Here is a 43,471-nt window from a genome sequence, read left to right as displayed (position 1 = left end):
GTCCGCCGGTTCGCTCGGCGAGCTGGACCGCGGTGGCGCCCGAGGCGGTCTTGACCTTCCGCACGAACACCATGAGCCTGACCCTACCCAGGCAATTAGTGTGTCAGCACACCCACTCGCAACCCGCTGACCAGCACAAACGCGAGCCGATCAACGAAAATCACCAAAAGTGGCACGAGTCAGGAGAGATTCAAAGCCGTCCGCGGCGACGCATGTCCTGGCTGCGATGAAGTCGACCGAACCGGCGATGCCGGAAGGACGGAGGACGACGAGGAGCGCTGGTCACCGCCCCCACCGTTCGAGTTCAACGGCTGACGTCGTTGAACTCGAACGGCACATCCGCCCCACGTGGCAGGCGGCAACGCGGCCCTACTTGGGAACGGACCGGTACATCTATTGGGGCCAGGCGTCGAAGCGCTGATGTTGAGTGCGCGGTTCAACGGTCGGCAACGGGCTTTCGAGAGACGGCTGTCTTCCTCGCCGCGGTGAGCCGAACCAACGCGCGGACTGCCTCGTGGCGGAGGTCATAGAACTCATACCAGACCTGCGCGAGTCGTTCGAAGTCTTGGAGCCGGACGTCGACCGTCACCTCCGGCGGCTGGCCCTTCTTTGGCCTGCTGACCTTGAATACCTGGTCGGTGGGGTGGCCGTTCTCATCAGTGGCACGGATGCCATGGACGGCGAAGTTCCGCTCGTCGTAGGCGGCAAGATATCTTTGAGCCAGTCGTCCAAGCTCCGCTTTCGCGGTGTCGATCTTGCAGCCAGCAGGCAGCTCGGCTAGTTCGTGCAGCGCGTTTCCGAGCTCTTTACCGGAGGCGGCGTGGATCGTTCCCGGTGGCTTGTCGACCAACTCTCGGCTCAACGCGACGAGTTGAGCAAGGACGATGTCACATTGGGCCGATTCTGTGATGACTCTGCCGACGGAGTAGGCGTAGTCCTCCTCTCGCCATGGCAGTGGGTTCAGCTGCAACCCGGAATGCGTCACGGGAGTCCAGCCCAACCACCGGTCTTCCAGCTCAGCAGCCGCGTGGTCTGGAGTTCTATGAACCCAGCGGCTGCGATGAAAGGACACGGGTGCTCTTCCGCTCAGGCAGACCTCGACGCCGACGTCGGGAAGTAGGCGGATAGTTCGGACGTCGCGGTGGCCCACATCGAGTAGCACGTCACCATCGGGGGTGACGATCTCGACGTTTCCTTGCACGCCCAGCACGAGTACCTGCGGCTCGCCCTGGTCGCTGTAACCGAGGGTGGCAGCGACTATCTCCTCGCGCGACCGGCCCAGTTGGAGAAGAGCCGTGAGACCGCGTATGACTGGCTCTTCCTCGACCGGGCTCGATCCCGTGAAGTTCGACACGACACCACCATAGGTTTCCGCACTGATTACATCGAGCAGGCGGGCGAAGGCTGTGCCGTGGAGCGCCCGCCCGCCTGCTTCGTGTGTCGATCCGTCAGTTGGCCCCGCCTGCGAGGTGCCCGGGAGTAGGGCCTCGGCGAGCACTACGTGTATGGATGTCTCGTAGACATCACCTTGGCGAGACAGCCTGCTTGTCGGGTCTATGCGCGCGGTTTCGGGGCGGGTCGGTGTCTCATCTTCGGCCACTTCGCTATCCGGGGTTTCTGAGACATCGAGGGGTGGCACCGTCGCCGTGTGACCGCTTTCTCGACGGATCTGTTCAGTGAGTTCTATGCGGTCGTGCTCGACCACGAATACCGCGGCCCGCTGCGCTGGTCGCCAATCCATCATGGGTGGCGGAGACGAGGCTTGGTCGGGTGGGCCAAGGCGCCCATCGATGGTGACGATGCCGACGAGGGTCACGAGACCGACGAGGAGCGGCGTGCGGCCGCGCTGACGTTGAGTGCCGACTTCCTCGCGTCTGATACCTGTCACCGGTGTCGGCGCAGGCCCCGGGCCGCGTCTCATTTCATCGCGCCCGACGTGTTCGGAGAGCCCGTCGTGTACTGCGTTCAGGTGCCCGCCTACGACGTGGTCAGCTCTGGCGGCGGTACCGGTACGAAGAAGCACTGGGGATCACCGTGGGGGTGCCAAGCGGTCAACAGCGCCATTGTCAAGGCTCCAGTTCCGACGGTGAGTAGCTTCGGCGTCGTCGGAGCCCTCGTCTACGGGGAGCCCTTACCGGCCGACGACGTTCTGCAGCCGGACTGGTGCACTCGGTGCGTCAGGTCTGCTTGGAGATGCCGGGACTCGATTGCCGGGTCATCGCATGGTCGCGAGGAACACGACGACAGGGTCAAGTTTCTAGCCCGTGAAATCCTGCGTCGTTTCTGAGCCCACCGCCTTGTGGTGGCGGTAGTAGGTGGCCCTGGACCAGCCGACCATCCTCGCCGCGTCCGCGACGGTCTGCTCCTCGTTGGTGACGAGGTGCTGCACGGTGCGCACCTTGCGGGCCAGCTCGTCGGGGTCGGCGGCCGGCCGTCCGAGCTTCACCCCGCGGGCCTTGGCTGCGTCAACGCCTCCTTGCACTCGCTCGCGGATCAGTCCGCGTTCGTACTCGGCGAAGGTGGCTATGAGGTTGAGCATGAGCTGGCCCTCACGGGTGGAGGGATCGATGCCGTCGGACAGTGACCTGATCACGACGTTGCGTTCGATGAGGTCGTTGACCGTGGTGATTACGTCGATCATCGACCGTCCGATGCGGTCGATCCGCCACACGACCAGCTCGTCGCTGGGGCGCAGGCGCACCTCCAGGTCGGACCATCCGGGCCGGGTGCTGGCCTTCTTGGACCCGGAGACCTGGTCGGAGTAGATGTGGTCCTCGCCGACGCCGACCTCGACCAGCGCCCGGCGCTGCAGATCGTCGACCTGCTTGTCCCTGGTCGAGATCCTCGTGTAGCCGAACTTCATGCGTTTGCTCCTTGTCTTCACGGTGGCGGTGTGGGTGCTTGGCGAGGGCTACCCGCGCCGCCGGCCGGGGCTGGTCGTCTTCCACTGGCCGACGTACCCAGCGACCCATCGCACGGCGAACGCGAGCCCGGCGAGGGCGCACGCGGTCCCGAGGCCGGCCCCGATGCCCTTGACGACTCGCAGCCACGTGGCGGCCTGGGGGGTCATGGCGATCTGCCAGCCGAACACGACACCCGAGACGACGATGATTCCGCCGAGCGCGACGGTCGCTGCGGGTAGCAGCGTGAGGCACAGGGCACCGGCTGCCGTCCAGAGCTGACGGGCCTCGATCTTCGCGGCGAGGGCCATGACCTTCTCGGCCTTCTCGTGGGCGGAGTCGACGCGTTCGGTCACCGCGGTGATCGCGGACTCTGCCGCCGTCTGGGTGACCTGCTCGATCGATGCCGCGGCCTGCGATTGGATCCGCTGAACGGCCCCGTGCACCTGGTTGACGAGCTCGTCGCTCGCGGCGGCCTGCGCGGTGAGCCGGTTACATGCTGAAGTCGTCGTCGAGTGATTCCGTTTCGCCTCGGTCAGCAAAGCCTGGGTTGCGTTGTTCAGGTTCTCGCCGTCGAGCGAGGTCAGGAACGTGGCCAGCGTCGTCTCGATCGCGTCGAGCCTGTTCTCGACGCCTGCGGTCTGCGGCGGCCTGCTGCTGGACGGCGACCAGGTCGACCGCAGGTTCTGAACGTATTGGGCCAGCGTCTTCACCTGTTCGCCCAGCTCCGTGATCCGCTCGTTCCGGCTCTCGTCGGCGGCCAGGATCGAGGTCAAGACGGTCATCATGGCGTCGGAGGCCTCGAGCGGTTGCTGCGGCCCGTTGTGCTCGTTCTGCTGCCGCTGCTGCGCGTCCTGCCGCTTCAGCCTGTCGAGCGATGCGGTCATCGTCTTGCTCCTTCATGTGCTGGTGGTAGTCGAAGAACGCGGCTGCGCCCTGCGGGGTGAAGTCGGCGGACAGCCGCGAGCACAGGGCCCGGCGCTCGGCTCGGCGGGAGTCGTCGCGGCGGTCCTGGATCTTCAAGGTCCAGACCGGGTCGCCGGTCTTCTTGTGCGTGGTGGTGATCAGGCGCATCCGCGGCACCCGATCTCCGTGCTCGTCGGTCTGCTGGTTCTGGTCCTCCAGGACAGCCCGCAGGCCGTCCTCGTTGACCGAGCGGGGATCGTCCAGCGCGGCCTGGAACCGGTCGCCCATCTCGCGGTCGAGACCGTCCTGCGTGAAGTCCTCCCAGCGGATCTCCCAGTCCTGCGGAGCCAGCTGCGGCCGGCGGGCGACCGACAGGCCGTGCTCGCGCATCAGCTCGTCGTTGGCTGACTGCACGCCGCGCTGTCCGCCCTGGTCCGGGCGGTCTCGATGGGTGCGGTAGTTGTCCAGCGCCCGAGCCGTCTCGCGGTGGTGGTTGATGATCAGAAGGTGGTTGTGCGGCTGGCCGCCCTTGCCGTCGAGGTGCGTGACGACCAGGGCATCGGAGTGCGGGTGCATCTTCTTCGCCAACAGGTACCCCAGGTCGTTGACCCGCTGGACGTCCTCGGGGCTGTCCGGGTCGAACTCTCCCGCGCTGAAGGACTGCCTGTAGTGCAGTGCCTCGACCTGGCGGTTGTTCGCCTGGGCGAGCGCCCGGGCGGCCCGCGACCAGGAGCCAGGACCGCCGGGCACGTCGCACGAGATCGCGGCACCGCGTGAGTCGTCCTGGCCGCGGACGTAGGCCTCGGAGTCGGCCGCGGAGCGGCTCGGAGAGTAGTACGTCGTGCTCATGACGCGACCCGGTCCCCGAGCAGCTCACGGACCTCGCGCAACAGGCCGATCAGCTCCGGAACGTCCGGGCTCAGCGTGACTGGTTGACCGGCGCGCGCGCGGGCGTCCAGGTCGTTGACGTTGATCGCCAGCGGACGCACCTGCGCGGCCAGCCTGCGAGCATCCGCCGAGACCTGCACCCGCGCCTCGATCTGCAGCAGCGCGGAACCCACGGCGGCGTCGACCTCGTCCGTTCGGCGCTTATCCAGGGCATCCCGAGCGACCTGCTTGAGCCAGGTACTCGGCCGCAGCCCGAGCCGCGCCGCGCGAGTACGAACGGCCTCGAACGTCGCCTCGTCGAAGCGTGTATCGATCTTCGACCGGCCACGACGGCAAGGCTTCTCGACGCCAGGATCATCCGAAGCGCCCTGCGACGGTGTGTGGATCGCATCTACGACAGGGCAAGCAGTAGCGGTGTCGGACACCTCGCTTCGCTCGGACCGTTGACCGCTGCTTGCCAGGGGGCCGCTCCGCGCCCCCTGGACCCCCGGGGAGTGCTCAGTGATCGTCGTCATCGCAGTCACCGCCCTCGACGTGATCCGGGCTCTGCGCGGATACCTCGACGGGCCTTGTGGTGTCCGAAGATTCGGCGCTGATCCGCTCACGCAGGAGCGCCTGGATCTGTCCGGACTCCAACGTGGCACGAAGCGTCTGCACGGCCTCGGCGTCGTCTGCGCCGACGGACTTCGTCAGCCACACGCCCAGCTCCTGACGTGCAGCAAGCAGAGCCTCCTTGGCCGCCTTCGACTCGGCCCTCTTCGCGGCCCGGATCTGGCGGTCCAGCTCACGGCGCTTGATCTCCATCTGCTCGACGGTCCTAGCGTTGTTCTTGCTCATGATTCGTTCCTTCGTTCATCTGTGGTTGTTGGAGGGCGGGTCAGCGCATGAGACCCGCGGGGCGGGGCCCGTCTGCACCGGTCCGGTGGGACGCTCATACGACCGACAACTTGTTGCACCGGCCGTGGTGCCCGAAGTGGCACCATCCCGGGTTGCACGTCTGACCCGCGTGCCACTCGTGCTCCGTGCAGTGCGATCCGGGGCCACTGTCGTGCGCGTCGTGGTTGGCAGGAACCGTGATCGGGTTGCCGTTCTTGTACGGGCGCACGAGGTCGTAGAGCTTCGCGCCGCTCGGTCCGCTGCTCAGCGAGAGATATCCCGAGTCGACGAGCACGCTCAGTGCTTGGATGAGCGTGGCCTTCTTGCCGCTGACCGCCTGGCAGATCACCGTGGTCGACTGGGTGGACTGCGTCTTCTCCATGAACACGGAGATTTCAGCCATGTACTTCGTCGGAGCCCACGCGGAGTCGTCTGCGGGCGTCATCAGGACATCGCAGCCCGACCCGTCGGCCATCGACTCGTTCGGATTCACGATCAGCTTCGCGGCGACCTGTCCCGTGACGAAGTGGCCGCTGCGATCCTTCGTGCACGTGAGCACGGCTTCGCCCGCGCGACCCTTCGCGAACGCCATGCCTGTCTTCACTTCCTGGATGAACTGGACGCCGGAGAGAGCAGCGCGCTTACGTTGCGATCCGATGGGTGAAGGCGCTGTGGTCTTCGCCTTCGGAAGATGGTCGAGAAGGAGGACAGCCGGTCCGCGCCGCGCGATGCGAGTGGCGATCCGCTGGAACCACCGGGCGACGGCGTCATCGGAGTTCGGGTCGCATCCCTCCAAGGCCATCGACTCGCCTGTCGAGTCGAGCACCACGAGCGTCGGCTTCAACCGGTCAAGGCTGTCCTCGACCACGCTCGCACCGTGCTTGAACGATTCGTCCGGGTGGATGTACGCAAACCGCTTCGGGTCGACGATGTCCCATGGCTTGACGCCCATCGACAGGAGCCGGCCGACGACTCCGATCTCGTTGTCCTCGAGGTCGATGACCATCGCCGCATTCCCGTCCTGCAGTTCGCTGGCCACGGCCTGGAGCGCCGTCCAGGTCTTGCCGCAGCCGGACTCGCCGGCCAGGCCGTTCGTCCGTCCCGCGTAGAGCCAGTTCGACCCGTCGGCCAGACGGCCCACGGTCGGGCGAGGAGTGGACAGGGTGCCCGACTGAAGGCCGGCGACGATGTCGCCCAACTCGACGGGACACCAAGACGTGCCTGCGATAAACTTGCCGGAGTCGCCCGCCACCACGCTGGAGACCATGGACGCCGCCCCGCCCGGGCGGCGTTCTTCGTTTTCTACCGGCATGCGACCACCGCCAGCACCGGGGCCAGCAGGACCAGCTCGACGCGGGCAGCGCGGGCAGGCCCGCGTGCCAGACAAACCCTCCGGGCGGCTCCGGCTCGTGCCTCGCCAGAAACTGTCTTGGTCGTAGGCAAGTGAGCCGATTCGGTCAGGAGACCTCGAGGTGACCGTAGCCTGATTGATAACTGACCATAGGCTGATGTTGTCTTGTTGTTGGCAAGCCCGCGCACGGGACAAACCCTCCGCGCGGCCCTGGCTCGTGCCTCGCCAGACACTGGGACTCGCTTCGCTCGCAAGAGGCTCGTTTGGACGCAGACCAGTGAGTTGATTCGGTCAGGGGCGCTATGCGTTGACCGTGCGCCGACCGTGTGCCGGCCGCATGCTGACGTTGTCCTGTTCCCATGTGCGTCAGGGGACCGTGACAGATCGTCCTGTTCCCCTGTTCCGTCCCGTTCCCGAAGGTGGGAACAGGACGATGCGGAAGGCCGAAACGTCCTGTTCCCTGTTCCCCCTCTATAAGGGAACAGGAAGAACAGGACGGTTCGAGGGTCGGAATAGGCGATCTGGGCGATTGCTGAAACCCTGACCTGTTCCCGACCGGAACAGGTCAGGTCAGCCACATGCGAACTTCCATCCGACCACGACCAAAGCGAGCGCAGCGAGCGTCCCGAATATCCGATTCGCTCGGCGCTCGTGAAGCCACCATCGCCTCTGACGCCAAGCGAGCGCAGCGAGCGTTCAGGGCGTGCGATTCGACCGGTGTTCATGAGGTCGCCACCGCCCCTGACCAACCAGCGGCATGCGCGACGGCGTTCAGGACGAGCCGGGCATGACGATCGTCGAGACCGACCAGCACATCGGCCAGTGCGACCATGCACGTCGGGTCGGCCAACGACGCGGCGATCCGTAGGATGCGTCGTTCGCCGCCGGACAGTTCACCGGCCGCGTCGGCGAGCGTCGCGTCGAAGCAGGTGCATGTGTCATCGGTGGCGATCCGGATCCACGGCCCGTGGAGCAGTCGTCCGTCGACGGCGCTGATCAGCAGCTCGACGCCTGCCTCGGTCGGCAGGATGCCCGACGCCCAGGCGCGCAGGCCGACGACGGTGTCTTTCCCCGGTGTTGAGGGGATGAGATTGGAGCCTTCGAAGGCGGTCATGATGTCACCCGATCGGGCGGGCACTGAGCGTTGGCGTAGTGCTCGTCGACCCACGACTCGACATCGGACCGCCGATAGCGGATCGCCTTCGGTCCCAGACGGAACCACTTCGGGCCGGGAGACTCGTGTCCGTGTGACGCCTGGTGCCGCCACCAGCGCAGCGTGCCGGCCGCCACCCCGGTGAGTGCCTGGACCTGGACGTCTGTCAGTAGGGATCCGGTGTGTAGTGCGGGGGACTCATCCGGCGTTGCCGGGAGGTTTGACTGGCTCATGCTGATAATCCTTAGTGAGGTTGTCGATGGTATGCGTAACTCGCATAACGATAGCTCGACTCAGCGATGGACACAACCGTCTGACGCATACTATGTTTGTGCGCATGGCGAATACTGAGGGTGAGTCAAGCCCTGGACATGAGCAAGCGCTGGAGGAGGCCGCAATCGACTTCGGTCGGCGGGTCAAGAAACTCCGAAGAGCGGCCGGCCTGACACAGCGACAGCTGGCCGACCGGCTCAGTCAGTGGGGGAGGAGCTACCACCAGACGACTATCGCCAAGCTCGAGGCGGGCAGTAGACCGACAACATTGGATGAATTGACCCCGCTCGCAGTGGCCTTGGGGGTCTCACAGCGCGAGTTCTTCGATGACCCGTCCCCGGCCGACCGCGCCGAGCACAAGGTTAGGGAGGCCGAGCAGGAGGTGTTGAAGCTCCGAACTGACTTGGAACTGACGCACTCGCGCTTCGTGCAGTTGCATCGAGAACTGCGCAATGCGGTCAATCTCTACTCGAGCCGGGTATCGGTATTACGCGAATACGATCCGGAGGGTGCCGCCGAAAGGCGTCGCGCCATCGAAGAGCATGAAATGCTCCTGGATGAACTTGATGCCGAAGCCGCGGTTGAACGACGTGAGACAGAGAAAGACTTGGCCGATACCTGGCGGCAGGATCAGCTCTGATGGCCAGCAAGAGCATCAAGAAGGAGACGATCCGCTGGAAGGACAAGGCCGGCGACGCCCGCGAAGCGGAACGGTGGGTGGCCCGCTACCGCGATGAGGCGGGCCGACAGCACAAGAAGAACTTTGGCCGCCGGGTCGATGCCCAGCGTTGGCTGGACGAGACCACGGCTGCCATCGTGACCGGCAGATACGTCGACCCGAGCGCTGGCAAGATCACCTTCGCCGCGTTCTACCGCGAGTGGAGCCGCAACCAGATCTGGCTGTCCAACTCGAGGGAGAATGCCGACCTGGCGGTCAGGTGCTGCACCTTCGAGGACCTTCCGCTGCGGAAGATCCGCAAGAGCCACGTCGAGGCGTGGGTGAAGCACATGTCCAGCACCCTTGCGCCGACCACCATCGAGACGCGCTTCGTGATCGTGAGATCCGTTCTGCGTGCGGCGGTGGCCGACAAGGTGATCGCAGAGGACTCAGCCCACGGAGTCGTGCTGCCCCGGAAGCAGAAGGCCGAGGCGGCAATGGTGATCCCGACACCGCAAGAGGTGGGTCTGCTGATCGCCAACGCCGACCAGACGAAACGGACGTCCACGCGAGTCGGATTCCGTGCGTACGTTGCGCTCTGTGCCTTCGCCGGCCTGCGCAGAGCAGAGGCTTTGGGGGTCCAGGTCAACGACATCGATTTTCTCCGCCGCCAGCTGCGCGTCAGCCGACAGGTCCAGCGCGCCAAGCCGGCTGACATAGCCGCTGGCATGGGCATTGTGGAGGCGACGGGCTCGACGAAGGTCATGGTCCGGCCGCCGAAGTACGGTTCTGAGCGGACGGTCTACCTCCCCGATGAGTTGATCCAGATCCTCGCCGAGCACATCAAGAGGTTCACTCCCGATGGTGAGCCGACCCGCTGGCTGTTCGCCGACAATCAGGGTAAGCCATGGCACGACAACTCGGTGACCTGGCGGTGGCGTGGCGTACGCACCGCGACGGCGCTGGGCACTCGGTTGCACGACCTGCGCCACTTCTACGCCTCCGGGCTGATCGCCGCCGGCTGCGACGTCGTCACCGTCCAGCGCGCCCTGGGACATGGCTCCGCCACCACGACGCTGGATACGTACAGTCACCTCTGGCCGACCGCCGAGGATCGGACGCGTGACGCGGCCTCCGGTATGGCGCGACAGGCATTAGCGGAAGGTGCCACAGGGCGCATGCCGGGCGCAAAAGGAACGAATGGCGTCCACGGTATTCAACAAGACAAACATGCCTGAAGTGCATAACCGCTGGTGGAGCAACAGGCTCGGACGCAACAAACTATGCCAACTGCGCATATGCGGGATGCAGTACTTCCCCTGGTATTTCTAGCGACGAGCGGTTAGGGCAATCATCCTGGCGTGAGGCATCGAAGGGCCACTTCGACGGTTCATGCAGAGTGCTAGAATGGAATTTTAAGATGTCATTGAAAGGGTCTCTTAAAACGTGATTGAGATCACTAACACATGATCTTAATCACAGTGAGATCGGTCACAACGCAATCCTGGACGCTTCTAAAATAAGAATGTGAGCGTCCGTAGAGTTATAAGGCATCGTTTCGGACGAGACTTGATCCCCAATATCAAGCGCCCTGTCACGAGGCAGACAACCCCTGCGCGACTGTGGCTGATGACGGCAATGGGCGTCATCCTCGGCCTGGTGGGCGGCTTTGCCGCTGTGTTGTTGTTCAAGATGATCGGTTTGATCACCCACCTGACGCTGCTGCACGATGTCGGGACGGACCTGCCGAGCCTTCGCGGGTACCACCCGGGGCCGTTGCTGCTCCTGGTGACGATCGGTGGTGCCGTCCTGGTCTCATTGATGGCGGCCTGGTCTCCAGTGATCCGCGGCCACGGCATACCCGAGTCGCTTGAGGCGATCTTGACTCGGGACAGTCGTATTCGCCCGCGAGCGGCTGTCGCGAAGCCGTTGTCCGCGGCGATCTGCATCGGCACCGGAGGACCCTTCGGTGCGGAGGGACCGATCATCGTGACCGGCGGCTCGGTGGGCTCACTACTCGGCCAGGCGCTGTCGGTCTCGCCGACGGAGCGGAAGATCCTGCTTGCGACAGGGGCCGCGGCCGGTATGTCCGCAACGTTCAACGCCCCGCTAGCGGCAATCGTCTTGGCGATCGAGCTGTTGTTGTTCGAGCGCAGCATGCGCACGATTATTCCGGTGGCAACAGCGGCCGCGGTCGCCGCCGCTATTCGCGTCATGCTGATGGGAGCGGTCCCGCTTTTTGCGGTGCAACGGCATCTGTCGGTAAGCCCTTTGCACCTACCTCTTTTCATTGTCGTCGGCGCTCTTGCCGGATTGCTCGCGGTCGTTATGGACAAGGGTCTCTTTGCCGCGGAGGCAGGATTTCGTGCGCTACCGGTCCGCCAGTTTTGGTGGCCGATCATCGGGGCCGCGGCCTACGGCATCATTGGGCTATTTGTGCCTCGAACACTGTCGATGGGCTACTCGGCGATCACGGACACGCTCAATGGCCATTTCGCCATAGGAATGCTCGGAACGCTGTTCATCGCAAAGCTCATCTCCTGGTGGTTCGCTCTTGGCTCCCAGACCTCTGGCGGCACGCTCGCACCGATGTTCCTGGTCGGCGCGACCATGGGCGCCTGCGTCGGTATGGGCCTTACCGCCGTGTTTCCCTCGATGCATCTGGTGCCCGCCGCGTTCGCACTCGTGGCCATGGGTGCGGCATTCGGGGCCGCCGCGAAGGCCCCGTTCACGGCGATCATCTTCTGCACCGAGGTCACCGGCGAGTACTCCATGATCGTTCCGCTCATCATCGGAGTGGTCACCGCTGAACTTGTTGCGGGGCCGTTCTTCGAGGATCGCGCGATGACCGAGAAGCTGTTCCACCGCGGCATGCGTGTCGACTTCGACATGTGGACCGGGATCCTGCACCAGCGGGTCGTGCGGCAGGCGATGCGTCCGGCTACCTGCCTGGATGCGCACGAGACCGTGGCGCGCGCAATGCAGCTGATGGCGGCCGAAGGTACTCCTGGGGTTGCCGTCACCGAGGCAGCGGGCAAGTACCTGGGTGTGGTGTTCGCCGACGACCTGGCACGGCGGGCGTCCGCACAGGACAGCGACAGGATTCCGATCGGCGTGATGATCGATCACGGAGTCAGGCCCCTGCTGCCGCGTGAGTTCCTGGACGCCGCACAGCTGCACCTGATCGAGGCGCGGGCCACCGTGCTGCCGGTCGTCAAGGACGGCCGAGTGCTCGGACAGCTGAGCCGGGCGGACATCGACTCGGAGCACGTCAAGCAGCGTCGACTCGAAACCATTCAGCCCGGCGCACTGCGCCTGGCGGGCAACCGGCGCCGCTCGCGGCAGGTAGGTGCCGTTGCCACCCGCGTCGCTCTCGACGAACCGAGCCCGGTCGGCCACCGTGTGACGCCGAGCACGATGGTCGCCGCGGTGGCACATGAGCCCGAGCCCATCGTCGAGAAGCACCGGACTGCAACGCCACCCGTTGCCCTGGGCCGGGTCGATCGGCTCTGTGAGCGGTATGCCGATGCGGCCGCGCGGTTGCGCGGCGTGTCCCTGACCTCCCGCCTCACCGGCGCGCACGCCATGGCAGCTGTTGCAGACGACTGGCTCGATCTCGGCGACCGCGGCAAGTCCCAGGAGTGCATCGACGCGCTGTGCGCCTACCTGCGCCGGCAACCGGGCATCGACATCGACATCGACATCGACGGAGGCCGTGCCGCAGACACCCGCGTGCGGGAGACCATCACCCGCATCATCACGGCCCACCTGCAACCGACGGAGAGTCCCGGCTGGATGGGCATGGACCTCGACTTCACCGGGGCACGTTTCACCGGCACGCACACCTTCGACGGTGCGGTGTTCGCCGGCGGCCGGGTCAGCTTCGAGGACACGGAGTTTGCCGCAGGTGAGGTCTCGTTCGTAGGCATGATCATCACCGGCGGTGAAGTCTCCTTCCTCGGTGCGGAGTTCTCCGGTTGCCAGGTCAGCTTCAACTTCGCCGAGTTCGCCGGAGGTGAGGTCTCGTTCGACGGAGCGGGATTCACGGGAAGTTCGGTGACCTTCAACTTCGCCGAGTTCTCAGGCGGCACAGTCAGCTTTGTCGGTGGTGCTCGGGTCGCTGCGCGAGAGCTCTCCTTCCTCAGCCCCACCGAGTTCGTCGATGGTGAGGTGTCTTTCGAAGACGCGGTGTTCTCGGGTGGTGAGGTCTGCTTCGACACCGCGGCGTTCTCCGGTGGTCAGGTTTCGTTCCAGAATGCGAAGTTCCCCGGCACCGGCGAGGTCACCTTCCGAAGCGCAGCCTTTGACGTCGCGGTGTCCGGGCCGTGGCCCGACACCACTCCGCCGTGGACTTGGCCGCCGACGTCGGAGCGCGTCCCCAGCCCCGAAAAACGCTGATCGGCTACGGTCATCTGATTGCCAGAGCGGGTGCACAGCGAGGACGCGTCGCCGGAATGGTGGTTTATCCTGCCTTCCGGTCAGCGACGCACCAGCACCAGGTGTCGGTCGACGTGGGTGTGCAGGTCCAGCCGTGGTCTGATGCCGGACTGATGGGCGGCGATCAGGGCACTGACGATCGTGGCGATCAGGCAGATCCCGCCACAGATCATCATTGCTGCGGGTGCGCCGAACCTGTCGGCGAGCCACCCGGACACCGGGCCGCCCACCGGGGTGCCACCCATGAATACCATCATGTACAAGCTCATCACCCTGCCGCGCACCTTCGGGTCGCTGGCGAGCTGCACCGAGGCGTTCGCGGTGGTGCTGAAGGACGTGGACGCAAGACCGCACACCGCGAGGAGGGCCATGAACGCCAGCAGCCACGGGGTCACGCTCAGCACGATCATCAGCCCCGAGAAGGCGGCCGCGACCGCAAACAGGAATCCGAGCCGCGCGCTCGATCGTCGCGCGGCCAGCGCTGCACCCAACAGAGAACCGATCGCCAGGGCGGTGTTGAGCAGTCCGTAAACGCTGGCGCTCGTGTGGAAGGTGTCTTTGGCGTAGGCGGACAAGAACACCGAGAAGTTGTATCCGAACGTGCCGATGAAGAAGACCATCACGATGATCCACAGGATCTGTGGCCTGGCTGCGACGTACCGAAAACCCTCGCGGAGCTGGCCGCGCTCCCGGCTGGCCAGGGGAAGGTGGTGCAGGAGGTCCTTTCGCATGGCCAGCAGTGCGACGATGGTGGCCGCGTAGGACGCCGCATTGATCGCGAAGGCGATGCCGGATCCGGTCGCGGCGATCAGCAGGCCGGCGACCGCCGGCCCTACCAGACGTGCGAGCTGGAAGGTGGCGGTGTTCAGACTGACCGCATTGCGGACCAGCCGTGGGGACACCATCTCGTTGACGAATACCTGCCGAGTGGGATTGTCGACCACGGTGACCAGGCCGAGCGCGAACGCGACGGCATCCACGTGCCAGACCGTGACTGCCCCGGTCAGAGTCAGCACAGCGAGCACGGTCGCAAGTGCCCCCATGATGGCCTGGGTGACCACCAGGATGGTCCGCTTGGGGAACCTGTCGATGGCCAGTCCGCCAAGGACACCGAACAGCAGTACCGGCAGGAACTGGAGCGCGGTGGTGATGCCGACCGCGAACGGCGAGTTGGTCAGCTGCAGCACCAGCCAGTCCTGCGCGATGCGCTGCATCCAGGTGCCGGTGTTGGAGATCACCTGACCGGTGAAGTAAAGGCGGTAGTTGTACTCCTTCAGCGCGGCAAACATCGGCACGGACTTGCTGTGCGCAGTAGCGGTTTTGCGCTCGGTGTGCTCAATCGTGACACTCGGGATCTCTACGTCCTCAGCACTTGTCGGTGGGGTGTTCGAGGTTGCCGTGGTGTCCGTCAGTGCGTCTGTGACCTGGTCGCCGTCATCGGTCATGCCAGTTCGGCCAGTCGCCGCAGGGCGGGCGCCGCGGCCGTGATTGCGGCCCGGTCCGTGGAGTTCAACTGGTCGAACTGGCATGCCAGCCACTCGGTACGAAGCGCCCGGATCTCCTCTGCCAGCTCATCGCCCGCGGCCGTACGCGAGACCAACAGTTGCCGACGATCATCGAGATCGCGATGCCTGCGCACCAGACCACGGGCTGCGAGTCGATCCAGGATGTGGGTCATCGACGGGGGTTGGACGTGCTCACAGCGTGCAAGGGTGGCCGGTGTGACCGGCCCCATTCTGCCGACGCGGCCGAGAACCGAGGCCTCTGAGGGGGACAGGGTGCCCTCGGCCTGTTGATGACGCATCCGCCGGGCCAGGATCAGCACTGCGGCCCGCAACTCTCCAACTGTTCCGTCGGCGATGCCGTCCAGGAGCGGTGTAGAACCATCCATGTAGTTAGTTTATCTTATTAGTTTTCCTCCATAAACCCTGGCAGTGCCCTGCGGAGTGTGCAGGGGATGGCGCGCCGAGTGCCCGAATGGAGGGGGCGAAGGCCTACTGAGCCGCAGAGTCCTCGGGCGCTGCGGGATGCAGCCGTGCGTGGCGCTCTGCCGCGCGCCGACCCAGCTCCACCGTCGCGTATGAGGCGGCAACCCCCAGTGCGGTCGCGCCGAGAGCGACGGCCGAGCCCCTCTTCTCGATGCCGAGCGCGTGGTCAAGAGAGAGCTTGCCCGGGCCGGACTCGACCAGCGTGGCCAGCGCGGCGATGATCGTGATGTTGTACTCGTACCCGCCGCCCGAACTCCACACCCCATTGGGTGCGTGCACCTTGCGGATTGCGGTGGTCATCACGCCGATGAGGCTCGACGCGGCGAGGGGCGTGGCCAGCCCCGTGGCAAGCAGGGCACCGCCAACTGTCTCGGTTGCTCCGGCCGCCAGGGCATTTCGGCGCGTCGGGTACATCTGCAGGGCATCCATCATCTTCTCGGTGCCCTCCAGGCCTGGACCGCCGAACCAGCCCATGAGCTTCTGCGTGCCGTGGCCGATGAAGAGGCCACCAACGACCGTGCGTGCTGCCAGACGAGCAAATTGCATGAGGCATCTCCCCTTCGGGGTGATCTCGAGTGATGAAGTTGAATGTGCAACTACTCTACGCCGTGTGATCGGGCGTCATTCGACTGGCTGACCAGCGTGTGCGGCTCTACCGGGGCGGCGTAGCGTCAAAGGGTCGAACGATCAAGCGCAAGGAGAGCAGATGCCTACCACTCAGAGAATGTCCATCCCCGACGTCGATGCAGACGCATACAAGGCCGTGCTCGGGCTGGAGAAGTACGTCCACTCCGGAAGTCTCGACGAGCAGCTGCTGTCGATCGTGAAGACCCGCGCTTCCCAGATCAACCACTGTGCGTGGTGCCTGGACATGCACATCGAGGAGGCACGCAAGGCCGGAGTCGAGCAGCGCAAGCTCGACCTGATCGCGGCGTGGAGCGAGGCGGGTGCGCTGTTCGACGGACGCGAGCAGGCTGCCCTGGCCTTCACCGAGCAGGTCACCTTGATCAGCCAGGACGGGGTCACCGACGACGTATGGAGTGCCGTCCGGGGGGTTTTCGACGAGAAGGAGACGCTGACCCTGCTGATGGCCATTGCCGCGATCAACGTGTGGAACCGGATGAACGTGACCGCACGCACCGACCTGCCCGCGCAGCCCGCCACGGCCGGCTGACACGGCGTGCAGCGGGTCGTTGCGGTGACACCAATGATCGGGTGCGGCGGTCCTCATGACGACGTTGGATGATTTCGCCACGTTGGCGAGCCAGGAGCACGGTTTGGTGGTGGTCTCCACGGTTCGTGGGGACGGGACGGTGCAGGCCTCGCTCGTCAATGCCGGCGTGCTGAACCACCCAGTGACCACGCACCCGGTGCTGGGCTTTGCCACCTACGGACCGGTGAAGCTGGCTCATCTTCGTGCCCGCCCACAGGTTGCGGTGACGGCACGTTCCGGCTGGCAGTGGGCAACCATCGAAGGCAGGTCGCAGCTGTGCGGGCCCGACGACCCGGACCCGCGAGTTGATGACGACAGGTTACGGCTGCTGCTGCGTGAGGTGTTTGTCGCTGCCGGCGGCGAGCACGACGACTGGGCCGAGTATGACCGGGTGATGGCGCAGCAGCGCCGGTGCGTCGTGCTGGTCGCACCAGACCGCTGCTACAGCAACGCGCCGGAGTAGGCACCGCGTCGGTGCCCGCGTACCGACATCAGGAGCAGCGACGACTGCGCGATCAAACTGCCCGATTGCGCGCCGGCCTGGGAGACTGGACCATGAGCATCTGCCAGGACGAAAGTGCGGTGCAGTGCGCCTACGACGAGGTTGCCGACACGTACGCCGACCACTTCCGGGCAACCGAGCCCGAGCTGCCCATCGAACTCGCCATGATCGAGCACTTCAGCTCGCTGCTACCCGACCCGCGGCGAGTGCTCGACGCCGGATGCGGAGCCGGGCGGATGATGCCGCTGCTCGATGCCCTGGGCTGCCGGGTCGACGGGATGGACCTGTCGCCGGGAATGGTCCGTCGCGCCCAGGCCGACCACGGCCAGTTCCACTCCCAGGTTGGTTCCCTGACGGCCCTGCCGTTCCCGGATCACGCATTCGATGGCGTGTTCTCGTGGTACTCGACGATCCACAACCCCGACGACGACCTTGCACGGATCCTGCGGGAGGCACATCGGGTGCTACGTCCAGGCGGCGCCCTACTGCTCGCGTTCCAGTGTGGTGAGGGCATCAGCGACGTTTCGGAAGGTTACCGACGCCGAGGCCACGACATCACCCTCCACCGCTACAACCGCACCGCCGAGCAGATGTCGGTCAGGCTTACCCACACGGGTTTCGACGAGACCGCGCGGCTGGTTCGGCGCGCCGCGGCCCACGAGCGGAGCGACCAAGCCGTCCTCATCGCGACCTCCACGACGAACGACATCAGCCGCCACGGTCGCATCGACCCATCAGTTCTGTCGGCGCCCGCATCCCGCAGGTAGATGCTCCTCGTGCCCAGTGGCTTCGCCTTGAAGACCATGAACGGTGTGGACCGCGCCCTGTTGAAGCTGCGTTTCGGCACGGTCGATTGGTCGTTCTCCGGCATGCCCGCCTTGGAGCTGGCCACGATCGGGCGTAGGAGCGGGCTGCCTCGCTCGGTCATGCTTGCGTCCCCGCTGCAGGGTGCGTCGAAGCAGTCGAAGCAGTCGATGCGGGCGCGGGTCGCGACATCGGACGAGCGAGCCCGGATGTGCCCGCAGATCGCCGGCCGGTACAAGAACTACGCCGGTTGCCAGCGGAAGACCGAGCGAGAGATCCCCCTTGTCCTGCTTGAATCGGCATCCTGAGTGGATGCGCCGGGCCTACCAGGTGCCGCGGTGCTCGGGCACACGGGCGATGAGTGGTAGGCCAACCAGCAGCACGATCGCCGTGGCGAGGTAGAACCAGGCCTGGACGATCCCGGGGCTGCCCGAGCCCGCGAGGAGCGCGGTCGCGATCGAGACGGTGACGATCGAGCCGAGCTGCAGGCTCATGGAACGCAGGGCGGCCAGGGTTGCGGCGTGCTGCGGAGCAAGCTGCAAACCGGCATTGCGACACGGCGGGTTGATGGTTCCGCCGCCGACGCCGACCAGGAACGCTGCGCCGGCCAGCCAGGCGAAGGACGTGATGCCGCCGAGCGGCCGCGTCGCGAGGAGCACCACGCCGGCGATGATCAGCACGGAGCCCACGAGCAGCGGCGGTCGGTATCCGGTGCGCCGCAACGTGAACGCGACGATTGTCGACAGCGCCACCGCCGCAATGCCCTGGGCAATGAGGAGCAGCCCCGACCCGAGTGCGCTGATGCCGTACCGGTTGGCTGCATACAGCGGCAGCAGTACGATCACGCCCTGGGTGATCCCGCCGTAGACGACGTTGATCAGGTTGACCGGGCCGAATCCCGGGCCATGGATCAGGTGTGGCGCGATGAAGGGATGGGACGACCTGCCCAGATGGCGGAAGAACGTCGACAGCGCCGCCAGCGCCACGAGCAGCGGCGCGATGAACGGTGCTGACAGCGGCCGGGCGCCTGTCTCGCCCAGGTAGCTTGCGGCGAGCATCCCCGCAAGCAGGCCGATGCCGAGCAGGCTCATTCCGGTCGCGTCCAGGCCCCCGCGGCTGCGACCCGGCTGCGCGTGGTCTCGTGGGATGTAGCGCAGCGCGAGCACGACGACGACGAGGCCGACGGGCACGTTGACCAAGAACACCCCGCGCCAGGTCCAGTAGGTCACGAATAACCCGCCGAAGATCGGGCCGATCATGGCACCGACCGGGAAGATGCTGCCGAACAGGCCAACCGCGCGGTCTCGGGCATCGCCGAAGTGGTCCACGATGATGCCGGTGGCCGACGGCGTGAAGCCGGCCCCGGCGCCGGCCTGGACGGCACGTAACGCGATCAGGACATAGATGTTGGTGGCGGCGCCGCAGCACAGCGAGGCGATAGTGAAGGTTGCGACCGAGGCCAGAAAGACCCTGCGGCGGCCAAGTCGTTCGCTTAGCTTGCCCGTCACCGGCAGCATCAGGATGAAGCCGAACGAATAGGCGGTGAGTGTCCACCCGGCCCAGTTGATCGACGTGCCGAGCCCGTGCTGCAGGGAGCGCAGCGCGGTCGCGACGATGGTCGAGTCGACGGACATCATCATCAGCGCCAGCGCGATGGTCGTGAAGATCAGGCCACGACGAACCGGCCGGTTGTCCCTGGCCGCCACTCCGAGTGCACCCGTGTCGCCGGTGTCGTGCTCGACCCTCATCGTGGGGTGGGATACAGCGGTGCCACGGCCTGCGGTGCCCATATCCCATGCATAACCTATTTATTATCTCTCACCGGTTCTTTACCCTTCCACTGGGGTTTCATCCAGTGGTGACGTTGCGCAGTGGCTTCGCGCCTTCGGGAAGTGGGACGGACATGGGCCATAACTGATGATGATGGGATAAAGGGTTAGCATGGAAGGTATGCGACGGCCCCTTACCGGTGAACCTCTCGCCGTCGACCTGATCAACACCCGCTGGCGACATCACGGTGCTGACCTCGACCTGCTCGAGACGCTCGACGGGCTCGGGCAGTGGCTCGAGGAGTCCGGTCAAGACCTCGGGCCGGTGCGTGAGCCGGTCCGGGCTGCCCTGACCCAGGCGCGGGATGCGCTGTGCGGCGCCGTCGAGGGACGGCCTGGGGCCGAGGAGGCGATCAACGCGGTCCTCGCCCGCGGCCTGGCCGTGCGATACCTGGACAAGGGGCGCACCATGGAGCGGGTGCTGTTCACCGACGATGACTGGCAGCCTGCCTGGCGCGCGGTGGTCAGCTATCTGGACCTCACGGCGCTCGCCGCCGACGGCATTCGACGGTGCGGCGAACCGGACTGTGTCCTCTACTTCTTCGACCCATCCGGCCGCCGGCGGTGGTGCTCGATGTCCGGCTGTGGCAACCGCGCGAAGGGGCGCCGTTTCCGCACCCGCCACGTGCCGGCAGCGAGCGACCGGTAGGCAGTGCAGTCCCGCCGGGTGCTGGCCGTTTTGACGGCGGCGGGGTTCCTGGTCTTCGCCCAGGCCTTCATGGTCGCACCGCTGCTGCCGCGCCTTGCGCAGCAACTCGGCACGAGTGTCGGCATGATCGGCCTGTCGGTGCCCGCCTATCTCGTCCCCTACGGAGTGATGACGCTGTTCTGGGGCCCGTTGGCGGACCGGTTCGGTCGGCGCCCTGTGATCCTGGTCGCGCTGGCGCTGTTCAGCGTCCTCTCCGCGGCCACGATGGCACTTCCCACGGTGGGTTGGTTCATCGGCGCTCGTGTCGCGACGGGCCTGGGCGCGAGTGGGATCGTGCCGGTCAGCCTGATGCTCATCGGCGACGTGATCCCCTACGAGCAGCGGGGCCATGCGATCGGCTGGCTGTTCGGGGGCATGGCGGGTGGGATGGCGGTCGGATCGACGGCCGGGGCACTGGTCGAACCGTCGATCGGCTGGCAGGGGCTCTTCCTGGTCGTCGCGGGAGTCGGCGCCGTCGTGCTGGCTGCCGCCGTCCGCAGCATCCCTCGGCGCCCCCGCCCGATGTCGCCACCGTCGGCACGGGCGGCCGTGCGCGGCTACGTGCAGCTACTGCAGGACCCGCGTGGCCGGCGCACCTACGAGTACGTCGGGTTCAACGCGGTGCTGCAGTCGGGCATCTACACCTGGCTCGGGCTCTACCTCCACCAGCGATTCGGCCTGGGGCCGGTCGGGATCGGGCTGGGCCTGCTCGGGTACGGGATCCCCGGCTTCGCTCTCGGTCCGTTGATCGGCCGACTGGCCGACCGGCACGGGCGGGCCAGGCTGATTCCGGCGGGCCTGGCGCTCGCTACCCTCGCCTCGGCCGGGCTGGCGGCGCCGGCACCGCTGATCCTGGTGGCCATACTCGTCGCGCTGCTGTCGATGGGATACGACCTGACCCAGCCGCTGCTCGCGGGCATTGTCACCGACCTTCCCGGCCACCGAGGGCAGTCGGTGGCCCTCATGGCCGTCGTGCTGTTCTGCGGGTTCGGAGCAGGCAGCCTGGTGTTCCAGGCAGTGCTGTCGTTCGGTTTCGTTGTTGCCCTGGCTGTATTCGGTGCGGCTGCGGGTGTCGCTGCCCTCGTCGCGGTTCCGGTGTTCTCGGCCGAGCGGTCGGGGCGGCTCGACGCCGACGGCCCCCAGGTGGATGTCACCTGATCCGTCCTCCGGCAGATCTCAGGGGCCGTCGCCGAGCGCCTTGCGCAGGAGCACGGCGAGGTCGGCCCGTTCGTCGGCCGACAACTTTGCGAAGAACTGGTCGCTCTGCTCGGCCCTGCCCTGCTCGATCTGCGCTCGCAGTGCGCTGCCCTCATCGGTCAGCCGGAGGACGATCGCGCGGCGGTCGTCCGGATTGGGCGCCCGAGCCACCAGCCCGCGCTGCTCGAGCGCATCGACGACCTCGGTGGCCGAGCGGGGCGCGATTCGCAGGTGCTCGGCGAGATCGGACAACCGCAGTCGTCCCTCGGTGCAGTGGCGGGCGATCACGCCGAGGGCGCGCGCCTGGTGCGGGGAGAGGCCAAACGGTTCGAGCGCCACGGAGCTCAGTCGCCGCAACGTGCGCGCGGCGTGGATCGTCAGCTGCGTGAGGCTGGCGTCGTCGTCGATCTGTCTCACCCGGTCAGCATACCGGGGAATTGACTGGTAACAACATAGTGAGGTAACCTCACCAACGTCGAATCAAGAATTGAGGTGACCTGAATGACGGTCACGACACGACCCGTGGGCCGCGGCGGCCCACCACCTGGCACCCGCGCGAGCCTGCGCAAGAAGCCCGAAGATCTCGACCAGCTGGCGGAGCATCCGGTCAGCATGCGCCGCGTCGCAGGGCTGTTCACGCCACATCGCCAGTCGATGGGCGTCGTGGTCGCCCTGATCGTGGTGACGTCGCTGATCGGCCTGGCGAACCCCTTCCTGATCAGACGATTGATCGACGAGGGGATCCCGCAGCACAACGTACGACTTGTGGTGCTGCTCGTCGGCGGCATGCTCGCGATTACGATTGTCAGCCAGATCCTCGGCGTGATCCAGACCTGGCTGTCGACCAAGGTCGGCCAGAGCGTCATGCACCGACTGCGCACCCAGGTCTTCGGTCACCTACAGCGGATGCCGCTCGGCTTCTTCACCCGCACCCGCGGCGGCGAGCTGCAGTCGCGACTGACCAACGACATCAACGGAATGCAGTCGGTCGTCACCGACTCGGCCACCTCCATCGCCACAAACGTGACGACCTCGGTCGGCACCGCTGCCGCGATGGCGCTCCTGTCCTGGCGGCTGTCCCTTCTCAGCCTGCTGATCCTGCCTCCGGCCATCTACCTGACCCGCAGGGTCGCTCGTCTGCGCCGCACGATCCAGACTCACGCCCAGCGCGCCCTCGCCGACATGCAGACCCAGATCGAGGAGTCGCTGTCGATCAGCGGCGTGCTGCTGAGCAAGACGGTCGGCTCCGGTCCTCAGCTGTCCGAGCGGTTCACCCAGACCTCGCGCGAGCTGACCGATCTCGAGGTGGCCTCGCAGATGGCCGGCCGCTGGCGGATGGGCACGCTGGCCATCGTGTTCGCCGCGATCCCGGCGCTGATCTACCTGGCGGCCGGCCTCCCCGCGACCGGGGACGGTATGACGATCGGCACACTTGTCGCCTTCACCGCGTTGCAGTCGGCGCTGTTCCGCCCGGTCATCGGCGTGCTGAACGTCGGTGCCCAGATCGTCACGTCGATGGCGCTGTTCAGTCGCATCTTCGAATACCTGGACCTCCCGGTCACCATCGACAACCCGACGGATCCCGTCGCGGTGGACGTGGCTTCGGCCGCGGGCGAGGTGCGCCTGGACAAACTGTCGTTCAGCTACCCCGGCGCGGACCGGCCGGCAATCGCCGACCTCGATCTCGTCCTTCCTGCCGGGCAGCGGGTTGCTCTGGTCGGAGCGACCGGCTCCGGCAAGTCGACCCTCGCCGGGATGGTGTCGCGGCTGCAGGACCCCGACCACGGCGCCGTACGCATCGACGGTGTCGATCTGCGGGACATGCGGCTCTCCGACGTCGCGGCCCTGGTTGGCGTCGTCTCACAGGAGACCTACCTGTTGCATACGACCATCTTGGAAAACCTGCGTTACGCCCGCCCGGACGCGACCGACGACCAGGTGGTTGCGGCGGCCCGGGCCGCCCAGGTGCACGACCTCATCGTCGGCCTGCCGGACGGCTACGAGACCGTCGTCGGCGCACGAGGCTACCGCTTCTCGGGAGGCGAGAAGCAGCGAATCGCGTTGGCTCGCACGATCCTTCGAGACCCGCGTGTCCTGGTGCTCGACGAGGCGACCAGCGCGCTGGACAACCGCACGGAACGCGCCGTGCAGGCCGCCCTGGACGAGGTCAGCGCCGGTCGCACCACCCTGACCATCGCCCACCGGTTGTCGACGGTCCGCGACGCCGACCTCGTCGTGGTGCTGGCCGACGGCAAGATCGTGGAGCGCGGGACCCATGAGCAGTTGATGCAGATCGGCGGTGCGTATGCCGACCTGGTAGCCGCGCAGGGTCAGGACGCCCGTGCGGCGGTGTCGGTGTCGGGGTGAAGCGACCGGCAGGGGAGCCCATAGCAGGTTCCAGACCAGCTTCCATAGGATCGTTGACATGCCGACCGAGATGTCCGGATTTCCAACCGACGAGAGCACCCGCATCACCCTCGACAACTGGCAGGAACCGTCGAGCGTCCGGTGGGCATTTCGTCATATGCGCGAGCTCATGGGCAGCCATCGCATCCTCGCCGGCCCAACCGTGCGCCCGCTTCCGGAGGGTCCTCCGGTCGAGCTGACCTCGGTGACAGTGCCGCGCCTGACCAAGGGCGTCCAGACCGTGCAGGACGTCGTCGACACGACGCACACCGACGCCCTCGTGATCCTTCACGACGGCGCGGTCGTCGCCGAGCAGTACGCCGACGGCCAGGACACCGACACCGTCCACCTGATGATGTCCTGCTCGAAGTCGATCGTCGGCTGCATCGCGGGCATTCTGTCCGACCGGGGCCTGATGGACCCGCAGGCTCCCGTCGTCGATCTGGTCCCTGAGGTTGCCGGATCCGGCTACGGCGGCGCGACGATCCGCGATCTGCTCGACATGCGCACCGGTGTCGCGTTCTCGGAGGCGTATACGGATCCCGACGCCCAAGTCCGAGTCATGGAACGCTCCATGGGCTGGCGCTCGCCCGGCGAAGGCGACCCCGTCGGCGCCTACTCCTACCTTGCAAGCCTTGGTCGAGAGAGTGACCACGGTGGTGCCTTCACCTATCGTTCTGCGGACAGCGACATGCTCGGGTGGGTCTGCGAGCGGGCGGCCGGCGTGCGGATGGCCGACCTCATCTCCGATCTGATCTGGCGCCGCATCGGCGCCGAACGGGACGCGGAGATCACCTGCGACACCGTTGGCACGGCGGTCCACGACGGTGGGGTCTCGGCCACGGCCCGTGACATGGCTCGGTTCGGGCAGATGCTCCTCGACAACGGGTTCGTCGACGGCTCACAGGTCGTCCCCGCGAGCTGGCTGCACGACGCATACAACCGCCCTGCTGATGTGCGAGAGGCATTCACGGCGTCGGACAACGAGGTGGTCCTGCCCGGGGGTTGGTATCGCAACCAGTTCTGGTTCGTTCCCGGTGGTGAAGCAGTTGCGTTGGTGTGCCTAGGGATCCACGGCCAGATGGTCTTCGTGCACCCGTCGACTCGCGTCGTCGTGGTCAAGCAGTCGTCCTGGCCGGCGGCCCAGGACGTGGACCATCTCGTCGACACCCTCCGCGCGTTCCGGCTGCTCGCCCTTGCCCTCGCCGGCCGCTGACTCGCCCCGGTCTCGGCGGGTCTACTTCACGTAGGCAATCGGCATGACGGCCGGCGCATCGCTGATCGGCTCAGTGACGTACCTCGACCGGATCGCCTCGATGAAGGTGCGGCACTTGGCCGTCAGCCCCTCGGCGCTCTGCATCCGCCCCTTGGTCACCAGGATGCCGAGGTCCGCGCCCTTGAAGCGGTAGTCGCCGGCGGCATACACTCGCAGGAAGAAGGCCTCGTCCTCCGTCGTGATGTCGTGCCAGTCGGCGCTCACCGACTGAAAGGCGAACGATCCGTCGTCGTCGAGGTGCCAGGTGCCCGTCTGGGGCGCGGCGTGGATGAGCTCGATGCCGTCGCCCGGCTCCTTCATGATGAGTTGCGACCACACGTCGACCGCGGCGAGGTCGTGCCACCGGGTGTTGATCTCCTCGACGTCGACGACGTAGTCGACGTCCATGAACTCCAGAAGGTGGAAGAGGAAGAGCGGCACGTCGGCATACGCACCGGCGGTGACGTTGGTCATCGAGGAGGCGCCGGAGATGCGCGGGTTCAGCTCGCCGAGGTAGACCTCGTCCGTGGCGAGGTCCACGAGCACGTCGATCTCGAGGAAGCCCTTGTAGCCCTCCTGCGCCAGCCGGTCGCCGAGCCTGCGGACGTGCTCGATGGCGTGCGACCGCTGTTCCGGTGTGAGGGCCTCGGGGAACAGGTCGTTTCCACACCAACCGCCCTTGTATGGCGTCAGCTCGGGGTACCCCGTGAGGTCGACCATGAACGGTCCGACGATCGTGCCGTGACGCGTGATGCAGGCTTCGACGGCGACGGCCTTGTTGTCGATGCGCTTCATCACCTTGAGCTCCTGGCCGACCATGTCCGCCGCACTCTTGTCCCAGTCCTGCTGCGAGGCAACGAAGAACGTTGTCTTGCCGGAGTCGCCGTAGGGGGTCTGGACGACGAGGTCGGTGCCGAGCTCGTGCTCGATGGCGAGGGCGGACAGGCTCTCCCAGGAGTCGGCTCGGCCCAGGAAGTTGGGCACCGAGGGAGCGCCGGCCTCGTTGCCGAGCTGAGTCGTGACGATCTTGGAGTCGAGGCGGCGGCGCAGCTCGTCCGGCGGCAGGATGAGGTCGTATCCGAGCTCCCGGCACAGCTCCTCCGCCTCCTCGTCGAAGAAGACCATGGCGATCATCGGGCGTCCACCTCGGCTCTTGAGGTACGCCTGCACCTCCGGATCGCGCAGGAGGTAGTTGTTGATCTGCTCACTGGACTCGAACTCGACATACGGCTTGTTCTTCGGGGTGAAGACCCGCGGGTGGCCGCCGTCCCACGAGTCGTAGTACGTCACGTAGCGGAAGTTGCGCACCCATCGATCGATGCCGAGCAGATTGAAGGCCGTCGGGCCGAAGAAATAGATCGGCTGCTCATTGGTCCGGAAGAACGTGCGGATCTCGGGTATGCCGTTGAGCTGTCTCTTGAAACTCATGCCGCGTCCTCGGGTCGATGGGTGGGTTGGCGATCGGTTGAGGTCAGCTGGCGGCAGTGCTCCAGGTGTGCGTCGTCGAGGCGTTTCGTCGGATCCCGGCGGCCACGCCCGGCAGGCCCCGGCCGGGTCGGGCGCTGAGGTGGGGACGACGGGCGGTGAGCGAGCCGCCGATGGTGTCGCACACGCGGAGGGTGTCCTGGGTGCGGCTCAGGTCGACCGCCTGCGGCCAGTGCGAGAGCTTCACACAGACGGTGCGGGTCCGCCGGCTCACGTGGACCAGCTGCCCATGGATGCCGATGCACAGCAGGACGTCGCCGTGGGCGCCTGGTCGAAACCACATCTGGTTCCGGTACCAGCCGCCCGGATACGCCAGTTCGCCGGGGGAGTCGATGAAGGCGGACCGGATGTCGGAGTCCACGCCCCAGGAGTCGCGTAACCACCGCGCAGGGATGACGGTCCGGTGGCCCGTGTCCGCACCGTCCGCGACGTCGGGCACCGTGCCGCCGTCGAGGAGCATCTGCCCGAACCGCGCGAGATCCCGAGCCCGGGCCGCGAGCCCACCGTCGTGAATCGCGGATCCCTGGCCGTCGCAGGAGATGTAGGCGTCGGCCTCTGCCCCGATCGGCTGCCACACGAGGTCCGACATGAGCGACGCCATCGGACTGGCGGTCGCGGCTTCGCAGACCCACCCCAGGACGTCGGTATCGCTGGACCGGTACCGGAAGGACCCTCCGTGCGGCCGCTCCTGCGGCAGGGTTCGCAGGTAGGCGTGCAGGCCATCGTCGACGACCCGTCGCTCCATCTCGTTGAGGTCTGACGACGGGTCCGAGTAGGCCTCGACGAAGCGGACCCCACTACGCATGTCGAGCAGGTTGCGCAGCGTCGCGTCACCGTAACCGGTGCCGGCCAGCTCGGGTACGTACGCGCAGACCGGCGCGGTGGGGTCGAGGACGCCGCGCTCGGCGAGCACGGCGACGACGCAACCGACGACCGACTTCGTGACCGAGAGCACGGCATGGCGTTCGGTCTGCGCGCCGTCGTGCGCATACTCCTCGTGGACGATGGCGCCGTCCTGGAGGACGACGAACGCGTCGGTGTCCGTCGCCTCGAGCACCGTGCGCACGGTCGTCTCCGAACCGTCCTGACGGGTGACCGGGAGCGTGTCGACCGACGGCTCGCGAGCGGCCGTCGGCAGCGCGCGCACCGGCCCAGTTCCCCTGCTGACAGTTGCCGTGGGCGCCAGCTCGTCGAGGTGCCAGACCGCCCACGCCCCGTGCGGTGCGTCGAGCCAGTTGTCGCCGTTGGACCCCGAGATCCGCTGGGCTGGGGGCAGTGACGACATGACGCGAATTCTAGGCGATCGTCGCGCCAGCGTCATCGGATCAGGAGCGCGGGACCGGTGAGTGGCTGTTGCCGCATGGCGGACGTCTACCGATCTGCTTTGGTCAGGTTTGCGGGTCGATGATCAACGATCCATCCGGTGCCGCAGGCCGCAATCGAGTTCGAGGCAGACGACGTCGAGTCTGCGGCGCCGACGGCGCTGCTTGGTGTCGCTGCCGACGGTTCCTGTGCAGCCGTTGCAGCTCGTTGTCGAAGATGGCCGCTCTCACTGTGAACCTCGAGCGTGAAGAGGCACCCGCTGGGATCACCGAACCGAGACACCGGCGTACAAATTCGATGACTCAGGGTTCGTTAAGCAGCCGCGCGACCCGTTGTGCCTGCGCTTTCGAGGTGGTGGTGATCTGGAAGTGTGGCGTGGTGATCGGCTCCTCGACGATGGGGGCCGAGAGCACGGTCCCGTGGTTGACCATCGCCAGCTGCTTCCCAACCGTGGCTCTGGTGGCGCGCGTGAACGTCGCCGCCTGCTGCTTGGTGAGGTCGGCGTGGACCTGCCACTGCCCGTTGCTCTCGCCGGCTGTTGCCTTCATCGGCGAGTGGAACGTGCCGGCGAGACTGATCAGCCGGAGACAGCCCTTGTCGTAACGCAGCACCGCGCCGAGCGTTGCGTGGCTGGCTGGGTGTGCCGGGCACGGTGCGTCCTTGGCCTGCCACAGCGTGGTCGGATGTTTCGACGCCGAGGCGGCAGGCTGCGCACCGTGACCCTGCGGGTCGCCACCGTTCGACCGCAAAGAGACGCCGATCGCCACTCCGGCGACGACCACTGCCGCGCCCATCACGGCGGCCGCAGTCACCAGGACCCGCCGAGATGGGCGTCGCCGTCGAGGCGCTGGACCGGTGCCAGGTGCCTGCTCGGAACGGGCGGACAGCGTGTCAGCGCGTCGTTCCAGCTCGGCGAATGCCTCGTTGAGCGTGCGTAGGGTGCTCATCGCTCCTCCGGAATCGACGTCATGGAAGGTGCTTCCTCGGTGATGCGCAGCGTGGTCAGGGCCCTGCTGATCTGGCTGCGGACGGTGCTGGTGCGACAGCCGAGCTCGGCGGCGATCTCGGCGTCCGGCAGGCCCGCGTAGTAACGCAGCACGACCGCTGCACGCTGTCGACGTGGTAGCCGGCGCAGCCGTCCGATCATGGCGTCGCGCTCGGCGTACTGCTCACTGCTGTCGGCGGTGGCCGTCGACGAACGCTCTATGTCCGAGGTGGGTGTGGTGCGGAGTAGGCGGCGTCGCCAGGACAGGTAGTCATTCACGATCATCCGGCGCACGTAGGCATGTGGGCGGGCCAGCGAGTCGATGTGGTCCCACCGCTCGAACGCGCGGCCCAGCACGTCGCTGACCACGTCGTCGGCCAGCCATGCCTGCCCGGTCAATACGGTGGCAAATCGCAGCAGGGAGGGTCGTTGTTCGCGTACGTACTCGGTGAACTCCATTGCATCCCTTCGTGCGACATCTTGACCCACTAACGGACAGACTGCACATAACGCTGCACGTCGGCCCAAGGCAATTTTGGACGAAGCACCGTGAACTGACCACGTGCGATCAAGGTCGCGGCGTGCCACTGCTGACCACGCGAGCCTGCCAGAAGTCGCGGCTCACGACCTCGTCCGGCCCTGACCCGCGGGCGAGTAGGTAGGGGCACGCACCGGTTTCACAACGATGCCGCGGTATGTCACGCGGCCATCTTCACGCGAAAGCAGACGAGCCACTCCATCCGGTCACTCTCCTGCGACGGCCAGCCGAGAACTCTGCGCTTTGCCCAAATAAAAGTAGTGCAGCTCCGGAGATGCTTGCGCTGCCGACAGGGCTGGTCGTCCAGCTAGAACTCGTCGTCATACGCGGATCGACATACGACGAATCCGTCTCTAGGAGGACGGCGCTGGAGTGGCCCCGTTGCCATCTGCGCAATCGGCAACGAGGTCCTGGCGTAGTGAGGGCGAGTGGCTCCTGACCCTGAAGCCAAGGTCAGGGTCATCCCGGATGTGCCGACGCCGGGATTCTTGACAGGCTCGATGCATGATGTCGACCAGGCTCGATGTGCCGGGCGCAATGCAGGACAGTCGAGCCGGTGCGAGGTTCGCCCTGGCGGGTGGATTCGTCGGGCTGTGCTATGCCGCGATCAGTGTCTACTGGGGTGTGGGCGGCGCCCTGTTGCTGGACACCGTCGGCGGCTCCCTGGAGAGCGGCGGACGCGCCGGGGACATCGGCGTGATGCTGCTGCTGTGGATGGCGGTGGTCCTGAAGCTGGTCGCCGTGGCTCTGCCGTTGATCGTGGTCTATCGACACCGCGGTGCACGCTGGCAACGTCTCATCGGGGCGCTGGCCTGGACGAGCGGCGGCATTCTCCTTCTCTACGGGCTGGTGCTGACCATTGTCGGTCTGCTCGTGCAGGTGGGTGTCGTCGCCGCCTCCGCCACGGCCGATCAGCACGCCTTGGCGTGGCACGCCTACCTGTGGGACCCCTGGTTCCTCCTATGGGGACTCCTCACACTGGTCGCCCTCCACAGCGTGCGACGCGGTGATCGGAACGTGTAGCCGCGAAACCATCCGATCACCGAAATCGACATCGACCGATTGAGCTCGCCATCTTCTTGCGGAACGGTGCGCTGTGCGGCCGAAAAGCGAAGGGGCCCATGTGCAAGCCGATGTCGAAGATGGGTCATTCCAAGAGGCGTTGCGCACGCACTTCGGCGAGTCGGTCTACGTTCCGTCCGACGCTGAGCGGCGAGCACGCGGTCGAGGATCTGTGCCGCGGCCGAGACCACTACGCGCGGATCAAGCCTGCACTGAGCGAGGACTTCGCCGACGCGTTTGACATCGTGCTCTCCCGTATCAGGGCCTTTCCGCACGGCGCGCCACCCGTCGACGGGTTCCCCGGCCTGCGACGGGCCCGAATGCGGCGATTCCCGTACGGAGTGTTCTACCACGACACCCCGACCAGAGTCCCCTCATCCTCGTCGTCCGTCCTGCGCAGCCCCCGCGACACCGGCCGGCACCTGACCAATGACCACATCGCGCGGATCAGGTCTTGTCGATCAACAGATCGTCAGTGGCGAGAGTCGGCTGAAGGCAGGAGGGCGTCTTCATCGGATGCTCGAGCGCCGCGCCGATTGCCAGCCCATCAACGGTGATGCATCTATCGCCGGACGAACAAGATTGGTGGCGTACTGACATGATCGCGCGCAAACGGATGGACGTTGAGAGTGACGTCAGAGTTCATCGACAAGTGGCTCGGATGTTCGCCGACGTAACCAGTGTCGGGTTGCGCATCGCGCTCCGATCGAACTGGCCGGTGCCGAGCCCCGGGTCGCTGTGGGGCATCACCTTGCCGACCTCGTGCGGCTGGACCAGGATCCGTATGCCGTGCCGTCGGCACAGCTGGGGTGGCTGATGGTGCGTGCGACCCTCGGGCGGCAAGGTCGTCCACGCCGCAAGGTGTGCCAGGATCACAGTCGTCTCTGCCGCCCAGCCGCTCAGCTCGTATCGAAACCTCTTGACACGTCGGGTCTTGGCTTGATGCCCGGGTTGTGGGCGCACCTCTCCCCTGGGAGGGTCAGGCGGTTTGCGCGTGGTCCGGTGGTGCGCCTGGTCGGTGGGTCAGCGGGTCGTCCGGGGGTAACGGTTGGGTGGGCATCCTTCCGGGTACCAGGTCCCACACGACCTCGGTGTCGCCGATCTCCCCCGCCTCGCTGCGCTCCGTGCGGGCGGTACCCCACTCCCGGGAACGTGCATTCGCGGTCTCGGTTGACGATCGCCTGGCGTGGCGCCGGGTGGAAACACCTCGTGGCTCGGCCGATGTCCAACGGTTGCGACTGAGTGCCGATCACCATCGGCACCAACCGGGCGCTACAGGCCAACGCCCGCGCCGTGCCCGCGTCAATGATCTGCCCCAGGGCGGTGACCGCGTGCCCCGCGTTGACCAGCGACCCGATCAGCACCGATAACGGGATGGTGATCGTGGCCTTCACCGACGCGCGGCCCCCGTCGGATTCGGTGGCCCGCTCCGCGGCATTCACGATCTCTCCCCCGCGTCGCTTCGCTGCGTGCGGGCGGTACCCCCACCCAGGGCGTCCGCGCGGCGCTTACCCGGCGACCGCTGATCCACCCCGTGCGTGCGAGCCGGCTTCCCATCCAGAGCCAGCGCGTCCTCCGGCACCACATCTCCGTCACTGGTGGTGCCCGGCCGCGGTTTCGCCAGCGCTTCGATCGCGTGCGCGAACACCGCCGCATCACCGGGTGACAAGTCCGCTCTCACCCGGGTCATCCCTCCGGGCAACTCGACCCAGGACAGCGACTCGTGTTTGCGGGCCGCCACCTCATCGGTGGGGGCCTGGTCCCCGCCGTAGGCGGCGATGATCTCCTTCGACAAGTCCCGCAACACGCCCGTCGGGCAGTGGTCCGCCAACACCAGGTAATACCCGAGCAGCTGTTCCCACGACGCGTCCGGCAACACCAGGCGCACCCGCCTGGCCTCCCGCACGCTGGCGTGCACGCCACGCACCGTGACCCGACCCGCCACCAGGATCCCCCGCAGGCACGCGTTGGCCGGATCCGTGATGATCCGCGCGACCCGCGCCACCCGGGACGCCTGACCCGGCTCCAGACAGGGCGCCATATCCGTCAACCACTGCACCGGAGACCCCGCATCCGACGCGTCGACCACACCCCGGGTGATCGCATCCGCGAGGACGAACACCTGCGCCCGCTCCGCGCTATCCGCTACCAGCAGGAGGTCACCCATCGTGCCGGTCAGCTGCCCATCACCCAACTGGTAGGCCGCCCGCGCGACCCTCATCACCGCCGGGGCAAGGTGCGTCACCTGTTCGGCCGCCTCCAGGCCAACCCCCGGCGCCACCGCGTCCCCCTCGCCGGCGCCACTGCACCCCGGGCCGGCCAACACTCCCGCACCCGCCGAGGACCGATACTCCGACAGATCGATCGGGCACACCCTGGCATCCAACGCCTCCCGCGCTGCCCTCTTGAAGACTTCCCCACCACTCATACTCGGTCATACGCCCTATCGAACACATGTGTCAAGATCGCAGATCGCACAACAGCCGGGCTGGGTCATCGGCGCCAACTGGGCGGCCGTCGCTGGAGCACTACATGTCCGCCGAGGTGTGTCGTCACGCTGGGCCTCGAAGAGGGCGATCCGTGCCTGGGAGGGGCAGCAGTATGCCGCGTGGCAGGCCCAGCAGCATGGCGCGGGGCGCGCCGGCCAGTCCGGACAGCGGCCGCCGCCCGGCACCGGATGGCGGTAGGCGATGATCGACGCTAGTCCTTGCCCGAGTTGAGCACCCACCCACCGCACGCCATGAGGAGATGAGTGCAGATGAGACCACGGCGTCGCGGAGTGGCGATGACGGTCATCGGCGCCCTGATGCTCGTCATGCTGGCGCCGGCTGCTGCCGTCATCGGCATCCTCATCGGAGTCAAGGACGGCATCGGCAACATCACCGGCGCACCGGTGGTCGCCTCCGGGCACTCCCGACAGCTCACCGCGGGCCGGGAAGTGATGCTTTTCTCGTATGTCGGCCGCAGCTCCAACGGCAACGGCGTCTCGGACTCGGCGGGTAGCCGCCCGGCTTCCGGGACCTGCCGGGTCACCGACAGCACGGGCAGCGCCGTCGACGTCACGGGGACGAGCAACGTGCACATCACCCGCGATGGCGCCGAGTACGCCGGGGCCGGCCACTTCACCGCCCCCAAGGACGACGCCTACACCATCACCTGCGGAAGCCACCCGGCGATGGTGCTCGACGCCGACGTCGCGAACCATCTGCTGCGCAAGATCCTGCTGCCCATCGGCATCGGCGTCGGTGTCGCCATCCTCGTCGGGCTGATCGGCCTGGTGCTGCTGATCGTCGGCATCGTGCGGATCACCCGGTCGAACCGCGCGATGCGCGAGTTCGATCTGCAGGGCGCGCCCGCGTATTCGGGTGGCGGGCCCGGTTACGACCCCTACCCGCCCCAGGGCCAGCAGGATCCACCGCCTGGACCCGATCAGCCATCCGAGCCGAAGTTCTGAGCAGCACCACAGTTCGCAGCCAGTTGAGAGGACCCCCATAGATGACGCAGTCCCACGAACTCGTGGTCGGTTTCGACCTGGACATGACCCTGGTCGACTCCCGAGTGGGCATCGTCCGGTGTATGCAGCACACCCTCGGCCGACGCGGCGTGACGGTCACGGCGGAGCAGTTGTGGCCGCTGGTCGGTGCACCGCTCGAAGACAACCTGGGCGGCTTCCTGCCCGAAGACCAAGTGCAGCAGGCCGCGGACGACTACCGCGCGGCATACCTGCGGCTGGCGATCGAGCCGACGACCGCGCTGCCCGGCGCCCACGATGTCGTGCGGGCCATCCACGAGCGCGGCGGGCGGGTGATGGTCGTCAGCGCCAAGAATGCGCACGCCGTGCGGGTCGTGCTGGAGCATGTGGGGCTACGCCCGGATGTCGTGTCCGGGGACCGGTTCGCCGAGCAGAAGGCGGTGACTCTGCGCGAGCACGACGCCACCATGTACGTCGGCGATCACGCGGGGGACATGCGTGCGGCTCGGACCGCGGAAATCATGGGCATTGGCGTGCTGACCGGACCGCACGACGACGCGACGTTGCGTGCTGCGGGCGCCGACGAGGTGCTCGAGGGCTTACCACAACTGGTGGCCCGGCTCGACGAGTTCGGGAGAGCGCGCCAAACGCGTTAGTCTTGCGCCGGATCAACATACTTTGAGCAAGTAGGTGAAACGTGCCATCCGGCAAGGTCAAGTTCTTCGACTCCGACAAGGGTTTCGGATTCGTCTCAGGCGATGACGGGCAGGACGTCTTCCTGCCCTCCAGCGCGCTGCCCGCAGGCACAACCGCGCTCAAGAGCGGGACACGGCTGGAGTACAGCGTGGCCGAGGGGCGCCGTGGGGCGCAGGCCCTCAGCGTGCGCCTCCTCGATCCGGCGCCGTCGCTTGCCGCTCGACACCGCAAGCCGGCGGACGAGATGACGGTCATCGTCGAGGACGTCATCAAGCTCCTCGACGGGGTCAGCAACGGGCTGCGCCGCGGCCGCTACCCGGATCACCGGCAGGCCACGAAGATCTCAGCAGTGCTGCGCGCCGTCGCAGACGATCTCGAGGTCTGACATGCCGACGAAGGCTGCCGCCAGGCCCAAGGCCGACAAGGCCCTCGTGGATGCGGTCGACCTGGCTCGCGAGGCGGCCGTCTCGATCGCTGAGCCGGGCACCGTCGGCGACCACGTTGCGGCCGAAATGGTCGGCGAGCGCCTGGCCATGCACTACTTCCAGTGCACCAGCAAGGGCTACGTGGGGTGGCTCTGGAGTATCTCGCTGGCGCGGGCACCGCGCGCCAAGGCGGTCACCGTCTGTGAGGCCAACCTGCTGCCTGGTGACGACGCCGTGCTCGCTCCGGAGTGGCTGCCGTATGCGCAGCGGCTGGCTCCGGGGGATATCGGCGCCGGCGACATCACGCCCTACCTCGACGACGACCCGCTGCTGGAGCAGGGGTTCGAGGCGACCGGCGACGAGGACGTCGACCAGCTGGCGTTCTTCGAGCTGGGGCTGGGCCGTACGCGCGTCCTGTCGGCCGAGGGTCGCGAGCAAGCGGCGCAGCGGTGGTACGACGGCGAGCACGGACCGAGCGCCGCTGTGGCGGCGCAGGCCGCCAAGACCTGTCAGACCTGCGGCTACTACCTGCCGATGCCGGGTGTGCTGCGCCAGGTCTTCGGAGTCTGCGCCAACGAGTGGTCGCCGAGCGACGGCAGTGTCGTGTCACTGGACCATGGATGTGGCGCGCACAGCGAGCTCGACGTCGAGCCGCCGAAGTCGGAGCACGTCGCAGCCCCGGTCCTCGACGACCTCGCCGTCGACGTGCTGCCGGTCGATGACCACAAGAACGCGGCCGAGGCCGACGACCAGGCCTGACCCAACGGTAGGCAGACGCATCAGATCTGACGCGTTCTGCCTACCGTTGACGGCCCGGCTCAGCGCTTGTCGCGCCAGCGACGCTCGAACGGCAGCCGCCAGGCGTGTGGCGCGATGAGCTGGTGGACCTGGTTCGGCCCCCAGGTGCCGGGGGAGTAGGGCCGCACCGGCTGCGGGTTGTCGAGCAAGGCCTGGGAGATCTCCCATACCCGCTCGATGCCCTCTGCGGCCGTGAACAGCGTGTGGTCGTCCTGCACGGCGTCATAGATCAGGCGCTCGTAGGCTTCGAGCGCCGAGCCGGCCCAGTCGACTTCCTGCAGGTCGAACTGCATCGACAGCTTGTCCAGGTGGAAGCCGGTGCCCGGCCGCTTGCCGTAGAACGACAGCGACATCTTGGACTTGTCCGCGAGATCGAACGTCAGGTGGTCCGGACCGTTCTGTCCCACGCCGGAACCACTGGGGAACATCGACTTCGGCGGTTCCTTGAAGGCGATCGAGATGATCCGCTGACCCTCGGCCATCCGCTTGCCGGTCCGCAGATAGAACGGCACCCCCGCCCAGCGCCAGTTGTCGATGAAGCACTTGAGGGCGATGAAGGTCTCGGTCTCCGACTCCGGGCTCACGCCTGGTTCGCTCCGGTAGCCCTGATACTGACCGCGCACCACATCAGTCGGCTCGATCGGTTCCATCGAGCGGAAGACCTTGTTCTTCTCCTCGGTGATCGAGCGTGGCTCCAGTGCAGTCGGCGGCTCCATCGCCGTGAAGGCGAGGACCTGGAAGAGGTGGGTCACCACCATGTCGCGGTAGGCGCCGGTGCCCTCATAGAACGACGCGCGGTCCGACAGTCCGAGGGTCTCGGGCACGTCGATCTGGACGTGGTCGATGAAGTTGCGGTGCCAGATCGGCTCGAAGAGGCCGTTCGCAAACCGGAACGCAAGGATGTTGAGGGCCGCTTCCTTGCCGAGGAAGTGGTCGATGCGGAAGACCTGCTCCTCCGAGAAGACCTCGTGCACGGAGCTGTTCAGGGCACCTGCGCTCGCCAGGTCCGTGCCGAACGGCTTCTCCATGATGATCCGGCTACGCTCGACCAGGTCGGCTTTGCGCAGGTCCTGGATGACGCTGAGCGCGGCGTTCGGTGGCACGCTGAGGTAGTGCAGGCGCTGTGGTGGACGCCCTTCGGAGTCGGAGTCGGGCATCATCGCCTCGGCCGCGGCCACCGCCTTCTTCAGCGCCTCCGGTCCGGCGCTGCCCGGCACGAAGTCCAGGCGCTTGGAGAAGTCCTGCCATCTCGCGCTGTTGCGGTCGTGCGTGGAGAACTCGTCGATCGCCTGCGCGGCGAACTCGACGAAGGTGTCCTTGGTGAAGTCGTCCAGCGATGTCCCGATGACGCGCAGGTTGCCCAGCAGTTCACTGTCGAACAGGTGCAGCAGCCCCGGCAGTAGCTTGCGTCTGGCCAGATCTCCGGTGGCACCAAAGAGGACAACGGTCGTATATCGCTCAGCCATGCGCTCACCCTTTCGTGAATCGGCCTCCATGGGAAGTACCTGCTCCCGCCCGCCTCAACGACGGACGGGGGGCCTCACGCGGCAGTGGCGTTACCGCGGCCGCGGCGGACATAGAGCCAGGCGACGACGCCCAGGACCACTCCGAAGACGGGCACCCAGGGCCACCAGCCGCGTCCGTCCTGATGCAGGCTCGGCACGGCCAGCAGCACCACCAGCGCCACGACCCACAGCAGCGTGCCGGTCAGGATGAGGTGGTTGACGTCCACCTTCACCGGTTGTGGACGCACCGGGTCGTGCCACTCATCGATGTTCGAACCCTGGCTCACACCCCGAGCGTATCCGCTCGCGGTCACGGCCCATCCCTTAGTGTCCGCGGCGGGGCGGTCACCGGTGTCATGTCGATAGCCATGGGAGTGTCCGCGAACTATGCGCTGGCGATCGCTGCGGGTCTGGGCCTCAACGCCTTCGTCGCCTACTCCATCGCGGCGCTTCCGGGGGGGAGCTGGAGGGAGGCGATGGGGCTGGTCGTGCCCACGCTGCCGAAGTCGATCGTGGCCACACCGGACTTCGGTCTGGTCGCGCGTCGACCTGTTCGGGTCGATCCACAGCATCGGCGCCATCCTGATCGTCTTCTCGCTCGTCCTCGCGGACTTCTTCGACACGATGGGGACGATGGTCGCCATCGGCGGCGAGCGCGGCCTGCTGGACGAGGAGGGCACGCCCGAGGGCGCCCAGCAGATCCTGGTCGTCGACTCGATCGCCGCTGCGGCCGGCGGCGCCGGTGGGGTCAGCTCCAACACCGGCTTCATCGAGTCGGCGGCAGGTGTCGACGAGGGCGCGCGGACTGGCCCGGCCTCGATCGTCACCGGGGTCCTGTTCCTGCTGACGACGTTCCTGGCGCCTCTGATGGAGGTCGTGCCGTATGAGGCCGCGACCCCGGCGCTCGCGTTCGTCGGGTTCCTGATGATGCAGCGCGATCTTCGGAGTCAGCTGGCGACCGCTCAACCGGCGCGACTGCAGTGGTTCCGGCAGGTACTGGTACCGCGACCACCGCACTCGTTGTCGTGGAACCTCAGGCGGTCGGTGTCAGGTCGTCGGCGTCGATGATGCGGTAGGCGTAGCCCTGCTCGGCGAGGAAGCGCTGCCGATGCGCCGCGAAGTCCGCATCCACGGTGTCGCGGGTGACCACGGTGTAGAAGTGCGCGGTGCGACCGTCACCCTTGGGGCGCAGCACCCGTCCGAGGCGCTGGGCCTCCTCCTGGCGTGAGCCGAAGGTCCCCGACACCTGGATGGCGACGGTGGCCTCCGGCAGGTCGATGGAGAAGTTCGCGACCTTGCTGACCACCAGCAGGGAGATCTCGCCGGTGCGGAACTTCTCGTAGAGCTGCTGCCGGACAGTCACTGTGGTCTCGCCGGTGATCAGGTCGGCGTTCAACCGGCCCGCGAGGGTCTCGAGCTGGTCGAGATACTGGCCGATCACCAGCGTCGGTTCATCGCGGTGCTGTGCGACGATCTGGTCCACGACCGGGTCCTTGACCGCCGCGCAGGACGCGAAGCGGTAGCGATCCTCCGGCTCGGTTGTCGCGTAGGCCAAGCGGTCCGTGTCGGGAAGGGTGACCCGCACCTCGACGCAGTCCGCCGGTGCGATGTAGCCCTGGGTCTCGATGTCCTTCCACGGTGCGTCGAACCGCTTCGGGCCGATCAGGCTGAAGACGTCCGACTCGCGTCCGTCCTCGCGGACCAGGGTGGCCGTCAGTCCGAGCCGCCGGCGCGCCTGCAGGTCGGCGGTCATCCGGAAGATCGGCGCCGGCAGCAGGTGCACCTCGTCGTAGATCACCAGGCCCCAGTCGCGCGCATCCAGCAGCTCGAGATGGGTGTATACGCCCTTTCGCCGGTGCGTGAGCACCTGGTAGGTGGCGATGGTCACCGGGCGGATCTCCTTGCGGGCGCCGCTGTATTCGCCGATCTCCTCGTCGGTCAGCGACGTGCGCTTCAGCAGCTCGTCGCGCCACTGGCGCGCCGACACGGTGTTGGTGACCAGGATCAGTGTCGTCGCCTTGGCCTGGGCCATGGCGGCGGCTCCGACAAGCGTCTTGCCGGCCCCGCACGGCAGGACGACCACGCCGGATCCACCGTGCCAGAAGCCTTCGACCGCGTGCTCCTGGTAGGGGCGCAGGCTCCATCCGCTGGTGTCGAGCGAGATGTCGTGTGCCTCACCGTCGACGTAGCCGGCTTCGTCCTCGGCGGGCCAGCCCACCTTGATCAGCTGCTGCTTGATCGCGCCACGCTCGGACGGGTGGACAAGCACCGACTCGTCATCGATCCGCTCCCCGACCATCGGCTTGATCTTCTTGTGCCGCAGGACCTCTTCGAGGATCGGCTTGTCGGTGGAGCTGAGGACCAGGCGTTGCTCACCGTCGATCTCGCGCTTGGCCAGCCGCAGCCGACCGTAGCGGTCCATCGTCTCGGCGATGTCGATCAGCAGCGCGTTCGGCACGGGGTAGCGGCTGTAGCGCACCAGCGCGTCGACCACCTGCTCCGCGTCGTGCCCGGCGGCGCGCGCGTTCCACAGACCGAGCGGAGTGACCCGATAGGTGTGCATGTGCTCCGGGGCCCGTTCCAGCTCGGCGAACGGTGCTATCGCTCGACGTGCTTCCTGGGACTGTGAGTGCTCCACCTCCAGCAGCACCGTCTTGTCGCTCTGGACGATCAACGGTCCGTCCGTCATCTCTCACCTACTTCGTGGTCGACCTCTGAGAGTAACGACCGCAGCCGTCATCCTCTTCCCGACGCCTCTGCGCGCGATGGCACGATGGGCCCATGGGACTACCGCAGGTCGAGCCACTGGGCGAAATGCCGGACCGCATCACGATCTATGAGGTCGGGCCGCGTGACGGGCTGCAGAACGAGAAGTCGGTCGTGCCCACCCAGGTCAAGGCGGAGTTCATTCGTCGGCTTGCGGCTGCCGGCCTCGACACGATCGAGACGACGTCGTTCGTGCCGCCGTCGTGGATCCCACAGCTTGCCGACGCGGCTGACCTGCTCGGCGAGCTCGGTGAGCTGGGCCGTGGGCCGCAACGACCCGTCCTCGTGCCGAACGAGCGTGGGCTCGACGGGGCGCTGGCCCAAGGCGTCGGAGCCATTGCCATCTTCGGGTCGGCCACCGAGACCTTCGCTCGCAAGAACCTGAACCGCAGCGTCAACGAGTCGATCGCGATGTTCGAGCCGGTCGTCCGGCGGGCGCGCGACGCCGGCCTGTGGGTGCGTGCCTACGTGTCGATGTGCTTCGGCGACCCATGGGAAGGCCCGGTGCCGGTCGACCAAGTCGTCGACGTCGCGGCGCGGATGATGGACCTGGGCTGCGATCAGCTGAGCATCGGCGACACGATCGGGGTGGCGACACCCGGGCATGTGCTCGCGCTGCTGACGCGGCTGGCCGACAATGGCATCGGCATCGAGCGCATCGGAGTCCACTTCCACGACACCTACGGTCAGGCGCTGGCCAACACCGTCACGGCGTTGCGCGGAGGCGTGACTGTGGTGGATGCCTCGACCGGCGGGCTAGGGGGATGCCCCTATGCCAAGAGCGCGACGGGCAACCTGGCGACCGAGGACCTCGTCTGGACGTGCAAGGGCCTGGGCATCGAGACCGGGGTCGATCTGGACCAGTTGGTCCAGATCAGCATGTGGATGGCGCAGCAGCTCGGCCGCCCGTCACCGTCGCGGGTCGTGAAGGCGCTCGCCTGTTGACCGGCGTGGGTATCAACCCGGTAGGTCTGCAGGCCGTAGATTTGAGAATGGACACCCGACCACTCTGAGAGGCAAGTTCATGAAGTCCGGCATCACAGCGACGTTCGACGAGAGCGTGCGTCCGCAGGATGACCTCTTCGGCTACGTCAACAACGTCTGGGTCAAGGAATCGAAGATCCCCGAGGACCGAGCGCGCTACGGCTCCTTCGACCGGCTCCGCGAAGAAGCCGAGTCCAGTGTGCGGGCGATCGTCGAGGATGCCGCCGCGAGCGTTTCGCCGAAGGGCAGCCCGTCCCGCAAGGTCGGCGACCTCTACGCGTCGTTCATGGACACCGCCAAGATCGAGGCCCTCGGGGCCGCTCCACTGGCCGCCGATCTGCGGTCCATCCGGGCCGTCCTCGAGCTGTCATCGTTGGTCAAGGAGATGGGCCGGCTGACCCGGCTCGGAGTGCCGTGCGCCGTGGCGCCCTACGTCACCGCCGATGCCAAGGACACCGAGCAGTACATCGTCTACGTGGAGCAGGAGGGCCTCGGGCTCCCGAACGAGTCGTACTACCGTGAGGACAAGTATGCGGAGATCCGGGACCAGTACGTCGCCCACATCGAGCGGATGCTGAGCCTGGCAGGTGTGCGCGACGCCGCGGAGCTGGCCCCCCAGGTGATGGAGGTCGACACCCGAATCGCCTCTGCGCACTGGAACGTCGTCGCGACACGGGACGCGGTCAAGACCTATAACAAGTTCGAGTTCGCCGCCCTCTCCGACCTCGCACCCCACTTCGACTGGACAGCGTGGGCCCATGGGCTGAACGCTCCGCACGGCGGCCTGGACCACGTTGTGGTGCGCGAGCCGAGCTTCCTGCAAGGCTTGTCGGACGCGCTGCGAGACCTTCCGATGGCCTCCTGGAAGGCCTGGTTGTCGTGGCGCCTGGTGAGCGCCCAGGCGCCCTATCTGCATGCCGCCCTGGTCGACGAGAGCTTTGACTTCAACGGGCGGGTTCTGAGCGGCACCCCACAGCTGAAGGAGCGGTGGAAGCGTGGGGTAGAACTGGTCGAAGGTGCTCTCGGTGAGGCCGCCGGTGAGCTCTACGTCGCCCAGCACTTCCCGCCGCGCGCCAAGGAACGGATGGCGGAGCTGGTCGCCAACCTGGTGGAGGCCTATCGGCGCGACTTCCAGACGCTGGAGTGGATGAGCGCGGAGACGCGAGCCCGAGCCCTCGACAAGCTGGCGAAGTTCACCCCGAAGATCGGCTATCCGGACAAGTGGCGGGACTACGGCACCCTCGAGATCGATGCGGACGACCTGGTCGGCAACGTGGAGCGGGCCGCCAGGTTCGAGATGACACGGGAGCTGGCCAAGGTCGGAGAGCCCATCGATCGCACCGAGTGGCTGATAACGCCGCAGACCGTCAACGCCTACTACCACCCGATGATGAACGAGATCGTCTTCCCCGCGGCCATCCTGCAGCCGCCGTTTTTCGACGTCGACGCGGACGACGCGGTCAACTACGGCGGGATCGGAGCGGTCATCGGGCACGAGATCGGTCACGGATTCGACGACCAGGGTTCGCGCTATGACGGTGACGGCACGCTCACCGACTGGTGGACGCAGGAGGACCGCGAACGGTTCGACGAGCGGGCGAAGGCGCTGGTGGCGCAGTTCGACGCGCTGGAGCCGGCGGATGCTCCTGGTCACAGCGTCAATGGCGGGCTGACGGTCGGGGAGAACATCGGCGACCTCGGTGGACTCACCATCGGGCACATGGCCTTTCAGATCGCCAGCCAGCAGCACCCGTCCCCGGTGCTCGACGGGTTCACCGGTGAGCAGCGGTTCTTCCTAGGCTGGGCGCAGGTGTGGTGCGGCAAGGCACGTGAGGCCGAGGCCGTCCGCCTACTTGCGATAGACCCCCATGCCCCGATGGACTGCCGCGCCAACGTGGCTCGCAATCTGCGGGAATACCACGAGGCGTTTGATGTCGAGGCCGGCGACGGAATGTATCTGTCGCCGCAGGAGCAGGTCCGGATCTTCTAGAGCCTGTCTCCTAATGGGTTTTGATGTGGATGATGGTCGCGGCCAGCAGCACGCCGCCGAGGAAGGTGCGGGCGTGCTTGTCGTACCGGGTGGCGATGCCGCGCCACTGCTTGAGCCG

The 43,471-nt window shown here is 66.7% G+C and carries 44 protein-coding genes and 2 pseudogenes; 21 read left to right on the top strand and 25 right to left on the bottom strand.

What is annotated here, in order from left to right:
- Positions 1-230, top strand: a 230-nt coding sequence (locus FGL98_RS25935; protein ID WP_222432314.1) for a hypothetical protein, incomplete at its 5' end; no start/stop codon positions are given.
- A gap of 206 nt (positions 231-436) precedes the next feature.
- On the opposite strand, the gene FGL98_RS21090 is transcribed toward FGL98_RS25935, so the two are convergent.
- The 9 genes from FGL98_RS21090 to FGL98_RS21050 all read right to left on the bottom strand — a co-directional run bounded on the left by FGL98_RS21090 (position 437) and on the right by FGL98_RS21050 (position 8,307).
- A complete protein-coding gene (locus FGL98_RS21090; protein ID WP_146320215.1) occupies positions 437-1,705 on the bottom strand; it encodes a hypothetical protein in 1,269 nt (422 codons plus the stop codon).
- 552 nt (positions 1,706-2,257) lie between these two features.
- On the bottom strand, positions 2,258-2,863 hold the full coding sequence (locus tag FGL98_RS21085) for a recombinase family protein (RefSeq protein ID WP_146320213.1): 606 nt from the start codon (positions 2,861-2,863) through the stop codon (positions 2,258-2,260).
- Positions 2,864-2,911: 48 nt separating this feature from the next.
- Positions 2,912-3,346, bottom strand: coding sequence for a hypothetical protein (locus FGL98_RS21080; RefSeq protein WP_146320211.1), 435 nt, complete (start codon positions 3,344-3,346; stop codon positions 2,912-2,914).
- A gap of 46 nt (positions 3,347-3,392) precedes the next feature.
- Positions 3,393-4,655, bottom strand: coding sequence for a relaxase/mobilization nuclease domain-containing protein (locus tag FGL98_RS21075; RefSeq protein WP_146320209.1), 1,263 nt, complete (start codon positions 4,653-4,655; stop codon positions 3,393-3,395).
- On the bottom strand, positions 4,652-5,209 hold the full coding sequence (locus FGL98_RS21070) for a hypothetical protein (protein WP_146320207.1): 558 nt from the start codon (positions 5,207-5,209) through the stop codon (positions 4,652-4,654). Before FGL98_RS21070 ends, FGL98_RS21075 begins: the two co-directional genes overlap by 4 nt.
- Positions 5,193-5,531, bottom strand: a complete 339-nt coding sequence (locus FGL98_RS21065; RefSeq protein ID WP_146320205.1) for a hypothetical protein — start codon at positions 5,529-5,531, stop codon at positions 5,193-5,195. The genes FGL98_RS21070 and FGL98_RS21065 overlap by 17 nt, the downstream gene beginning before the upstream one ends.
- 94 nt (positions 5,532-5,625) lie before the next feature.
- The gene (locus FGL98_RS21060) at positions 5,626-6,882 is read right to left on the bottom strand and encodes an AAA family ATPase (RefSeq protein ID WP_146320203.1); all 1,257 of its coding nucleotides are present in this window, start codon (positions 6,880-6,882) and stop codon (positions 5,626-5,628) included.
- A 760-nt stretch (positions 6,883-7,642) separates the two neighbouring features.
- Positions 7,643-8,035: a P-loop NTPase family protein gene (locus FGL98_RS21055; RefSeq protein WP_146320201.1), complete on the bottom strand. Its 393-nt coding sequence runs from the start codon at positions 8,033-8,035 to the stop codon at positions 7,643-7,645.
- A complete protein-coding gene (locus FGL98_RS21050) occupies positions 8,032-8,307 on the bottom strand; it encodes a helix-turn-helix transcriptional regulator (protein ID WP_222432313.1) in 276 nt (91 codons plus the stop codon). Before FGL98_RS21050 ends, FGL98_RS21055 begins: the two co-directional genes overlap by 4 nt.
- Before the next feature lie 104 nt (positions 8,308-8,411).
- Here FGL98_RS21050 and FGL98_RS21045 point away from each other — a divergent pair, with 104 nt between their 5' ends.
- The 3 genes from FGL98_RS21045 to FGL98_RS21035 all read left to right on the top strand — a co-directional run bounded on the left by FGL98_RS21045 (position 8,412) and on the right by FGL98_RS21035 (position 13,403).
- Positions 8,412-8,987 (top strand): helix-turn-helix domain-containing protein, encoded by a 576-nt coding sequence (locus FGL98_RS21045; protein WP_186526295.1) that lies wholly within the window; start codon positions 8,412-8,414, stop codon positions 8,985-8,987.
- Positions 8,987-10,243, top strand: a complete 1,257-nt coding sequence (locus tag FGL98_RS21040) for a tyrosine-type recombinase/integrase (RefSeq protein ID WP_146320197.1) — start codon at positions 8,987-8,989, stop codon at positions 10,241-10,243. The genes FGL98_RS21045 and FGL98_RS21040 overlap by 1 nt, the downstream gene beginning before the upstream one ends.
- Positions 10,244-10,634: 391 nt before the next feature.
- Entirely contained in the window at positions 10,635-13,403 is a 2,769-nt protein-coding gene (locus FGL98_RS21035; protein WP_146320195.1) for a chloride channel protein, read from the top strand.
- A gap of 80 nt (positions 13,404-13,483) precedes the next feature.
- Here FGL98_RS21035 and FGL98_RS21030 read toward each other — a convergent pair whose 3' ends face one another.
- The 3 genes from FGL98_RS21030 to FGL98_RS21020 form a co-directional block, all read right to left on the bottom strand.
- A complete protein-coding gene (locus FGL98_RS21030) occupies positions 13,484-14,887 on the bottom strand; it encodes an MFS transporter (RefSeq protein ID WP_186526294.1) in 1,404 nt (467 codons plus the stop codon).
- Complete coding sequence (locus tag FGL98_RS21025; protein WP_146320191.1) at positions 14,884-15,333, bottom strand: MarR family winged helix-turn-helix transcriptional regulator; 450 nt, start codon at positions 15,331-15,333, stop codon at positions 14,884-14,886. Before FGL98_RS21025 ends, FGL98_RS21030 begins: the two co-directional genes overlap by 4 nt.
- A gap of 103 nt (positions 15,334-15,436) precedes the next feature.
- Entirely contained in the window at positions 15,437-15,976 is a 540-nt protein-coding gene (locus tag FGL98_RS21020) for a DoxX family protein (RefSeq protein WP_146320189.1), read from the bottom strand.
- 160 nt (positions 15,977-16,136) lie between these two features.
- On the opposite strand from FGL98_RS21020, the gene FGL98_RS21015 reads away from it, so the two are divergent.
- The 4 genes from FGL98_RS21015 (at position 16,137) to FGL98_RS21000 (ending at position 18,257) form a co-directional block, all read left to right on the top strand.
- Complete coding sequence (locus FGL98_RS21015) at positions 16,137-16,604, top strand: carboxymuconolactone decarboxylase family protein (protein ID WP_146320187.1); 468 nt, start codon at positions 16,137-16,139, stop codon at positions 16,602-16,604.
- 55 nt (positions 16,605-16,659) lie between these two features.
- Positions 16,660-17,106 carry a TIGR03618 family F420-dependent PPOX class oxidoreductase gene (locus FGL98_RS21010; protein ID WP_146320185.1) on the top strand — a complete coding sequence of 149 codons (447 nt, stop codon included), beginning with the start codon at positions 16,660-16,662 and terminating at the stop codon, positions 17,104-17,106.
- Between the two features lie 92 nt (positions 17,107-17,198).
- Positions 17,199-17,912, top strand: a complete 714-nt coding sequence (locus tag FGL98_RS21005) for a class I SAM-dependent methyltransferase (RefSeq protein WP_146320183.1) — start codon at positions 17,199-17,201, stop codon at positions 17,910-17,912.
- A complete protein-coding gene (locus tag FGL98_RS21000; RefSeq protein WP_222432312.1) occupies positions 17,913-18,257 on the top strand; it encodes a nitroreductase/quinone reductase family protein in 345 nt (114 codons plus the stop codon).
- Positions 18,258-18,272: 15 nt separating this feature from the next.
- Here the strand turns inward: FGL98_RS21000 and FGL98_RS20995 are convergent, their stop codons facing one another.
- Positions 18,273-19,739, bottom strand: coding sequence for an MFS transporter (locus FGL98_RS20995; protein ID WP_146320179.1), 1,467 nt, complete (start codon positions 19,737-19,739; stop codon positions 18,273-18,275).
- Positions 19,740-19,899: 160 nt separating this feature from the next.
- Here FGL98_RS20995 and FGL98_RS20990 point away from each other — a divergent pair, with 160 nt between their 5' ends.
- Positions 19,900-20,427 carry a CGNR zinc finger domain-containing protein gene (locus FGL98_RS20990; RefSeq protein ID WP_222432311.1) on the top strand — a complete coding sequence of 176 codons (528 nt, stop codon included), beginning with the start codon at positions 19,900-19,902 and terminating at the stop codon, positions 20,425-20,427.
- Positions 20,428-20,430: 3 nt separating this feature from the next.
- A complete protein-coding gene (locus FGL98_RS20985) occupies positions 20,431-21,624 on the top strand; it encodes an MFS transporter (protein WP_222432310.1) in 1,194 nt (397 codons plus the stop codon).
- Positions 21,625-21,642: 18 nt separating this feature from the next.
- Here FGL98_RS20985 and FGL98_RS20980 read toward each other — a convergent pair whose 3' ends face one another.
- The gene (locus FGL98_RS20980; protein ID WP_222432309.1) at positions 21,643-22,080 is read right to left on the bottom strand and encodes a MarR family winged helix-turn-helix transcriptional regulator; all 438 of its coding nucleotides are present in this window, start codon (positions 22,078-22,080) and stop codon (positions 21,643-21,645) included.
- A gap of 84 nt (positions 22,081-22,164) precedes the next feature.
- On the opposite strand from FGL98_RS20980, the gene FGL98_RS20975 reads away from it, so the two are divergent.
- Together FGL98_RS20975 and FGL98_RS20970 are read left to right on the top strand one after the other, a co-directional pair.
- Positions 22,165-24,030, top strand: coding sequence for an ABC transporter ATP-binding protein (locus FGL98_RS20975; RefSeq protein WP_146320173.1), 1,866 nt, complete (start codon positions 22,165-22,167; stop codon positions 24,028-24,030).
- Between the two features lie 58 nt (positions 24,031-24,088).
- Complete coding sequence (locus FGL98_RS20970; protein ID WP_146320171.1) at positions 24,089-25,285, top strand: serine hydrolase domain-containing protein; 1,197 nt, start codon at positions 24,089-24,091, stop codon at positions 25,283-25,285.
- Positions 25,286-25,306: 21 nt separating this feature from the next.
- On the opposite strand, the gene FGL98_RS20965 is transcribed toward FGL98_RS20970, so the two are convergent.
- The 4 genes from FGL98_RS20965 to FGL98_RS20950 all read right to left on the bottom strand — a co-directional run bounded on the left by FGL98_RS20965 (position 25,307) and on the right by FGL98_RS20950 (position 29,576).
- On the bottom strand, positions 25,307-26,752 hold the full coding sequence (locus FGL98_RS20965; RefSeq protein ID WP_146320169.1) for a biotin carboxylase: 1,446 nt from the start codon (positions 26,750-26,752) through the stop codon (positions 25,307-25,309).
- A 43-nt stretch (positions 26,753-26,795) separates the two neighbouring features.
- Positions 26,796-28,094, bottom strand: a complete 1,299-nt coding sequence (locus FGL98_RS20960; RefSeq protein ID WP_186526293.1) for a serine hydrolase domain-containing protein — start codon at positions 28,092-28,094, stop codon at positions 26,796-26,798.
- A gap of 340 nt (positions 28,095-28,434) precedes the next feature.
- On the bottom strand, positions 28,435-29,079 hold the full coding sequence (locus tag FGL98_RS20955) for a SecDF P1 head subdomain-containing protein (RefSeq protein ID WP_146320165.1): 645 nt from the start codon (positions 29,077-29,079) through the stop codon (positions 28,435-28,437).
- Complete coding sequence (locus FGL98_RS20950) at positions 29,076-29,576, bottom strand: SigE family RNA polymerase sigma factor (RefSeq protein WP_146320163.1); 501 nt, start codon at positions 29,574-29,576, stop codon at positions 29,076-29,078. The genes FGL98_RS20955 and FGL98_RS20950 overlap by 4 nt, the downstream gene beginning before the upstream one ends.
- A gap of 583 nt (positions 29,577-30,159) precedes the next feature.
- Between FGL98_RS20950 and FGL98_RS20945 the strand changes: the two genes are divergently transcribed.
- On the top strand, positions 30,160-30,678 hold the full coding sequence (locus tag FGL98_RS20945; protein ID WP_146320161.1) for a DUF3995 domain-containing protein: 519 nt from the start codon (positions 30,160-30,162) through the stop codon (positions 30,676-30,678).
- A 681-nt stretch (positions 30,679-31,359) separates the two neighbouring features.
- Here the strand turns inward: FGL98_RS20945 and FGL98_RS20940 are convergent.
- Genes FGL98_RS20940 through FGL98_RS26835 form a run of 3 tightly spaced genes read right to left on the bottom strand, consistent with a single transcriptional unit; the run spans position 31,360 to position 33,145 of the window.
- Positions 31,360-31,593 carry a hypothetical protein gene (locus FGL98_RS20940; RefSeq protein WP_146320159.1) on the bottom strand — a complete coding sequence of 78 codons (234 nt, stop codon included), beginning with the start codon at positions 31,591-31,593 and terminating at the stop codon, positions 31,360-31,362.
- 23 nt (positions 31,594-31,616) lie between these two features.
- A complete protein-coding gene (locus FGL98_RS27245) occupies positions 31,617-32,159 on the bottom strand; it encodes a DUF222 domain-containing protein (protein WP_186526292.1) in 543 nt (180 codons plus the stop codon).
- A complete protein-coding gene (locus tag FGL98_RS26835) occupies positions 32,156-33,145 on the bottom strand; it encodes a DUF222 domain-containing protein (protein WP_146320157.1) in 990 nt (329 codons plus the stop codon). Before FGL98_RS26835 ends, FGL98_RS27245 begins: the two co-directional genes overlap by 4 nt.
- Positions 33,146-33,173: 28 nt before the next feature.
- Here FGL98_RS26835 and FGL98_RS20925 point away from each other — a divergent pair, with 28 nt between their 5' ends.
- The 5 genes from FGL98_RS20925 (at position 33,174) to FGL98_RS20905 (ending at position 36,069) form a co-directional block, all read left to right on the top strand.
- A complete protein-coding gene (locus tag FGL98_RS20925) occupies positions 33,174-33,404 on the top strand; it encodes a hypothetical protein (protein ID WP_146320155.1) in 231 nt (76 codons plus the stop codon).
- A 71-nt stretch (positions 33,405-33,475) separates the two neighbouring features.
- Positions 33,476-34,171, top strand: coding sequence for a hypothetical protein (locus tag FGL98_RS20920; RefSeq protein WP_146320153.1), 696 nt, complete (start codon positions 33,476-33,478; stop codon positions 34,169-34,171).
- 41 nt (positions 34,172-34,212) lie between these two features.
- The gene (locus tag FGL98_RS20915; RefSeq protein ID WP_146320151.1) at positions 34,213-34,845 is read left to right on the top strand and encodes an HAD family hydrolase; all 633 of its coding nucleotides are present in this window, start codon (positions 34,213-34,215) and stop codon (positions 34,843-34,845) included.
- A gap of 41 nt (positions 34,846-34,886) precedes the next feature.
- Entirely contained in the window at positions 34,887-35,270 is a 384-nt protein-coding gene (locus tag FGL98_RS20910) for a cold-shock protein (protein WP_146320149.1), read from the top strand.
- A 1-nt stretch (position 35,271) separates the two neighbouring features.
- A complete protein-coding gene (locus tag FGL98_RS20905) occupies positions 35,272-36,069 on the top strand; it encodes a DUF3027 domain-containing protein (protein ID WP_146320147.1) in 798 nt (265 codons plus the stop codon).
- A gap of 59 nt (positions 36,070-36,128) precedes the next feature.
- Here the strand turns inward: FGL98_RS20905 and zwf are convergent, their stop codons facing one another.
- Both zwf and FGL98_RS20895 read right to left on the bottom strand, forming a co-directional pair.
- The gene (gene zwf / locus FGL98_RS20900; RefSeq protein WP_146320145.1) at positions 36,129-37,574 is read right to left on the bottom strand and encodes a glucose-6-phosphate dehydrogenase; all 1,446 of its coding nucleotides are present in this window, start codon (positions 37,572-37,574) and stop codon (positions 36,129-36,131) included.
- Positions 37,575-37,648: 74 nt separating this feature from the next.
- Positions 37,649-37,900: a DUF2530 domain-containing protein gene (locus tag FGL98_RS20895; RefSeq protein ID WP_246136678.1), complete on the bottom strand. Its 252-nt coding sequence runs from the start codon at positions 37,898-37,900 to the stop codon at positions 37,649-37,651.
- 57 nt (positions 37,901-37,957) lie between these two features.
- On the opposite strand from FGL98_RS20895, the pseudogene FGL98_RS26520 reads away from it, so the two are divergent.
- A pseudogene (locus FGL98_RS26520) lies at positions 37,958-38,549 on the top strand (solute carrier family 23 protein); the annotation flags it as partial.
- A 97-nt stretch (positions 38,550-38,646) separates the two neighbouring features.
- On the opposite strand, the gene FGL98_RS20885 reads toward FGL98_RS26520, so the two are convergent.
- Positions 38,647-40,302: a DNA repair helicase XPB gene (locus FGL98_RS20885; protein ID WP_146320142.1), complete on the bottom strand. Its 1,656-nt coding sequence runs from the start codon at positions 40,300-40,302 to the stop codon at positions 38,647-38,649.
- Between the two features lie 92 nt (positions 40,303-40,394).
- On the opposite strand from FGL98_RS20885, the gene FGL98_RS20880 reads away from it, so the two are divergent.
- The gene (locus FGL98_RS20880; RefSeq protein ID WP_146320140.1) at positions 40,395-41,324 is read left to right on the top strand and encodes a hydroxymethylglutaryl-CoA lyase; all 930 of its coding nucleotides are present in this window, start codon (positions 40,395-40,397) and stop codon (positions 41,322-41,324) included.
- Positions 41,325-41,403: 79 nt separating this feature from the next.
- The gene (locus FGL98_RS20875; protein ID WP_146320138.1) at positions 41,404-43,353 is read left to right on the top strand and encodes a M13 family metallopeptidase; all 1,950 of its coding nucleotides are present in this window, start codon (positions 41,404-41,406) and stop codon (positions 43,351-43,353) included.
- Between the two features lie 10 nt (positions 43,354-43,363).
- On the opposite strand, the pseudogene FGL98_RS20870 reads toward FGL98_RS20875, so the two are convergent.
- Positions 43,364-43,471 (bottom strand): annotated as a pseudogene (locus tag FGL98_RS20870) (IS5-like element ISMt1 family transposase); the annotation flags it as partial.

It is taken from the genome of Leekyejoonella antrihumi (genome assembly GCF_007845645.1).
In the GTDB taxonomy this organism is placed as follows: domain Bacteria; phylum Actinomycetota; class Actinomycetes; order Actinomycetales; family Dermatophilaceae; genus Leekyejoonella; species Leekyejoonella antrihumi.
The sequence above is the reverse complement of the archived record's forward strand: the minus strand, read 5'-3'. Positions and strand labels throughout refer to the sequence as shown.

Coding starts and splice junctions, on each gene's coding strand:
- FGL98_RS20960 (WP_186526293.1), bottom strand. CDS start 28,094: ATGTCGTCACTGCCCCCAGCCCAGCGGATCTCGGGGTCCAACGGCGAC.
- FGL98_RS21005 (WP_146320183.1), top strand. CDS start 17,199: ATGAGCATCTGCCAGGACGAAAGTGCGGTGCAGTGCGCCTACGACGAG.
- FGL98_RS20950 (WP_146320163.1), bottom strand. CDS start 29,576: ATGGAGTTCACCGAGTACGTACGCGAACAACGACCCTCCCTGCTGCGA.
- FGL98_RS20970 (WP_146320171.1), top strand. CDS start 24,089: ATGCCGACCGAGATGTCCGGATTTCCAACCGACGAGAGCACCCGCATC.
- FGL98_RS21015 (WP_146320187.1), top strand. CDS start 16,137: ATGCCTACCACTCAGAGAATGTCCATCCCCGACGTCGATGCAGACGCA.
- FGL98_RS20975 (WP_146320173.1), top strand. CDS start 22,165: ATGACGGTCACGACACGACCCGTGGGCCGCGGCGGCCCACCACCTGGC.
- FGL98_RS21035 (WP_146320195.1), top strand. CDS start 10,635: ATGACGGCAATGGGCGTCATCCTCGGCCTGGTGGGCGGCTTTGCCGCT.
- FGL98_RS20965 (WP_146320169.1), bottom strand. CDS start 26,752: ATGAGTTTCAAGAGACAGCTCAACGGCATACCCGAGATCCGCACGTTC.
- FGL98_RS20905 (WP_146320147.1), top strand. CDS start 35,272: ATGCCGACGAAGGCTGCCGCCAGGCCCAAGGCCGACAAGGCCCTCGTG.
- FGL98_RS21030 (WP_186526294.1), bottom strand. CDS start 14,887: ATGACCGATGACGGCGACCAGGTCACAGACGCACTGACGGACACCACG.
- FGL98_RS21055 (WP_146320201.1), bottom strand. CDS start 8,035: ATGACCGCCTTCGAAGGCTCCAATCTCATCCCCTCAACACCGGGGAAA.
- FGL98_RS21075 (WP_146320209.1), bottom strand. CDS start 4,655: ATGAGCACGACGTACTACTCTCCGAGCCGCTCCGCGGCCGACTCCGAG.
- FGL98_RS21060 (WP_146320203.1), bottom strand. CDS start 6,882: ATGCCGGTAGAAAACGAAGAACGCCGCCCGGGCGGGGCGGCGTCCATG.
- FGL98_RS20945 (WP_146320161.1), top strand. CDS start 30,160: ATGATGTCGACCAGGCTCGATGTGCCGGGCGCAATGCAGGACAGTCGA.
- FGL98_RS21065 (WP_146320205.1), bottom strand. CDS start 5,531: ATGAGCAAGAACAACGCTAGGACCGTCGAGCAGATGGAGATCAAGCGC.
- FGL98_RS21000 (WP_222432312.1), top strand. CDS start 17,913: ATGCTCCTCGTGCCCAGTGGCTTCGCCTTGAAGACCATGAACGGTGTG.
- FGL98_RS20915 (WP_146320151.1), top strand. CDS start 34,213: ATGACGCAGTCCCACGAACTCGTGGTCGGTTTCGACCTGGACATGACC.
- FGL98_RS20880 (WP_146320140.1), top strand. CDS start 40,395: ATGGGACTACCGCAGGTCGAGCCACTGGGCGAAATGCCGGACCGCATC.
- FGL98_RS21025 (WP_146320191.1), bottom strand. CDS start 15,333: ATGGATGGTTCTACACCGCTCCTGGACGGCATCGCCGACGGAACAGTT.
- FGL98_RS20875 (WP_146320138.1), top strand. CDS start 41,404: ATGAAGTCCGGCATCACAGCGACGTTCGACGAGAGCGTGCGTCCGCAG.
- FGL98_RS20920 (WP_146320153.1), top strand. CDS start 33,476: ATGAGACCACGGCGTCGCGGAGTGGCGATGACGGTCATCGGCGCCCTG.
- zwf (WP_146320145.1), bottom strand. CDS start 37,574: ATGGCTGAGCGATATACGACCGTTGTCCTCTTTGGTGCCACCGGAGAT.
- FGL98_RS21010 (WP_146320185.1), top strand. CDS start 16,660: ATGACGACGTTGGATGATTTCGCCACGTTGGCGAGCCAGGAGCACGGT.
- FGL98_RS26835 (WP_146320157.1), bottom strand. CDS start 33,145: ATGAGTGGTGGGGAAGTCTTCAAGAGGGCAGCGCGGGAGGCGTTGGAT.
- FGL98_RS21040 (WP_146320197.1), top strand. CDS start 8,987: ATGGCCAGCAAGAGCATCAAGAAGGAGACGATCCGCTGGAAGGACAAG.
- FGL98_RS21050 (WP_222432313.1), bottom strand. CDS start 8,307: ATGAGCCAGTCAAACCTCCCGGCAACGCCGGATGAGTCCCCCGCACTA.
- FGL98_RS21020 (WP_146320189.1), bottom strand. CDS start 15,976: ATGCAATTTGCTCGTCTGGCAGCACGCACGGTCGTTGGTGGCCTCTTC.
- FGL98_RS21085 (WP_146320213.1), bottom strand. CDS start 2,863: ATGAAGTTCGGCTACACGAGGATCTCGACCAGGGACAAGCAGGTCGAC.
- FGL98_RS20995 (WP_146320179.1), bottom strand. CDS start 19,739: ATGGGCACCGCAGGCCGTGGCACCGCTGTATCCCACCCCACGATGAGG.
- FGL98_RS20955 (WP_146320165.1), bottom strand. CDS start 29,079: ATGAGCACCCTACGCACGCTCAACGAGGCATTCGCCGAGCTGGAACGA.
- FGL98_RS20990 (WP_222432311.1), top strand. CDS start 19,900: ATGCGACGGCCCCTTACCGGTGAACCTCTCGCCGTCGACCTGATCAAC.
- FGL98_RS20885 (WP_146320142.1), bottom strand. CDS start 40,302: ATGACGGACGGACCGTTGATCGTCCAGAGCGACAAGACGGTGCTGCTG.
- FGL98_RS21045 (WP_186526295.1), top strand. CDS start 8,412: ATGGCGAATACTGAGGGTGAGTCAAGCCCTGGACATGAGCAAGCGCTG.
- FGL98_RS21070 (WP_146320207.1), bottom strand. CDS start 5,209: ATGACGACGATCACTGAGCACTCCCCGGGGGTCCAGGGGGCGCGGAGC.